Source organism: Mucilaginibacter sp. OK283 (genome assembly GCF_900110415.1).
GTDB lineage: Bacteria > Bacteroidota > Bacteroidia > Sphingobacteriales > Sphingobacteriaceae > Mucilaginibacter.
Map to the genome: position 1 here is coordinate 690,840 of NZ_FODR01000002.1, position 41,411 is coordinate 732,250.

41 protein-coding genes (1 of these 41 only partly in view) are annotated in these 41,411 nt (G+C 42.9%); 20 read left to right on the forward strand and 21 right to left on the reverse strand.

Annotated elements, in window-relative coordinates:
• The 3 genes in view from BMX56_RS07815 to BMX56_RS07825 are tightly spaced (at most 59 nt apart) and all read left to right on the forward strand, a layout consistent with a single transcriptional unit that may run on beyond the window.
• Positions 1-189: the 3' end of a hypothetical protein gene (locus BMX56_RS07815; protein ID WP_143065390.1), read on the forward strand. Its footprint begins 477 nt before the window's first position; only the last 189 of its 666 coding nucleotides appear in the window; the start codon falls outside the window, past its left edge; its stop codon occupies positions 187-189.
• Positions 173-982: a sensor histidine kinase gene (locus tag BMX56_RS07820; RefSeq protein WP_090643681.1), complete on the forward strand. Its 810-nt coding sequence runs from the start codon at positions 173-175 to the stop codon at positions 980-982. The genes BMX56_RS07815 and BMX56_RS07820 overlap by 17 nt, the downstream gene beginning before the upstream one ends.
• 59 nt (positions 983-1,041) lie before the next feature.
• A complete protein-coding gene (locus BMX56_RS07825; protein WP_090643685.1) occupies positions 1,042-1,695 on the forward strand; it encodes a response regulator transcription factor in 654 nt (217 codons plus the stop codon).
• Between the two features lie 16 nt (positions 1,696-1,711).
• On the opposite strand, the gene BMX56_RS07830 is transcribed toward BMX56_RS07825, so the two are convergent.
• From BMX56_RS07830 to BMX56_RS07855, 6 genes are all read right to left on the reverse strand, one after another.
• Complete coding sequence (locus tag BMX56_RS07830) at positions 1,712-3,007, reverse strand: NRAMP family divalent metal transporter (protein ID WP_090643688.1); 1,296 nt, start codon at positions 3,005-3,007, stop codon at positions 1,712-1,714.
• A 137-nt stretch (positions 3,008-3,144) separates the two neighbouring features.
• Positions 3,145-3,909: a type I methionyl aminopeptidase gene (map, locus tag BMX56_RS07835; protein WP_090643692.1), complete on the reverse strand. Its 765-nt coding sequence runs from the start codon at positions 3,907-3,909 to the stop codon at positions 3,145-3,147.
• 151 nt (positions 3,910-4,060) lie between these two features.
• Positions 4,061-4,741: a response regulator transcription factor gene (locus BMX56_RS07840; protein WP_090643695.1), complete on the reverse strand. Its 681-nt coding sequence runs from the start codon at positions 4,739-4,741 to the stop codon at positions 4,061-4,063.
• Positions 4,742-4,765: 24 nt separating this feature from the next.
• Complete coding sequence (locus BMX56_RS07845; RefSeq protein WP_177183743.1) at positions 4,766-5,428, reverse strand: sensor histidine kinase; 663 nt, start codon at positions 5,426-5,428, stop codon at positions 4,766-4,768.
• Positions 5,429-5,535: 107 nt separating this feature from the next.
• The gene (locus BMX56_RS07850) at positions 5,536-6,222 is read right to left on the reverse strand and encodes a hypothetical protein (protein ID WP_143065392.1); all 687 of its coding nucleotides are present in this window, start codon (positions 6,220-6,222) and stop codon (positions 5,536-5,538) included.
• 37 nt (positions 6,223-6,259) lie between these two features.
• Positions 6,260-6,709, reverse strand: coding sequence for a hypothetical protein (locus BMX56_RS07855; protein WP_090643709.1), 450 nt, complete (start codon positions 6,707-6,709; stop codon positions 6,260-6,262).
• A gap of 227 nt (positions 6,710-6,936) precedes the next feature.
• Here BMX56_RS07855 and BMX56_RS07860 point away from each other — a divergent pair, with 227 nt between their 5' ends.
• From BMX56_RS07860 to BMX56_RS07880, 5 genes are all read left to right on the forward strand, one after another.
• Positions 6,937-7,929: a caspase family protein gene (locus BMX56_RS07860; RefSeq protein WP_090643713.1), complete on the forward strand. Its 993-nt coding sequence runs from the start codon at positions 6,937-6,939 to the stop codon at positions 7,927-7,929.
• A gap of 109 nt (positions 7,930-8,038) precedes the next feature.
• Positions 8,039-8,395, forward strand: a complete 357-nt coding sequence (locus tag BMX56_RS07865) for a hypothetical protein (RefSeq protein WP_090643717.1) — start codon at positions 8,039-8,041, stop codon at positions 8,393-8,395.
• A gap of 44 nt (positions 8,396-8,439) precedes the next feature.
• Positions 8,440-9,405 (forward strand): STING domain-containing protein, encoded by a 966-nt coding sequence (locus BMX56_RS07870; protein ID WP_090643721.1) that lies wholly within the window; start codon positions 8,440-8,442, stop codon positions 9,403-9,405.
• Between the two features lie 152 nt (positions 9,406-9,557).
• Positions 9,558-9,977 (forward strand): hypothetical protein, encoded by a 420-nt coding sequence (locus BMX56_RS07875; RefSeq protein WP_090643726.1) that lies wholly within the window; start codon positions 9,558-9,560, stop codon positions 9,975-9,977.
• A 21-nt stretch (positions 9,978-9,998) separates the two neighbouring features.
• Positions 9,999-11,021, forward strand: a complete 1,023-nt coding sequence (locus tag BMX56_RS07880) for a DUF4407 domain-containing protein (protein WP_090643730.1) — start codon at positions 9,999-10,001, stop codon at positions 11,019-11,021.
• A 100-nt stretch (positions 11,022-11,121) separates the two neighbouring features.
• Here the strand turns inward: BMX56_RS07880 and BMX56_RS07885 are convergent, their stop codons facing one another.
• The 7 genes from BMX56_RS07885 to BMX56_RS07915 all read right to left on the reverse strand — a co-directional run bounded on the left by BMX56_RS07885 (position 11,122) and on the right by BMX56_RS07915 (position 18,674).
• On the reverse strand, positions 11,122-12,213 hold the full coding sequence (locus tag BMX56_RS07885; protein WP_255369798.1) for a bile acid:sodium symporter family protein: 1,092 nt from the start codon (positions 12,211-12,213) through the stop codon (positions 11,122-11,124).
• Positions 12,214-12,346: 133 nt separating this feature from the next.
• Complete coding sequence (locus tag BMX56_RS07890) at positions 12,347-13,276, reverse strand: RraA family protein (protein ID WP_090643735.1); 930 nt, start codon at positions 13,274-13,276, stop codon at positions 12,347-12,349.
• 28 nt (positions 13,277-13,304) lie between these two features.
• Positions 13,305-14,597, reverse strand: coding sequence for an amidohydrolase/deacetylase family metallohydrolase (locus BMX56_RS07895; protein ID WP_090643742.1), 1,293 nt, complete (start codon positions 14,595-14,597; stop codon positions 13,305-13,307).
• A gap of 83 nt (positions 14,598-14,680) precedes the next feature.
• Positions 14,681-15,886: an aminotransferase class V-fold PLP-dependent enzyme gene (locus BMX56_RS07900; RefSeq protein ID WP_090643747.1), complete on the reverse strand. Its 1,206-nt coding sequence runs from the start codon at positions 15,884-15,886 to the stop codon at positions 14,681-14,683.
• A gap of 10 nt (positions 15,887-15,896) precedes the next feature.
• Positions 15,897-16,358: a RidA family protein gene (locus BMX56_RS07905; protein WP_090643752.1), complete on the reverse strand. Its 462-nt coding sequence runs from the start codon at positions 16,356-16,358 to the stop codon at positions 15,897-15,899.
• A 47-nt stretch (positions 16,359-16,405) separates the two neighbouring features.
• Positions 16,406-16,852: a c-type cytochrome gene (locus tag BMX56_RS07910; protein WP_090643755.1), complete on the reverse strand. Its 447-nt coding sequence runs from the start codon at positions 16,850-16,852 to the stop codon at positions 16,406-16,408.
• Positions 16,842-18,674: a PQQ-dependent sugar dehydrogenase gene (locus BMX56_RS07915; RefSeq protein WP_218152388.1), complete on the reverse strand. Its 1,833-nt coding sequence runs from the start codon at positions 18,672-18,674 to the stop codon at positions 16,842-16,844. Before BMX56_RS07915 ends, BMX56_RS07910 begins: the two co-directional genes overlap by 11 nt.
• Positions 18,675-18,896: 222 nt before the next feature.
• Here BMX56_RS07915 and BMX56_RS07920 point away from each other — a divergent pair, with 222 nt between their 5' ends.
• Positions 18,897-19,337, forward strand: a complete 441-nt coding sequence (locus tag BMX56_RS07920) for a hypothetical protein (RefSeq protein ID WP_090643760.1) — start codon at positions 18,897-18,899, stop codon at positions 19,335-19,337.
• A gap of 209 nt (positions 19,338-19,546) precedes the next feature.
• On the opposite strand, the gene BMX56_RS07925 is transcribed toward BMX56_RS07920, so the two are convergent.
• The gene (locus BMX56_RS07925) at positions 19,547-20,866 is read right to left on the reverse strand and encodes an acetyl-CoA hydrolase/transferase family protein (protein WP_255369799.1); all 1,320 of its coding nucleotides are present in this window, start codon (positions 20,864-20,866) and stop codon (positions 19,547-19,549) included.
• A 243-nt stretch (positions 20,867-21,109) separates the two neighbouring features.
• Between BMX56_RS07925 and BMX56_RS07930 the strand changes: the two genes are divergently transcribed.
• Positions 21,110-21,475, forward strand: a complete 366-nt coding sequence (locus BMX56_RS07930) for a GntR family transcriptional regulator (protein WP_090643767.1) — start codon at positions 21,110-21,112, stop codon at positions 21,473-21,475.
• A gap of 1 nt (position 21,476) precedes the next feature.
• On the forward strand, positions 21,477-22,373 hold the full coding sequence (locus tag BMX56_RS07935; RefSeq protein WP_090643773.1) for a slipin family protein: 897 nt from the start codon (positions 21,477-21,479) through the stop codon (positions 22,371-22,373).
• 191 nt (positions 22,374-22,564) lie between these two features.
• On the opposite strand, the gene BMX56_RS07940 is transcribed toward BMX56_RS07935, so the two are convergent.
• The 3 genes from BMX56_RS07940 to BMX56_RS07950 form a co-directional block, all read right to left on the reverse strand.
• The gene (locus BMX56_RS07940; RefSeq protein WP_090643776.1) at positions 22,565-22,801 is read right to left on the reverse strand and encodes a hypothetical protein; all 237 of its coding nucleotides are present in this window, start codon (positions 22,799-22,801) and stop codon (positions 22,565-22,567) included.
• Positions 22,802-22,804: 3 nt separating this feature from the next.
• Positions 22,805-23,332, reverse strand: coding sequence for a hypothetical protein (locus BMX56_RS07945; protein WP_090643781.1), 528 nt, complete (start codon positions 23,330-23,332; stop codon positions 22,805-22,807).
• Positions 23,333-23,603: 271 nt separating this feature from the next.
• Positions 23,604-24,581 carry a GlxA family transcriptional regulator gene (locus tag BMX56_RS07950; RefSeq protein WP_090643786.1) on the reverse strand — a complete coding sequence of 326 codons (978 nt, stop codon included), beginning with the start codon at positions 24,579-24,581 and terminating at the stop codon, positions 23,604-23,606.
• 133 nt (positions 24,582-24,714) lie between these two features.
• Between BMX56_RS07950 and BMX56_RS07955 the strand changes: the two genes are divergently transcribed.
• From BMX56_RS07955 to BMX56_RS07985, 5 genes are all read left to right on the forward strand, one after another.
• Positions 24,715-25,125 carry a DoxX family protein gene (locus BMX56_RS07955; protein ID WP_090644053.1) on the forward strand — a complete coding sequence of 137 codons (411 nt, stop codon included), beginning with the start codon at positions 24,715-24,717 and terminating at the stop codon, positions 25,123-25,125.
• Positions 25,126-25,275: 150 nt separating this feature from the next.
• Positions 25,276-25,887, forward strand: coding sequence for a dihydrofolate reductase family protein (locus tag BMX56_RS07960; protein WP_090643793.1), 612 nt, complete (start codon positions 25,276-25,278; stop codon positions 25,885-25,887).
• 462 nt (positions 25,888-26,349) lie between these two features.
• Complete coding sequence (locus tag BMX56_RS07970; protein ID WP_090643802.1) at positions 26,350-28,785, forward strand: ABC transporter permease; 2,436 nt, start codon at positions 26,350-26,352, stop codon at positions 28,783-28,785.
• A gap of 479 nt (positions 28,786-29,264) precedes the next feature.
• Positions 29,265-29,561: a type II toxin-antitoxin system TacA family antitoxin gene (locus BMX56_RS07980; RefSeq protein WP_090643809.1), complete on the forward strand. Its 297-nt coding sequence runs from the start codon at positions 29,265-29,267 to the stop codon at positions 29,559-29,561.
• Entirely contained in the window at positions 29,558-30,058 is a 501-nt protein-coding gene (locus tag BMX56_RS07985) for a GNAT family N-acetyltransferase (protein WP_090643815.1), read from the forward strand. The genes BMX56_RS07980 and BMX56_RS07985 overlap by 4 nt, the downstream gene beginning before the upstream one ends.
• 151 nt (positions 30,059-30,209) lie before the next feature.
• Here the strand turns inward: BMX56_RS07985 and BMX56_RS07990 are convergent, their stop codons facing one another.
• Positions 30,210-30,590, reverse strand: a complete 381-nt coding sequence (locus BMX56_RS07990) for a winged helix-turn-helix transcriptional regulator (protein ID WP_090643818.1) — start codon at positions 30,588-30,590, stop codon at positions 30,210-30,212.
• A 146-nt stretch (positions 30,591-30,736) separates the two neighbouring features.
• On the opposite strand from BMX56_RS07990, the gene BMX56_RS07995 reads away from it, so the two are divergent.
• From BMX56_RS07995 to BMX56_RS08010, 4 genes are all read left to right on the forward strand, one after another.
• On the forward strand, positions 30,737-31,429 hold the full coding sequence (locus tag BMX56_RS07995) for an MBL fold metallo-hydrolase (protein WP_090643823.1): 693 nt from the start codon (positions 30,737-30,739) through the stop codon (positions 31,427-31,429).
• Between the two features lie 351 nt (positions 31,430-31,780).
• Positions 31,781-34,495 carry a glycoside hydrolase family 38 N-terminal domain-containing protein gene (locus BMX56_RS08000; RefSeq protein ID WP_177183744.1) on the forward strand — a complete coding sequence of 905 codons (2,715 nt, stop codon included), beginning with the start codon at positions 31,781-31,783 and terminating at the stop codon, positions 34,493-34,495.
• A gap of 533 nt (positions 34,496-35,028) precedes the next feature.
• Positions 35,029-36,144: a dsDNA nuclease domain-containing protein gene (locus BMX56_RS08005; protein ID WP_090643833.1), complete on the forward strand. Its 1,116-nt coding sequence runs from the start codon at positions 35,029-35,031 to the stop codon at positions 36,142-36,144.
• Positions 36,145-36,182: 38 nt separating this feature from the next.
• Positions 36,183-37,889, forward strand: coding sequence for a hypothetical protein (locus tag BMX56_RS08010; RefSeq protein WP_143065393.1), 1,707 nt, complete (start codon positions 36,183-36,185; stop codon positions 37,887-37,889).
• A 20-nt stretch (positions 37,890-37,909) separates the two neighbouring features.
• Here the strand turns inward: BMX56_RS08010 and BMX56_RS08015 are convergent, their stop codons facing one another.
• The 3 genes from BMX56_RS08015 to BMX56_RS08025 all read right to left on the reverse strand — a co-directional run.
• Positions 37,910-39,127: a hypothetical protein gene (locus BMX56_RS08015; RefSeq protein WP_090643842.1), complete on the reverse strand. Its 1,218-nt coding sequence runs from the start codon at positions 39,125-39,127 to the stop codon at positions 37,910-37,912.
• A gap of 39 nt (positions 39,128-39,166) precedes the next feature.
• Positions 39,167-40,528 carry a hypothetical protein gene (locus BMX56_RS08020; RefSeq protein ID WP_090643847.1) on the reverse strand — a complete coding sequence of 454 codons (1,362 nt, stop codon included), beginning with the start codon at positions 40,526-40,528 and terminating at the stop codon, positions 39,167-39,169.
• Positions 40,529-41,085: 557 nt separating this feature from the next.
• On the reverse strand, positions 41,086-41,411 hold a 326-nt coding region (locus tag BMX56_RS08025), incomplete at its 5' end, for a dihydrofolate reductase family protein (protein WP_177183745.1).

Consider the following 41,411-nt stretch of genomic DNA (forward strand, 5'->3'; position numbering starts at 1 on the left):
CAGCCCGATTTATGGATTGTTACCGGCCTGGGGATTTATGTAACGGTAAATTTTTTCATATTCCTGCTGTATAACAAACTCGCTATACACCTGCAAAATTTTGCGGTAAGCTTATGGAATATCCATAATATCACCTTTATCATCTTCTGTGTTTTTATAGCAAAAGCGTTTTATGAGTCAGAATTATAAAGAAATAAAGCTTTTTTTGTTTATGGGAATAGCAGTGATGCTTTTTCTGTTTGCGAGCGTTTTATTGATTTTTATATTTTTTCAGCGAAAGAAATTTCAATACCAAAAAAACATTCAACGTTTACGCGAAAATCAGCAAAACCAATTAATTGAAGCAGCAGTGCGCAGCGAGGAAGTGGTACGGCACCGGATTGCCGAGGATTTGCATGACGAGGTTGGGGCAATATTATCGTCGTCAAAACTGCATTTCCAGGGGATAAAAATTAACGTTTTCGACAAAAAAAACAACGAGCTTTATGAAAAAGCCAAAGAGTTACTGGACGAAGCCATTAAACAGGTAAGGGATATCTCACATAACCTTCACTCGGGGATATTGAAAGAATTGGGCCTGAATACCGCAATCCAGCACTTTGCCGAAAAGGTAATCCATAACAGCAATATTATACAGGTTACAACTGCATTGGCCGAATCCTATACAGCGCCAACAACCGAAAATGACATCAGTATTTACCGGATATTTCAGGAACTGGTAAATAACATCATTAAATACGCCAACGCCAAAAAACTGCATATCAGCTCGGTTTATGAAAACCACGCTTTAAGGCTAACCATTTTTCACGATGGTAACGGGCTAACCCAGAAGCAGTATGAAGAGTTACGCTTTAAAAAAAACGGACTTGGCTTAAAGAACATACAAAGCCGTATAATTTTGATAAAGGGCCAGCTCTCGTTTTCGCAGGTAGCCGGGGGGTATTGTATTGATATATATGTAAAAGACAACCTGAATTCCTGAAGCAATAAGCAACATTGGCAAATATTTTTATCCGATACACCATCTAATGAGTACAAACTATGAAGCCCGATAAAATAAAAATAGCGATAGCAGACGACTATACTATATTCAGAGACGGTTTAAAAGTTGGCCTGGCCCAGCATAACGATTTTGAAGTAACCATGGAAGCCAGCAACGGCCAGGATTTAATAGAAGGGATGGAGAAAGAATTGCCGGATGTTATTATTATGGATTTAAAAATGCCGGTAATGGATGGCATAGAAGCCACCAAACTGATTAAAAAGAGATTTGGATCGGTTAAAATTTTGGTGGTAACCATGTACGATGACGATAAATTTATCATCCATTTAATGGAGATTGGCGCAAACGGATACTTATTAAAAAATGCCGACTCAGACGAAATTGGTAAGGCAATTTATGCCGTACATGAAAATGGCTACTATTTTAATGATATAGTAAGCAAGGCCCTCCTGAAAAAATTAGTGATAAAAGGTAATCTGAAGCCCTCGTTTAATCAAAACATTGAATTTACCGAACGTGAGCAGGAAGTTTTAAAACTGATATGTGAAGAAAAAACAGCTACCGAAATGGGCAAACAACTTTTCCTCAGCCCGCGCTCTATAGAGGGGATCAGGATAAGGCTGATTGAAAAAGTAGGTGTTCGGAATACCGCCGGCCTGGTAATGTTTGCGGTAAAAAACGGGATAATATAAATGTGCTTTTACCGAACTATAATGTGAAAAATAACGCCACTGCGGCAGCACCCATAATCACAAATGTTGACCATAACAGGGTTTTAGATAACCAGCCGCTTTTATACACGCCCATAATTTTTTCACTGGCCGCTATGTTCACGATGAGGAACAGTAAAGGAACAGCTGACACGCCATTTATCACCGCGGTATACACCAGGGCCTTTACCGGGTCTATCCCCACAAAATTTATAGCCAGGCCCACCAGTGTAGCAACGGTAATTACGCCATAAAACCCATAAGCTTTGCGGAATTTCAGGTTCAGGCTGGCACTCCAATCAAAGGCTTCAGCCACCGCGTAAGCGGCCGAACCTGACAACACCGGCACTGCCAACAGCCCAAGCCCGATGATACCGACAGAAAATATGAGTTTGGCCAGGAAGCCGGCATGCGGAAATGAATGCACCAAAGGTTCCAGCGCTTTTGCAGCATCGGCCGCGTTTTTAATATCGGTTACGCCGCTGTTGTGTAAAACCGTGGCAGCCACCAGCAAAATACACCAGGTGGTAAACTCCGAAACGATCATACCGAAGGTGTTATCTTTACGCATGGCATGAATGTGCGGCCAGCCAATCCTGGGTTTGCCGTTGCGTACCAGCCCCTTGGCTTGTTCTTCCTCAACCTCCTGTGATGCCTCCCAAAAAAACATGTAAGGTGTAATGGTAGTTCCGAATACGCCGGTGATGATAAACAAAAAAGCAAAGCTAAACTCAAAATGCGGCACCAGGGTTGCCCGCAGTACCGTTGCCCAGGGCTGATGAACAATAAATACAGTTATAGGATAGGCCAGCAGCGTAAGCGCCAGCCATTTCAATATCCTGGAATACAGCTTGTAAGTGGTAAAAATTTCCAGTAGTAGAATGCCCGTAGTAAATAACAGCGTCAGTATGATAAAAGGTATAGGTATCAGCAACTGGGCGGCAGCGGCCATGGCGCCAATATCGGCGCCAATGTTAATGGTATTGGCTACCACTACCAGCCCTACAACCGCGTATAATACCTTACGGCTGTAATGTTCTTTCACCACAGCAGCTATGCCTTTGCCGGTAACCAGCCCAATACGTGCGCAGGCCTCCTGAACGGCGGTCATAAAGGGCAGCATATAAAGGGCCGTCCACAACTGGCCATAGCCAAATTGAGCGCCCGTTTGCGAATAGGTTGCTATGCCCGACGGGTCGTCGTCTGCCGCGCCGGTAGTTAAGCCCGGCCCAAGCAGGCTTAGCCATTTCAGAATTTTCCGCTTACGAAATTGGGGTTTGGGGTTGACAGACATACCTGGTAGACGTTGAAATGAATAAGAGCAATAAGGTACGATATAAAGATTGAAAATTTTTCATCCTGAACAGTTTAACCATGGAATCATCTATGGGATGGCCGCTAATTTCGTCCCGCATCCAGAATGGAACCCGGTTACGCCCAAATATCGTTTGCGGCGGTAAGAATGATGGGCATACCGTTAGTTACCATAATAGTGTGCTCATGCTGGGCTACGTACCCGCCACGGTTTCCTGTTAAAGTCCAGCCATCTTCCTGCTGATCTGCATAGCTGGAGTGCGTGGCAATAAAAGTTTCAATGGCTACAATCGAATTTTTTTTGAACCGGGCGGAGTTATATCTGTCATAACAGTTCAGTATATCATGCGGTTCTTCATGTAAGCTTCGTCCTACGCCGTGCCCTGCAAGGTTCTTGATCACTTTATAACCAACTTGTTTGGCCTGCATTTCAATCAGCTTGCCGATGTCTGCAATTTTTACACCTCCTTTAATCTCACTGATTGCCTTTTTTAAAATTTGTTTTGAAACATCAACCAGCGGTTGCAGTCGGTTTAAATCGCGGCCAAGTATAAATGAGCCGCCGTTATCGGCCCAGAAACCATTTAGCTCGGCAGACACATCGATATTGATCAGGTCGCCCTCATTCAAAATCCTGGCCTCGGTTGGAATACCATGCGCCACCTCGTTGTTCACGCTGATGCAGGTCCACCCCGGAAAACCATAGGTTAGCTTTGGTGCCGATTTAGCCCCCATTTGATTCAGGATATTACCTCCAAAATCATCCAGCTCCTTAGTCGACATACCCGGTACCGCATGCTCTCGCATCTGCTTTAACGTTTCGGCAACGGCATTGCTCACTTGTTTCATCCCAAATAGTTCTTCCTCAGATGTGATTGACATGGTATTCTTTTTTTGCTCAAATATAGGGGTTTTACAGGAAGGAAGGGGGCGTTTTGTGATCGGCAGGCGGCAAGGAGTTAAATTGAGTTATCCATTCCATGTAGTTGTTCAAGTTGTTCCCAGTAGCTTTCCCTGGAATTTGTGCCCCGAATTATTTGTTTACAATCCCATGTTGTACAGCATACATGGCTAAACCTACCCGGCTTTTTACCCCTAATTTGCGGAAAAGATTATCGCGGTAACCATCTACTGTTTTGGGGCTGATATTCATTTTATCGGCTATCTGGAGGTAGGTAAGCTCTGTACAGGCAAGTTTAATAAGCGTTAATTCCACTTCTGTAAAAGTTGTTTTGTTTATTTGGGCGGCGTTAACCGTATTGGAGTTTTTATCGTTTAATTGTTTTGTAATAATGTCTGATACAAAACCCGAATAAAAATACCCTTTATTTACAATAGCTTCAAGGGCTCTGTTTATATCCTCTACTTCAATATCTTTTGATAAATAGCCTTTTATCCCCAGGCGGAGCATTCTAAGCACGCCTTCTTCCTTTTCAAACATTGAAATTATTAAAACGGGTATATCCGGATAGCATTTGTTTAACCACTCAACCGCTTCGTAACCATTCATGTCCGGCATGTCAATGTCCATCAATATGATGTCGGGTAATTCGGCAATATTTATTTTAGTTTTCAGATCTTCGCCGCTTTCGGCCTCAAATAAAATTTCATATTTGTTGCCTTTGTCCGCAAGAGTTATCAGTTTGATAATGCCTTTACGAAACAGGTTGTGATCGTCTACAATAGCTAACTTGATTTTTTTGTCATACAACATCTGAAAAGGTTTATGGTAATAGGTTTAAATATAATGGGGTATGTTAATTGCAACGATGCTGCCATCGCCCGGGGCGCTGCTAATTTCAACAGAAGCATTAATAAGCTTTGCTCTTTTGGTTATATTTAATAAGCCGGTACTTTCTTTCTCGGGCCTGTCCTTAAGTACTTCATCAATATTAAAACCGATGCCATTATCCGCAATTTTTAAGTTAAATGTTTCGGGCTGGTAATCAAGCTGTGTGGTTATTGTTGTAGCTTTTGAGTAACTGACTATGTTATTTAAAACTTCCTGGCAAAGGCGGAACAAGATGATTTCATGTTCGGGACGAATCCTGTACTCTTCGCCTGTTTTTGTAAAAACGACATTGAACTTTTTTGTCTTGGCTATCCTGTTGAGCACGTTATTTATGGCCGCAGGGAAACCAATATGCATTATATGATCTGTATTAAGGCTTGCGCTAAGTGCCTTTAGTTCAATAAGTAATTGTTTGGCCAGCGATTTTGTTTCCATTATTCCCTCTTTCATGTCATCTGAGCTTTGCGGTAGTATAGCTGCAAGGTTTATATTAATCAGCGATACCAGGTGGCTAAAATTTGCATGTAATTCTTTAGCAATATGGTCAAGTGTTTCTTCCTGAATTTCCAGCTTGGATTGCATTAGGGTTTGATTAAATGAATCTTTCATTTCCTGCATTTCCTGTTGATGCCGATACCTTTTTTTTTGAGAAAGGAAAATGTAATATATCACCATCGAGCTAAAAATAAATAGCAACAGCGTGGAACTAATTATAGTTAATAGGCTGATTTCAGAAATTGAGGTTTGCATAGGAATGATATTAGGTAAAATGAATACATGAGCGTATCAAACGCCATATTAATTTTAAATAAAGAAAATGCCAGCGCCGGATTATGGCTGACGAGGTAGGGGAGAAAAATACAAAAGGGAAGGGAAACAGAATAATAAATGAATGTGCCCAGCGAAATCCAGATTGCCGGATGCGAGTGAAGTACGATGATTTGTTTATCATGTAGTACCTGGTGAAAAAAGACAAGCGCGAAAATCACAAAGGTAAAATAGTAAGGAATTATGCTGTAGCTATTTAATACGCCCGGGCTTTGAATATAAAAGAAGTTGAAAATGCCAAAACCGGCAAGCGGCAAAATTCCATAACGAATTGCTTTTTTGATTTTATCGGCAGTAATCAGCCTGTAGTAAAAACCTGCGTAGAATAATAGTTGGATAGTTAAAAAAATATTATAGATCCATAAATTTGATTTAGGGAAATTCCAAAAAATGGTTTGATGAAGCCCCCATTTCCAGCTTATGGCAAATATTTCAATCATTATGCTTGTTATCAGAAATAATGCGAAATACCGGTATGGTTTAAGCCATGCCAGCCTGAAACTTCTCAGGCTGGCAACTACACTTAAGGTTAAAGGGATAAGGTATATATAATTATAACTAAGCAACTTTTGCACATACCAATATACAATATTATAATTTAAAAAATAAGGATTAATCACAAATAGGCGGACATGGACTGCCTAAATTAAACCCCTTCTGCGGGTTAAATAAGTTTTCGCCCAACGGCAATTCGCCGCCCCTGGCCATGGCCGATCTTGTCAGAAATTCCGGCTCATTTTCCAGTATTACATTCTCATGAATAGTAAATTCGCCAGCCTGAACAGCCCTTGTCGGGTTCATGATAAGGCAAAGCTGATTGGCAAAATTTGGATGAGTAGCTTCGTACATTCCCAAAAAAATGCGTAGCCCATCGCCGCCGGCAAAGTCAATTTCTTCTAATAATCCGGCTATATGATCGCGCGAGTACCATATGCTCCGGGTATCCGGTTTGCCAATAGCGTTACTTAACAGGTTGTTTTTTTCGTTTAAGAAAGCCGAAGTTCTTTGGTCTGCCAGCTCCTGGCTGATAAAGAAAAAAGGTAAAGGTTTGTTAGTGCCCATAATTGATGTTTTTTGATTAATTAATAAAGTTTTTTGCCAAGCTACTGCAAATCCATCTCGCTAAATACTCGCTTAAGCAGAATCAGGAAAAAGCAGTTTGTAATACAGGGTTTTTCCGGTGGTATCAAAGCCGGCTCAGGAAATTCCCCCGGTATTTTCTACACAGAATCAGGTTTTTACCAAGTATTGCTTAGTGCAACTTTGTAAAACAAAACCACATAATCACAATGAGCAAGGCACTTGTTATCGGAATTGACAACTATTTAGGCAACCCCCTGCACGGCTGTGTTAACGACGCCGTCGAAATTGCAAAGTTGATGCGCCGGAATGCAGATGGTTCGATAAACATGGAAGTTGATTTGCAAGTAAACGTGGTTGCAGATACCCCACCTTCTACCTCATCAAGGGCATACCTGTTAAGTTTAATTACAGACCTTTTTCGTGGTAACCGTTATGTGTCGTTGTTATATTTCAGTGGGCATGGCTATGTCAATAACATGGGCGGTTTCCTGGTTACACCCGGCGCCCGCGAGTTTGACGAGGGTATTAAGATGGACGAAGTTATACAACTGGCCAATGCCTCCGAAGCGATGAACCGCGTAATTATACTTGATTGCTGCTTTGCCGGTGCCCTTGCCGAGGGCGATGCAGCTACCGGGATAAATATATGCATTAAACAAGGAGTTACCATTTTGGCCGCCAGCCGGAAAAATGAAACCGCTATGGAAGCCGGCGGGCATGGTGTTTTTACCAATTTACTTATCCAGGCGCTGGCGGGTGGCGCGGCAGACATTGGCGGGTATATTACCCCGGGAAGTATATATGCCTATATTGACCAGGCTTTGGGCGAAACCGGGCAACGCCCTGTTTTTAAAACCAACATTCTCCGTTTTATTTCTTTACGAAAAGTTGCGCCGCAGGTGCCGGGCGAAGTTTTGCAAAAACTCATCGAATATTTCCCGGTATTTAACCAGGAGCACCAGCTAAATCCATCTTATGAGTACACCAATACCGAAAGCTGGGTACAAATAAAAACGGCACCATACGCGGATGAAGAAAATGTGAAAAAATTTAAAGCACTGCAAAAGCTACAAAGCGTCGGTTTGGTGACACCTGTGGATTCGCCGCATATGTATTTCGCGGCTATGGAGCATAAAAGCTGCAGGCTCACTCCATTGGGTTATCATTATTGGCGATTGGTGAAGGAGGGCAAGATTTAAGATATAGAAAGTTATACTGATTATCTGAGCATTTATGAAAAGCCGGTAAACCGCAATTTGTTACCAAATACTAATTATATAACGTAAGCACCTGTTAACCTTTAAAGATATGCGTTCAAAAAAAGAGAAAGCCCAAATATGGGTGAATGGTTATGCAATAGCTGGGGCCGCTGCCGTTGCAGCAGCAGTATTTCCCGGAAGTACTTCCGCTGCATTGATTGCTATAGAAGGCCACATGTGCTATATGATTGGCAAAATATACAGGGGCGACGATTACAGCATGTCTGAAGGAATAGCCGTTGCCGGGGTTATCGGGCTTGCGAGCGTTGGTGCTAAAATAGTTGCCCTTGAGGCATTAAATTTTGTTCCATTTGCCGGCTGGGCTGTGAAAGCTCCGATTGCGGGAGGGGTAATTAAGGGGTTAGGAGAGGTAATTATATCCCATTATGATAAGCTGGACAATTAACCTGTTTTAGATAACTGTATCCGAAAAACTACAATATCATAAAAATGGATTTCAAACCAAGTGTATTTATAGGCTACGCTTTGGAAGCGAGCAAAACCGCCGCACTTATAAAAGCGGGATTAGATGAAATAGCCGATTGTAAAGAGTGGATTCATGATTTTGATTTGGGTAAAAGCAATTATGAAAACCTGGTTACGCATATAGCCTATTATGATTACGCCATAATGATTGCCCAGGGAGAGGACCTGATAATTTCGCGCAAAAAATCAGCAAGAGGAACGCGGGATAATGTTCTTTTTGAATTTGGATTATTTGCCGGAGGGTTAGGCCGGTCTAAAGTATTCTTTATCATGGAGCAGGGCACCCGGATCCCGACCGACTTATATGGGATCTCATTGTCTTTTATACCCAACAAGTCATCACCTGATTTTAAGTCGACGGTAGCGCATTCCATAAGCCGCATAAAAGCCCACATCATTAATAAAGAAAAAACATTTGATATTGGCTTTTTGCCCTCAACAGCGCTGGCATATGGCTACTTCAGCAATTTTGTACAACGAACAACCGAACGTTTGCTGATAGATAAACAACAGCACAAAGTATTTACTCTGCAAAGCGGCGTGGATTTTAGCATCAACACCATCGAATTTACCATCCTCCTGCCACATGATTTAAGCGACAACATGTTTAATAAAGTAAAAGCCAAAAGACTGCGGGATAACTGGCAAAAAATGAAGCTTGCTTCTGAAGATATCAGGGACTACGATTTTTCTATCGATACCTCAAAAGCTGTGCATGGCGATTTTCACCTGGTAGATATACCTTTTACGTTAAATGCCCTTTACAAGGCAATTGAAATATACTCGGCCAAAGAGTATATAGGCAAAACGGGAAAGGAAAGCATCCTTGAATACCGCGAGATCAGGAATTTTAAAAGAACGCTGGAGTACCTGATAAGTACCCATGCCATTACAACAGGCATAGTAAATATAGAAATTGTAAGTATTTAACTGTTTTATAATCTGATAAATTTTATGCTGGAAAATATGCAGAAAGCGGATGAATTTAAATAACACAGTACTATGTAACAGATAGAGGTTGAGTTTCGGTAACTGAATTCCGGACGTTAATTAACGCACATCAAAAACAAAAAATCAATAAAATGGAAAACTATAACCCAACGCTGCTTGAAATTGTTCAAAAAGAGATTCAGGATTATTGCGCGCAATCATTAGAAACAAAAGGCATTGAAGACGCAGCAAGCAATCCCGATTTGTTGAACAGGGATAATAACAAAATGATGATTATTGCCGGTCTTGAAAGTATAATAGATAATTGGCTTCCCAAATTAGAAGAGAAAGTATTGGAATTTGACGGGATAATTAAAATGTACACAGAAGATGGTATGGTTAATACAGCTACGCCATATAGCACTAAAAGGAGTGCTTATGTTAACATGGTCGCTATTCTAAAAGATCTGCTTGAAAGCGAAGAATCGATCCTTAAAAAATTGAAACGTGTTTTAAAAAGTTACGAAATAGGCTTTAACAACGGTTTGCACAACTATACAGAAAAAGTTTAAAACCAGCTAAAATCAGATATTATGGAAAACAAAAACTTATGGAGCAGATTTGGCTGCTTTTTAACCGGATATGAAATTAATTTGCTGAATGAGTGCAGTGCCAATAGCAGGGCGGCTGTAGCAAAATATACCTCGGCGTTAATAATAATTTCCTGCATCTGGGCATTTATAGGGTATTCATTTTGTACAAGATATATTGGTTTAGGTATCGTCGGCGGAGTTTTAGGGGCAATTATTATGATGGTTTTAATTATACAAATTGAAAGGCAAATTATACTTGCTTTTAAACCAAATTGGCGGCTGGCTTTTTTCAGGATATTTATCGCCATTTTAATGGCCGCCATTGGGTCTGTTATTACCGATCAGATTGTGTTTAAACAGGATATCGAAAATTTAAAGGCCACTTATGCAAGTATCAATCAATCGTTGAAGAATCAATTTGATGATTTTAAAACAGAAGCAACCAATAAAAAGAAACGCTTACTTGACAATAACCTGGCATTGAAAAAACAGGATTCTGCTGTCGATCTCAAAATTAAAGGTACAAGTCCGGTTATAGTAACCGGTAAAACAAAAATAACGGATACCAGTAAAAAAACCGTTGAACAACAAGTTTACGGAACTAATCCACAGTTTGATCAGCTACAAAACCAAAAGAAAAGTATTCATGATGACATCCAAAAAAATCATGATGAAATTAATGCAATAGACGGCTCTCTTGAAGCTAAAAATCTCGACCTGATTAAAAAAATGAAGCCCGATAAAAAAGGTTTTTTGAATGAAATAGATTTGCTTTTTGATTTCATTTTTAAAGAGTCAAGTTCAAAAATGCCCATGGTTGTATGGTTTTTCTTTTTGTTGTTTTTTTTAGGAGTTGAGCTATTTGTACTGCTTACAAAATCGTCAAAAGATAAAAATGATTACGAATTATTGGTTTTATATCAACAAGCAAAGCATGCCGAAGACCTGGAAGAACGACGGAGGTTGGAGCAGGAGCGAATTGCTATCCGAAAGAAAAACTCTGATGGTTATAAGGATAATTAAATGTTAAAAAAACAATTGCATAGTAACGGGATGCCAAATTATTCCGGCATCCCACTCTCAATTGATTCTATCCTTTAAAAATCTTGATACCTGATACCCGCTACTTGATACTCTTCTCCAGCGGTTTACGATGCCAGTAATTGGCCAACAATGATCCGGTGACGTTCATCAGCGGACCAAATACCGCGGGGGCCAGGCCTACCGTCGCGATTTTTCCCATCGCTTTTGCCAGCCCGGAAGCAAGGCCGGCATTTTGCATGCCTACTTCTATGGCCATGGTACGGCAATCACGTTCGGGCATTTTAAATAGGCGGCCTGCCCAGTAACCCAGGGTATAGCCTAATAAGTTGTGGATAAGCACCAGCAATACCAGCATAGCGCCAATATTTAATAAACTGTTTCGGCCGGCGGCGGTAATAATTACGATAATAAAAGCGATACCAAACATGGATATTATTGGCATGAGTGTTTCCAGCCATGCGGCACGTTTAAGCAGGTATTTATTAAAAAGAATACCGGCGGCGATGGGTAAAACAACAATTTTTGTTATATCCCACATCATGCCAAGTGTATCTATTTTAATAAACGCGCCGCCAAGCAGTTTCATCAACAGTGGCGTAAAAAACGGCGCCAGCATGGTTGATACCGCGGTTATGGTAACCGACAACGCCAGGTTGGCCTTTGCCAGGTACGAGATAACATTGGAGGCCGTACCGTTTGGCGAACACCCCACGAGGATTAAGCCTGCGGCAATCTCTGGCGGAAAGCCGCTTAATTTGGCCAGCGTGAAGCCCAGCAGCGGCATAATTAAAAAATGACTGCCAACACCTATAAATACGCCTTTGGGCATTTTAATAACCCCGGCAAAATCTTTAATGCCCATAGATGTGCCCATCCCGAACATAATAAGCTGCAGCAGCGGTGTAATAAGGCCTGATAGCTTAAACCCTTTTACTTCAATAAAGTATTGAGGATAATATAATGCCGCAGTAACAGCAGCGAAAATGATAATCGTAAAGGTGAAGCCCTTTAATAGCTCCCATCCGCGGCATGCTATAGATAGCATGATAAAGAACGCGATAATAAACGGGCCGGCATGGGCAATGCCTTCCCGATAAATTTGCCAGGCTGCGGCAAGCGCGCAAAGCACGGCAATACCCGTAATGAGTTTGTAAATAACGATATTTTTCAACTGTTTAATTTAGTGTTATGTTAATCGTGTAACGACGGATAGTCTTTACCCAAAGGGCTTAAGTTAAAAAGATTAAATCTAACTTTTGACTTAAGACTTAGGACTGCTAACTTGACATTAGGTTATAATTTGGTTACCAGGTGCGCTTTTCCATAAAGGCATCCAATTGCGCCCTGGTCATTTTCATTTTGCCGGGATTTTGATCAAGCCATTTCATAAATGCGTCTTTCACCTGGCTGGTCCACTGGCTGTCAATTTCGCCGGTGGCAAACCTGCCCGATTTAAGCATGGCATGTCCAAACTCGTCGCGCAGGGCAATAAATTCGGCGGTAGCCACCACTTTTTCGGCCAAATGAGCCGGAATAAATAGTACGCCTTCTTTTTCGGATATAACCAAATCGCCGGGCAGCACTACCGCGCGGCCTATGCGTATGGGCGTGTTAAGCCCCATTAGTACCATTTCTTCCAGGTACGATGGATCAAAGTCGCGTACAAAAGCATTAAAGCCATGTATTTCTTTAAGCCCCTGCAGGTCGCGCGCCGATCCATCAAAAATAACACCGTTGCCCGATTTGCTGAAAATGGAGTTGCCCAGGTTATCGCCAATAAGCGTGCCTCCTTTAACTTTACCAAAACCATCGGCAACATACACATCGCCTTTGGTTAAAGTTTCTATCGGCCAGGCATTGGTGTTTCCTTTTCGGCCTTGTTTAAGGCCCCGCTCTTTAATACTTTTTTCAATATCGGGGCGGCTTGGCATAAACATGGCCGTAACGGCGCGGCCAACAACAGGCAGGGTATCGTTAACCAGTTTCCACCCACCTTCAAACTGGTTATTATAGCCTTCGTTTTTTAATACCGTCCAGGCTTCTTCAATGCCTATTTTTTTTGCCCGCTCTATAATATCATCCGGGATTTTGGGCCTGCCATCGGCAAAGCGCTCGCCTTTCCATTCCGACGTAAAAAATACCAGTTCGTCTTTTGAAATGGTTTGCGCCCGGGCGTTGCTGTAACAGCCTATGCCTGCAAAAAGCCCCAGGATTAAAAGTTTATAGTATCTCATAACTTTTATTAAAACAGGATAATATTAATCAATGATTTTCGGTTATTAAAACGGTTTGCGGGTTTTTGGTATTAATTTTAGGCTGATATATGGGCGATGCTATCCCGTTAAGATCGTAAACTATTTTACCTGCCCTGATGGTGAGTTCACACACCAGTTTTTTGCTGGCCTCCACCTTGTAACCCGTATAATCAAACAAACCGAATTTACCATCGACAATACTTAAAATAGCTACATCGGCACCCGAGCCTACCGATAAATTTCCCAACTCCTCGTGTTTTATCTCCTTCGCCGGGTTTGATGTGCAGGCCTCTATCACATCGTGCAGGGGCATGCCCATGGCCAAAAATTTGGTCATGCAGGTAAGCATATCCTTCATGGCATCATTCATACTACCTACGTGCAAATCGGTGCTGATGGAGCTTGGGAAAAATCCCTCTTTGGCGGCGGGCAGCGCCTGCGAATAAGCAAAGCTGATATTGCCGTAGCCTACGTCAAAAGCAATACCCCGTTTCCGGGCCTCGTATACAAAAGGTTTTACTTTTTTAGTCGCCAGGTCAACAATGGGTTCGCGGTCATTAAACTGACCGAAACAATGGGTAAAAATGTCGCCTGGTCTAAGGTGTTTCAAAAATAACTCTTCAATGGGTAACGGCGGGGTGCTGCCGCCAAAATCAATCATTACGGGTATTCCCTTTGCAGCCGTACCTGCCTCTACTGCGCGGTCGGTAGGTGTCCAGTCATGACCTTCGTAGTGGGCCAGTTTGATGCCTACAATAATATCTTTATATCTCCGGGCAACCAGGGCGGTCATCCGCGGATCCATATCATTCAGGTCCTGCTCGTAATCGCCGCGCATGCCTTCGCCAACAATGTTTAAAAACGCCAGTACGCGGGTCCTGGAATTATCAATAGTTTGCGTTTTAAAGGTCGAAAATGTTCGCCAGCCCGAGCTGCCTGCATCAACAACCGTAGTTACGCCATTCCTGAAAGTAAATCCATCTGGCGCCAGGCCCAGGTTCCCGTTTTCGTATTGATGATCGGGCTGGGTGCCGCCAAAATTATGGGTGTGGATGTCAATTAATCCGGGCACTACATACATGCCTTTGGCCTCAATTACATCTGCTGCCTGTTTGGCGTCGATATTTTTGGATATCAGCGCTATTTTATTGTTGATGATAGCAATATCCATGATGGCGTCGATATCATTTTTAGGATCAATCACGTGGCCATCCTTAATCACAATATCGTACGACTGTGCCATTACCGCCGGGCTTAATAAGCTTAACAGCACCAATAATAAGAAGTAGGTTTTTTGCATTTTGGGTTAATATTTAAATCATAATAAAGTATTGCAGGTTGTAATTTTTAAAAGGCAGATGGATGATATTGGATGGCACGTTATCAGACAGCTTGCTGTAAAATGGTTTTTACTTTCCCGGCTACAATATCAACCTGGTCTGGCCGCAAAAGCACCACGCCGATAGTAAGGCTATCGCCATGCCCGTTGGCTACTATACTTGGCGTGCCGTTTTTTAAAGCCGTTACTACCTGCCCGGGCGTAATTTTAATTTTGCTGGTATCCCAGGTTACGTTAAGACTTGGGTAGGCATTAGCCGGGCCGGGGTCAACTACTGTTTCGGTTTTAACACTATGCAGGCTTTCCAGCTGCGTGCCTATATATTTGGTGCGTTGCAGCCAGTCTTCCCATTCTTTTTTATGGTCCCGTTCAAGGTAAGCCTTCAGTGCGGCGTACATGCCAAACATTTCTTCCTTGTTTACTTTCATAGGCCGGCCAATAGGCGCCTCATTAGGGCTGTGGTTAAGGCGGGCGGCGGTAATAAGGTCTTTACGGCCAAAAAGTAAGCCTGCGCTCTGCGGCCCGCGTATCATTTTACCGCCCGAGAAGGTCACCAGGTCGAAACCTATTTTCTGAAACTTAAACAGGTTTTCAACCGGCGGCACGTCTGCCGCGGCATCCAAAAAGGTTGGTATGCTGTGCCGTTTGGCAATAGCCACAAAATCGGCATGCGTAATACTGCTTTTTTCGGCGGCGTTAAAAAACAGGGCCATTACCGTTTTATCATTAAAGGCTTTTTCCATTTCGTCCGGGCCCTCAACCTCAATAATTTTGGCGCCGGTAGTGGTTACGGCCTGGTCAAACAGGTATCGGTGCGTTTTCTGCATAATTACCTCGGGCCGTGGCCCTGGCAGGTTAGGTAGCAGCTTTATTTTTTCATGGTCGGTTCCGGTTATGGCGGCCGCTGTACCCAGCAATATGGCGCATGCCGCTCCCGATGTTACCATGGCCGACTCGACATGCAGCATTTCGGCAATTTTTGCCCCAACTTTATCCTGCAACTCGTACATGTTGGCAAAATCGTGCGATGTTGAATTAATGGCCTCCAACACTTCCGGCAGCATCAGCGAACCGGATAAAAACGTCATCGTTACCGAAGCGTTAATTACCGGTGTTACGCCAAGCTCTTTAAACAAATCGCGCACCGGCTTTTTGGCCGGGGAGGAGGGGAGCGTAACGGCGGCTTTGCTTACCAGGCTGCCCGTTAGCGGTAACAGGGTAAGGCCCTTAAGTATGTCTCTGCGTTTCATCTTTTTATTATTATATGTAAGCGATACAATCCATCTCCACCAGCGAGTTTCCGGGCACACCACCCTTAGCTACTGCAACGGTAGTGCGTACCGGCGGATTTTTGCCAAAGCGGCCTTTGTAAACCTCATTCATGCCCTGGTAGTCGGCAATATCATTCAGGAACACCGTTACCTTGAGTACTTTGTCCATCGATGAGCCGGCTTTTATCAGTTCTTTTTCCAGCTCTTTAAGTACAATTTCTGTATGCGCCTTAATCTCGAAGGGCTCAACGTGGGCGCCTTTTCCGGCTATAAAAACCATGTTGCCCAGTTTGGTCGAGCCGGAAAACAATGGCACATCCTGATAAGATGTTACATTGTTAGCTACCTTTTCATCGGCGGGCGCGGCAATGGCGTCTTTGCTTATGCCGAATACGGATATGCCTACTGCCGAGGCCAGTATCCTTTTTAAAACAGATCTTCTTTTTTCCATGTCGTTTTTATTTTGCGTGATGGGGTGTATATGTTGTTTTAGTTTTGTTAGCGCGATTTATTTGTGGGTGCCGCGGTATTTTGGGCACTCAACGTAAGGATATATTTCACCATTTTATTAGCCTCATCGGCGCTTACCGCGGGATGCGGGGCCATAGGTACCGGGCCCCAGGTACCGCTGCCGCCACTTATTATTTTTTGCGAAAGCATAGCCACAGATGCCTGGTCCTGCGGATATTTGCCGGCGATAGCTATGTAGGCAGGCCCTACCAGCTTTTCTTCTACCTTATGGCATGCCAGGCAGTCGGATTTGGCGATCAAGGCTTTGCCATCTTCAATTTCGGGGGCGGTGGCAAAGGGTGGTTTTGATATTACGGCGGGCGCGGCGGCTTTCTTTTTTAGGGTAGTTTTTTTCCTTACCTGTGCACCGGCCTGGCAGCACAGAATGGTTAAAACAAAACAGAAAACGCCTGTTATAAATTTATTAATCTTCATGTTGTTGTATTTGTTTATCCACCATTTTTCGCACGGCGCTTACGTCTGCCGGGGTTACAATTTCGGGGATGTTATTAAAATTGGATTTGATGTAGGTGAGCACTTCGGCAACCTGTTTGTCAGATAAAAAACTGCCGTGCGCGGGCATTACTTCGTTGTACGATAGCCCTTTTACCTTTACCGGGCCCTTTAACCCGTTAAGTATCACTTTAATTAACCGGTTTTTATTATAATTTACCCATTCGGATTGTACCAGCGGGGGGAAACGCTTTCCGTCGCCTTTACCATCGTTTTGATGACAGGCCACGCAATAGGTGCTGTATACAACAGACGTGGCGGCCACATCTTTAAACAGGTTATCTTTAATCTCATCCGGAGTTTTAATGTTGGATGCCGTTTGTTTTCGTGTTTCCATGGCGGCAAGCTGTGCCGGGCCGAAGGTTTTTTTATCGCCGGTATATATAATACACCAGATCCGTCCTTTTTCGGTATCGCTTACATACAATGAGCCATCCGGCCCTTCGGCCAGGCCCATGGGGCGGTATACGGCATTGCTTACGTTTACAATAGGATCAACCCTCGCAAAGCCATCGGCAAAAACTTCCCATGGTCCCGAAGGCCTGCCATCTTTAAACGGAACAAATACAATAATATAGCCCGCCTGCGGATAAGGCGCCCTATCTGTAGCGCCATGAAAAGCGATGAACGCGCCGTTTTTGTAATGATCAGGAAACTGCTTTCCTTTGTAAAACAATAAATCGTTGGGCGCAAAGTGTGCGGGGAAGCCAATAAGCGGCTGGGTTAGTTTAGCGCCGTCGCCCTGTTTAATTTTATCGCCGCCAAATTCGGGGTTAAGCAGTTTTTTGTTTTTTATAGGATCATAGTAATAGTACGGCCAGCCGCCATCAAGGCCTTGCTGTACTTTAAAAAACTCTTCGGCAGGCTGCAAGGCGCTTTCCCAGGGCGTGTACAAATCGGGCCACAGCAGCCTGAAGTCGTCGCGGCCATGGTTAATGGTATATAGCGATTTACTTTTGGGGTCCCAGTCCATGGCGACAATGCTACGCAGGCCGGTGGCATATTTTACACCATCGGACTGGTGCTGGTTGGTTTTATTGGCATCAAACATCCAGATGCCGCCATGATCTTTTAACCAGGGGTTGCCGTTATCCAGCGAACCCGGACTGCCAACGCCCGGCGAACCCGGTTGCCGGTTGTTAATCTGCCCGGCATTTGACCCTGCCCCCCATCCCACAAAAATATGGCCCTTATTATCAAAGGCAATGGGCTTGGTTTGATGCTCATGATAAGGCGGATTATCGATAACAATGGTATCCAGTTTACTATCGGGTACCAGTTGCCCGCGTTTAAGCTTCATCCGGTAAACCATCAGTTCCGAACTGAAGTACAGGTAGCCATCATGAACACGCATGGCCGTACCGTAAGTTTGGCCATCGTATTTGCCAAAAGGGGTTATCACATCGGCGCGGCCATCGCCATTGGTATCGCGCAGGGCTACGTTACCGTATCCATCGTTGGCATAATGGTCGCGGGCTTTTACGTAAATATCGCCGTTTGTGTTAACAGCGATGTGCCTGGCCTGGCCCTTTAAACTATCGGCAACAACAAACGCGCCGAAACCAGCCGGCAAAAACAGCCCGCCATTATCTGCATCAGCCACAGGGAGTTTGGTATCGGTGGCCATCCACCCAAATCCCATAAATACAAACAAAGCTGCCGCACAGGTAAACATCAATAAACGCAAACCAAAATAACGCGAAGCAGCAGCCGAAGCCCTCCTTGTGCCTTTAGTATTATTCATGCAAACAATAATTTTATATACAATGCCAGGCGGGGTACCCTGTTATACATTTCTTATTACACATGACTACCGGCAGTTTATCCCTCCGGAAGGCCGAAATATTTTTGCGCCGCCCGGTTTTTAGTTAAACAGAAGGGCTTTGGTATCGAATTATTGCTTGCAGCTTATTTCATAGTGGCTTTTTGTAGAAAAATTATATTTTTACGTGATTATAAACCTGTTATGAAAGCCTTAATCACTACCCTTATCTGTATTGTATTTGTTTTTGCCGGCTGCAAAAAAGATACAAAACCCGGAACAGAAATAACAGCCGGAAGCATTGTCGGCAAATGGACAGTTCCAAGCCTGGTGTATCAAAGCTACAAGGATGGTAAGCTCTCCAGGGAAGATCCGCTTGAAGCATATGCTTATGAATTTGAATTTAAAACCGATGGAACAGTAGACTATACCGAAGGTGACGTAACGTCTTCCGGCGAATACACTATTAAATACGACTCGGGGAAATATTATTACTGGGTAGGTATCCAGGGCCGCCATGGTTCGCCTGACGAAGGTACTGCCGAAATTAAAATGATCAACAAAAACTCCTTCACACTTAGATTCGAAACTTCCGACGTCAGTGGCCTTAGGTATGTGGTGATTGAAACTATGATAAGAAAGTAATTTTATCTACCCCTGCTGTTCGAAGTCTCTGACTTCGATCTGCTATGCACGTAGTCTACAGACTACCAGATAGTTTCGTGCGGTCTGGTAGCATTTAATACGTACAAAAACTTATTAAATTCATCACTATAGTCAGAGACAATAGACATAATCATTCGAAGTCGGAGACTTCGAACAGCGCAGGGCTGTTGCCGCAGGACCACCCCGGCTTAGGCCTGCCCGAATCGTTGGTGATAAGCCCTTTCCAGGGATTCCCGGTGATTTGGGTGGGCCAGTTGAATGAGGGCCTGCGCACGTTGCTTTAAATTTTTGCCGAACAGGTTAACCGTTCCGTACTCGGTAACTACCCAGTGCACATGGCCGCGGGCGGTTACTACGCCGGCCCCTTCTTTCAGGAACGGAACAATGCGGCTGATGCCTTTATTGGTTTGTGAGGGCAAAGCGATGATTGGCAAACCGCCGTCTGACAGCGAGGCGCCGCGGATAAAATCCATTTGCCCGCCAATGCCCGAAAACTGGTACGTACCTATCGAATCTGAACATACCTGGCCGGTAAGGTCAATCTCAATGGCGCTGTTAATAGCGGCTACTTTTGGGTTTTGGCGAATGATGCTGGTATCATTAACATAACTGATATCCATCACCCGGATGGCAGGGTTATCGTGTACAAAATCATATAACTTCCTGGTGCCTGCCATAAAAGCGGTTACCGAGCGGCCGGGGTTCAACTTTTTCTGGCTGTTGTTGATAACGCCCTGCTCAATCAGGGGGATAATACCGTCCGAAAACATCTCGGTATGCAGGCCAAGGTTTTGGTGCGTGGTCAGGTTTTTAAGTACCTGGTCGGGTATTGCGCCTATGCCCAATTGCAGGGTTGCACCGTTTTCAATCATTGATGCTACATGGTAACCAATTTTCTCAATCACCGGCGAGGTCTGGAAGTCGTAATTTACCTCCGGGAGTTGGCTGTTTTGCAAAACCATCGCATAAAACCTGCTCACGTGAATAAACCCTTCCCCGTGTGTTCGGGGCATCAGCGGGTTAACCTGGGCAATCACATATTTGGCGGTATCAACAGCAGCACGCGCAACATCTACCGACGTACCCAGCGAGCAGTAACCATGTGCATCGGGCGGCGAAACCTGTACCAGGGCAACATCAATAGGCAGGATGTTTTTGCGGAACAGCTGCGGAATCTGGCTCAGGAAAATGGGCACATAATCGCCATTTTGGCTGTTAGCTACATTCCTGGTAGCAGCCGAAACAAATAACGAGTTGAAGAAAAAACTTTTCCTGTGCTCCGGCTTATCAAAATTTACCTGGCCAAGGGTGGTTATACTCACCAGCTCCACATTATTTAATTCATGATGCCTGTCCTGTAAGGCTTCAACCAGGCATACAGGTGTGGCAGCGCTTCCATGTATAAATACCCGGTTGCCGGGTTTAACTATTTTTAATGCTTCCTGCGCGGTAGTGTATTGTATTTCAATCATATGGTTATGCGGACTGCTATCCGGTGGTTTTTTCAAAGATATGCCCTTAGGCCGATGGATTCAGGATTATCTTATTCATGCCAAAGTCAATTTAAGGGGGGGAGCAGGCGGCGAATGCCAACACGGGCGCGACATTTTTTTGACTTTTGACTTTTAAAAATGGCGTTGCCTGCGGTCCGTGCTTGCAGTACCATCTTCAACGTTCAGAAAATTAATATTTTGAAAATAAGAAACTTGTTGTATGTTTGTACTATATGTATAGTACAATAGTATTTTAACATGATTAAATTTAAATTAGACCCTAAAACGGGTACCCCGTTTTACCGGCAAATAATTGATCAGATCACCTTTGGCATAGCTGCGGGAAACCTGAAAACAGGCGAACAATTACCCACTGTGCGTTCGTTGGCTGTAGATTTAAAAGTAAACCTGAATACGGTGGCCAAAGCCTACAAAGAGCTGGAAATTCAGGATATTTTAGAAACACAGCAGGGGACAGGCACATTTATAAGCGAAATCAGGATCCAGATAACCGAAAAGGAGCGAAGCGCCAAATTAAAAGAGATCTGTAACGAATTTTCGTCCATTGCATTCAGCTATGGTTTTTCGACAGACGACATTATTAATCAACTTAAAAAACAATAATATGATAAGTAGTAAAAAGAATACCAAGCTGGGCGTTAACCCGATTGCAGCCGTGATATTTGTTGTGTTAACAGGAGGCGTTATTGGTTTGTATTATTTGGAATGCATTAACGCTTTAACCCTGGGGCTGTTGCTTATAGCTTCGCTGTTTTTGGCCAACTCGGTGCATATAGCCGATCAGTGGGAAAAAGCTATTGTTTTACGCATGGGTAAATATACCGGGCTACGCGGCCCGGGTTTATTTTTCACCATACCGCTGGTTGACAAAATAGATAATTATATTGATCAGCGGGTTAGGGTTACCGAGTTTAAGGCCGAGCAAACACTTACCAAAGATACCGTGCCGGTAAATGTTGATGCCGTAGTGTACTGGACGGTATGGGACGTTGAAAAGGCCGCGCTTGAAGTGCAGGATTATGAGGTGGCTATAGCTTACATAGCGCAAACGGGATTAAGGGATGTAATAGGCAAACATGAATTGGCCGAGCTGTTGCAGGAACGCGATAAGGTGACGGATTTACTGCAAAGAATACTGGATGAGCATACCAACCCCTGGGGCATAACCTGCCAGAATGTGGGTATTAAAGATATTGTTATCCCTCAATTATTAGCCGATGCCATGAGCAAGGAAGCCCAGGCCGAAAGAGAACGCAGGGCAAGGGTAATACTGGGCACCGCCGAGGTGGAGATTGCCGAAAAATTTGCGGTTGCAAGTGAACAATATATCAATAACCCGGTGGCCTTACACCTAAGGGGGATGAATATGTTGTTTGAGGGCCTGAAAGAAAAAGGATCGATGGTGATAGTGCCAAGCTCGGCGTTGGATTCCATGAACCTGGGCGCTATGGGCGGGTTAATCTCCTTGGCAAAATCAAACGAACCAAAGCAAGATGTGTAAGATTTCATAAAACCCGGTGTTCAGTTAATTCCACAGGCATTACTAACGCGGGCTGCGAGTAAGGTTGGGGTTTTGTGCTTTACAACAGCATTGTGATTTGCATGCGGGCGCACCCCGATATTATCGGGGCGGCGGCGGGAAAAGTGCTTGCGGGAGCGTTTCGTTATTCAAGCTATTGTATAAGTCTGAAATTATATTTTGGCCCTTTTCTTTGACGCACGTTGTGGCCGAACGGTTACCGTTTTTGTATCGCCGGCAGGCATGGCTGTATTTGACGAACCTTGTGTAGTTATTTGTACACTAACGGGTTTTTGCCCTGTTTTTTTATATCTGGCAATAGCCTGAGCAATGGTTTGCATGGTAGCCTCAGTAAAAACCGATGGCCCCACTATTAGGTCAACGTTTTTGGGTTCTCTGATATATCCCATAATTCAAGCTTTAAAATATTGTTTAATCAAAAATAATGCCTCTTGCGGATAAATGATCATATTATGCCCACCCACATGTACAGCGCCCAGTACTTCCTCATAATGGCGTATCAAACCCGTTTTTGCCTGGTAAGAAACGAAGCCTTCGTTACCGGCATCCCACGACCTTTTACAAGCAAATGCAAAAAGGTTACCGCCAACTCCCTCGTGCTTTTTATCCGGTCCGAAATTAATCGGTGCACTTTCAGCTAAATGCACATATACAAAGCCCTCTTTGTCGCTTAAACTTATCAAGCCCTGTATAACATCGGGTTCATCTACCGTTGTTAATTTATATACTAAGCGGTCTTGCTCGTTAAACTCGGTTTTCCATGTAAAATGCCACTTGTTTTTTTTGATGGCGAATTTCATGTCTTCCTTTGTTGCCAACGACAGTTCAGTTTCTAAACTTTCACCGCTATTCAACTGGCGGATACTGTTGGTAAGGTCGTCAATAACTAAATTAAGGTGATAAACTGAATCATCAGGCATTATACGAATATACGGAAATTGTAAAAAATAATTGCTTTTTAAAGTGAAATCAGGTTAAAAAGATAAAGGTTTAGCTGAACTATAGGGATATGTAACACCATTTCCGCGTGTTGCCGATGTTGCTATTAACGAGCAGGGATAGCCGAAAGTAAGATGGCGTTACGTAAACATTAAAACTTTTTACATGCCAAACAACATTGTGATTTGCATGCGGGCGCACAGGCCTGGAGGCCTGCGGCAGCAGAAAGTACTTGTGGTAGCCGGGTGTTTTTTACGCCGCCGCCTGCCTGTTGTATTTGTGCTTATAATCGTTGGGCGACAAACCGGTGAACTTTTTAAACACCGCCCTGAAAGCCTTAACATCATTATAACCCACCTGGTACATTACCTCGTTTATATTTTTTGATGAATTTTCCAGCTGCTTTTTGGCGGCTTCCACCTTCACCCGCTGAATGTATTCGGCTGGGGTGTTGTTGGTGGCTTTTTTAAAACGGCGTTCAAAATGGCGGCGGCCGATGGCAAACTGGTCGGCGAGGTCATCTACAGAAAGTTTCCCGGTGTAATTATGTTCAATAAATTCCTGTGCAAGCTTAATGGGTTCGTCCTCATGCTTTTTTTGCCCGTTAAACATGACAAATGGCGACTGGCTCTTCCGGTCGATCTCGATAGCGAAAAACTTAGCCGCCATTATGGCCAGCTCCCTGCCGGTATATTTTTCAATAATGTGCAGCAACAGGTTCCAGTAAGAGCTGGCGCCGCCGCTTGAGTAAAGGCCGTCAATTTCGGTAATGATGGTACCATCCGTCATGGCCACTTCCGGGAACATGGCCCTGAACTCGTTGCCCGACATCCAATGCGTAGAGCATGATTTTCCGTTAAGCAACCCGGTAGATGCCAGCAGGAAAGCACCAAGACAAAGAGAAGCCACCTCGGCGCCGTTTTTATATTGGTTGATAATCCAGGGCACAAAATCCTTGTTCAGTTCAACCATGGCCTTCATATCGCCCGATAGCGCGGGGATAACCACCAGGTCGGTTTTTTTAAGGTCGCTTATCAGCACGTCCGTATTAACCGCGAAAGCGCCGTTGTTGAGCGGTACCTGGGCGGTTAAGCCCACCAATTGAACCTCAAACGCGGGCTGTTTACCGGCGCTAACCAAAAATTGATTAATGGCGGTGAACATATACCGCGGATCGACAATTGCAGACGGGACGGCCTCATAGGGCACCAGTATCGAAATGTGTTTCATGTTGATCAAATCTAAGCAATCAAAAAATAAAAAGTCGCATTTACACCCTGCAGATGTCAAATACATGCAGTACTTATTTGCTTACCTCCACACTACCTTTGAATTAACAAAATCACCAACAAAAAATATCATTATGGAAACCACAGTATCACCAACCACGGCAACCACGCCTTCAAAATCATCGTTGTTAGCCGGGCGTATCATCAGCGTTATCTGCATTTTATTCCTGCTGTTTGATGCTATCTCCAAAATCATGAGAGAAAGCAACTCGGTAAAAGGCACCATTTTTTTGGGCTACGGCGAAAACATGGTACAGGTAATAGGTACCATACTGCTGGTTTGCACCATCATCTACATCATTCCGCGTACTGCTGTTTTGGGCGCTATTTTAATTACCGGCTACCTGGGTGGCGCTGTAGCTATTATGATGAGGGCCAACCAGCCGGCCTATTTCCCTATAGTTTTTGGCATACTGGTATGGCTAAGCCTTTACCTGCGCGATGGAAAAGTAAAAAGCCTGCTCAACTTTGGCGGTAAGTGGTAAACCGGCGTTAAAATAATTCGCGCTATGACGCAAAGAAAATGACGCAAAGAAAAATAAGGAATTGCTTTGCCACTTAGCGTCCTGGCGCGAAAAAATCAAAAAGCGGTTTCCTGGTAATATATTGCCTGTAAATAATAATTATAATAAAAAATGAGGGAGTTGGTGGCATCGGTAAATGTAACTTTAGATGGCTTTATGGCCGGGCCCGATGGCAGCCTTGACTGGCATTTTAAATACTGGGATGGCGAATTGTGCGAAAGCCTTTGCCGGCAACTGGCCCGGGCAGATACCATTTTATTAGGTGCACGCACTTATGAAGCCTTTGCCAACTACTGGCCCGCAAAAGCCAACGACCTGCTGATGGCCAAAGAAGATATTGTAATGGCCGAACTGATGAACGGGCACATCAAAGCGGTAGTATCCAAATCAATCCACCTTACCCCCTGGCGCAATACCATCCTGCTAAAAGGAAAGTTAAAAAAACAGATAGACCAATTAAAAGCCCAGCCGGGCCGGGATATCATAGTTTTGGGGAGCGGACAGTTGGTATCATCACTCATGAAGCTAAACCTGGTAGATAGGTACGAACTTTGGGTGCACCCGGTAGTAATTTCTACCGGGAAACGTTTGTTCCCCACCCTTAGCCATAATTTACAAATGCGGTTAACCAACACGCAGGTATTTTCGTCGGGCATTGTGCGTTTGAGTTATGGCTGTGAAAAAGCGGGTGAGCAGATGCCTGTTGTTGGTTTGCCGGCATAAAGCTTATTATTTACATGCCGATATTTGTTGGTGACAACAGGCAACAAAGAGCGGTAGGGGAAAGACCAACAAGGGGCGAGCATTTACTAAGGAAGTCACAAGTCACCCTTCGCACCTCCAGCCCGCAAGACTTGCGCCAAAGAGGGCATCCCGATATTATCGGGGCGGTAACAGGGGGGGAGTGCCTAAGCGGTGAAAATGAGTAGTTTGCAAACGGGGTATGACTATAGCAGACGTATTGACTCAACTGACAACCAAAAATAGGGCAAAAACAATTGTATAGCTATTTCCGGACGGGTTATGCCCGCCATAAAAGCGGACGCTTGCCGTTCGTTTTCGATACAGCTTCAAAAGCAGAATGCTTGTAAATGACTGATAATCAAAAAAATAACATTTGGCATTGTATTTATTGATTCTTTTTGTCGAATTTATTGTTAAGTCATTCATTTATAGCCTATTCAAATGATTAAGAACTATTTCAAGACAGCCTGGCGCATCCTTTGGCGCAACAAAACATATACTTTCATCAACGTACTTGGACTGGCTTTAGGAATATGTGCCTGCGTAACCATTTACCTGATCTCCAGTTACGAACTCAGTTTTGATACCTTTCATCCCGATAAGGATCGCATCTACCGGGTGATGACCACCGTTCATTTTGCCGCCGGAGATCAGGATGTCATGAGTAAAGTGCCGTATTCGTCGGTGGCTGCTGCCCGTCGCGAACTTCCCGGCGTTGAGGCTATTTCAGCAGTAGGCATGTATTATGCCAGGATAAGTGTGCCTGATGGCAATAAGCCGGTCAAAAAGTTTGATAGTTCAATCGATGGAGCGTACTATCCGGGCACAATAGTAGCAGAACCGCAATATTTCAAGATATTTAGTTACCGCTGGCTTGCCGGAAATCAGGAGACCGCTTTGAACCAGCCTTATAAAGTTGTGCTTACCCTGAGCCGGGCACAAAAATATTTCGGTAATGTTAATCCTGGAAGCCTGCTTGGCAGGGAAATTGTCTATGACGATTCGCTCCATGTCCAGATTTCGGGAATTGTTGAAGACTGGAAGAAAAATACCGACTTCGCCTTTACCGAGTTTATTTCTTATAACACCGTCCAAAATAGTTTCCTAAAAAGGGCTTTTGCAGATGACTGGAACCATATGTCTACCCAGGCCTTTGTTAAATTGGCTCCTGGTACAAGCCAGGATAAGGTCAATGCCGGTTTTGCCGCCATCGTTAAAGCTTATGCACCGAAAAATCCGGATGTTAAACTTAAACTGTGGCTGGAAGCCATTACCAAAGTGCATTTTGATGCAGACGTTGTGGAAAATCCGATCCGTACTGCCGACCTTCCCATTGTATACGGGATGATTGGCACTGCTGTATTCATCCTGCTGCTGGCCCTGGTCAACTTTATTAACCTGGCAACAGCCCAATCCATTCAGCGCACCCGGGAAATGGGGGTCAGGAAAATTATGGGAAGCAGTAAGGCCGGTATCATGCTGCAGTTCCTGGTAGAAACATTCCTGGTAACTTTTTTCGCCTTGATCCTTGCCTTGTTATTGGTTAACCCGGTGCTTGCTGTATTTAAGGCATTTATTCCACAGGGTGTTACCTTCAGGTTGGTAGAAACCAATGCCCTGCTTTTCATATTGTGTATAACCCTGATCACTTGCTTATTTGCAGGCCTGTACCCGGCAAGCAGCTTATCGGCACAAGCCCCGGCCTTGAGTTTGAGAGGCACCTCAACCCCTGGTGACGGGCAATGGTGGCTGAGGAAAGGACTCATTGTTTTCCAGTTCACCCTGTCGCTTGTTTTTATTGTCGGCAGCCTGGTGGTCCATCAGCAATTAAGCTATACCCGTGGCAAAGCAATGGGTTTCAATACCGATGCCATTATCATCCTGCCAACCAGCCGAAAGGCTCCGGCAAAACAAATGAATGTATTGGCGCAGCAATTAAAACAAATTCCCGGTGTTAGCATGATTTCCAGTGAGCAATATACCCCTATGGACGGCAGGGATGGCAACATCCCGCTGAAATTGAACGGGATAAACGGAACGGAGACACGCATCCCCGAATTGTCAGGAGATGAACATTATTTGTCTCTATACGGCATGAAGCTGCTGGCCGGACGAAACCTTTTGCCAGCAGACAGCCTGAAGGAATATGTGATCAACGAAACGTTTTTGCACCTGCTTGGGCTGCATGAACCACGGGAAGCTATTGGCAAAATGTTGCTTTATCAAAACAAACCTTATCCTATTGTGGGCGTAGTTGCCGACTTTCATGAAAAGTCCTTCCACGAAACCATCAAACCGGTTTGTATTGTGAATATTCCAAAGATGCAGCAAGATATTGCCGTTAAGCTGGCAGTGAGCGGCAAACAGGCAGCCGCGCTGAAAGTAACTCTGGCACAGATCGAAAGATCATGGAAAGCGATGTATCCGGGAGAGGTGTTTGACTTAAGGTTTTTTGATGAATCGATAGCGCTTTTGTATGAAAAGGACTACCGGACAGCAAAACTGATTAATGCGGCAACATTCATCGTGATCTTTATTTCCTGCATTGGGTTATTTGGACTCACCATATTCACCACTAAAAGAAGAACGGCAGAGATCGGCATAAGGAAGGTGCTTGGCGCAAGTGTAACCAACATTATGCTGATGCTCTCCAAAGATTTCGTTGTGCTGGTGCTGGCGGCATTGGTAGTTGCTTCTCCCGTTGCCTGGTATTTGATGGACCGGTGGCTGCAAAATTTTGCTTATCGCATTGCAATAAGCTGGTGGATGTTTGCCTTATCCGGCGTAGTAGCTATCGTTATTGCGCTACTGACCATCAGCGTCCAATCGATCAAGGCTGCCATGATGAACCCTGTTAAAAGTTTGAGAAGTGAATAATCGGCGATAATATGTAGCGATAATATTCAAAGATTAACATCTAAATCCGTCGACGCGATAGTCCTCCATATGGGAAAATACGCTAACTACCTCGTTTTGATGGTATCGAAAGCTTTATACTTTACAACAATATCGTGATTTGCATGCGGGCGCACAGGCCTGGAGGCCTGCGGTGGCGGGGGAACGCACCCACAAGCGCGAAAGTAAGCCAGGAACGAAACTAAGATGGCGTTATGTAAACCTTAAAGCCTTTTTATATACCATATTTGTTGGTGACAACACACAACAAAGCGTGGTGGGGACACCAACGGGGACTACGCTTATCCCTCCGGAGGGCCGAAACGTTTTTGCGATGTGGCGTTTTTTATAAATGGTTGCAAGGCGGAATGGTGGCGCTTTCAACTTTTAAGTTTGCCATTGTACAACCAATGTTTTTTGTACGTATTATTTCCGTATATTTGTTTTGCTAAAAAAATGATATGGAAAAGCCATTGACGATACCGGCAAAAGCCAGGTTTGACGCTAAAATACCCAAAGCTCAAAAAGACCTTTTTGAATACGCAGCCAGCCTGGGGGGATTTCGTACGCTTACTGATTTTATTATTAATGCAGTACAGGAAAAAGCAAATGCCATTATCCATGAGCATACCGTAATCCTTGCATCCGAAAAGGACCGGGAGATATTTTTTAATGCGCTCGTAAATCCATCCGGCCCAAATCAAAAATTACGCGATGCCGCAGAACGTTATAAATTATTCCTGCAAGAGAATAAATGAGCGTTAAAATAGAACTGCTGAACTCCGCACTCAATAAAAAGGATTTTAGCTGCGGTAAGCAAATGCTGGATAATTACCTGCACAAACAGGCAGGCCAGGACGTTAAACGCAAGTTATGCGTGGTATTTGCCATGTTTGAGGATACAACCATAAAAGGTTATTACACGCTTTCAAATGCCTCTATACCCGCCGAACTAATGCCCGAGGCAGTCAGAAAAAAAATGCCGGGGGCCTATAAAACACTCCCGGTGACCTTATTGGGCAGATTGGCAATTGATGTAAAATTTAAAGGACAGGGCCTGGGTAGTATCATTTTGTTGGATGCCCTGAAACGTAGCTTTGATATAGCCAATAAAAGCTTAGGATCAATCGGCGTAGTCGTTGACCCTTTAGATAACGACGCCCTTGCATTTTATAAAAAATTCGGATTTATCCTTTTGCCCGATAGCGGCAAGATGTTCCTTCCTATGGCCGATATTGCGCAGTTGGGCTTGTAGCAGCAATTGCCGGCCGGGCAAGTAATCGGAATTGTTGGAAGATGGCGGGCTCTTCTTCATGTCTCATTAACCGGGTCACAAGTCATCCGACCGCCGGGCTATCGCTCAAGACTTGCGCCAAGGAGGGTAGATGGAGTCAATTCAAGTTTACTCACTTTTTTCCAATAATTCTTTTCCTGTGGGTCGATCCCCATTTATACAATTCTGATACAACAGGTTTTAACGATTGTCCATAATCGGTAAGTTCATATTCAACCGTCATTGGTTTAGTATCATATACAAATCTTTTGGCCAGTTCATTTATTTCTAACTCTTTTAACTCTTTTGATAGCATTTTTGGCGTAATGCCGGGTATTGATCTCTGAATTTCCTTAAATCGTTTTCGTCCAAGTTTAAGGGAAAAAATGATTTGTAGTTTCCATTTTCCGCTCAAAATATCTAAGGCATCCTGAAGCGGTAACAACATTTGCGCATACTTTTCCTGTGATAATTGTGCCTGCAAATTTTCAAGGTATTGTTCTTTAACTTCCATAAAATTGAGTGAAGTATAAAGATACCGAATCACTTTCTTTTTAAGCAGGTTTCTCTAAGTATACCGGTATACTAAAGTATAGCATTACCTAAGGGCATGCCTTTAACAGTAGTTTTGCCAGGGTAATTAATAATGAATACTTACCTATGGCTATAAAAAAGATAATTGAAAATGTTTGCCAGATCAGCTTGGGCGCAGTTAATTGTTTTATTATTGATAATGATGGATTAACCCTGGTTGACACTGGTTTTCCCGGAAGCGAAAAAAAGATATTTGATGCTTTATCTGAAATTGGAAAGAGACCTATTGATATTAAACAAATTATTCTTACCCATCTGCATCCTGATCATGCCGGCGCAGCCGCCGATATTCAAAAGCTGCTTCAAATTCCGATATACGCACACAGCACGGATGCCAGGCTGATTAGAAAAGGTGTTGGTGGCCGGGAACCGATGGCCCGTACGCGGGGATTTTTTCCCTGGTTGATTTTTAATTTATTTATGCGAAACGCAAAATCGATCATCAAACCCGTAGATTCGGTTATGGCTTTACAAGGTGGCCAGTTACTGCCTATACTTTCGGGTGTGAGGGTTATTCATTCACCAGGTCATTCCGAAGGGCATATTTCTTTACTTTTAGAAAAAGAGCAAGTGCTGATTGCCGGTGATATTTGCGGGAATATGGGTGGGCTTAGCTATAGTATCCTATACGAAGACCCGGTTTTGGCCAAACAAACCTTGAAAGAAGTGGCAAAATACAATTTTGATATTGCTTGTTTTGGGCATGGTAATCCGCTTTTAGCAGGAGCAAACAAAAAAATTGCAGAAAAATTTAAATAAGCTCCGTTAAATTTGAGTATTTCCTGGATGAGCGATGGCTAAATCAAAAAAACCGTTCCCCGGCAGGAACGGCTTTTTTGCAACCACATGAACGCAATCATTCCGATGTTGTTTTGGAGAATTTGCTGAGTCCATTGTGCCCCTTTGGCCGGCTCGTCGCTAACCATTTCAAAGATTGCTTTCTGGCTTCAATGACTGGGTGGTTTTAAAACTTATAAAAGATAATTTTGGAGTTCCTGCATTTAATATGTACTTATGTGTGTACAAATAATTAATTTAACAATGGAACTACAGGGCCGTTGCGATACCGGTAAATAAACAGCGAAACAGGAATTAGGAACAATGAAAATAATGATAACGAAAGCAATAATCTCCTTTTCGCTGCTTATCAGCACATCGGTATTCGGGCAGATCAAGCGATCTGATACCACATATATAAATCCGAAGGTTAAGGAGGTTATTGTAATATTCAAAACACACTTCGATATAGGTTATACTCATCGGGTTAAAGATATTGTACAGTTTTATCGTACAGATATGATTGACAAAGCTTTGGAAATTATGGACAAGACCAAAGATTTGCCTAAGGAACAACAATTTTCATGGACAGCGCCTGGCTGGGTAATGGCTAAAGTATTGGAAGATTGGCCGGGACAGACGCCTGAACGTCACCAAAGATTGGAAGATGCTTTCAAATCGGGGCGGTTTGTTACCCATGCAATGCCTTTCTCTGTTCAGTCGCAGATATTGTTCCCCGAGGATGTGGCCAGAGCCTACGAATCATCATCTTTCGTTTCCCGCAAATATGGACTGCCTTTGCCGCGCGGCGCAAAAATGACGGATGTGCCTTCGCAGGCGAGCGTTTTGGCTACAGGATTGGCACAAGGCGGCGTAAAATTCATGCATATCGGATGCAACTGGCCCAGCGAAGATGTGAAGTATCCGCCGCTTTTCTGGTGGCAGGGGCCCGATGGTAGTCGTGTTTTAACGCTTTATTCGCCCATTTACGGAACTACTACGGCACTAAATTGGCCATTTGAGTGGGGCGGCAGGGATCCGTATGTCGGAAGAAATCTTATCCCTCCGGCCGACTGGCCTTATTCTGTATGGCCTGCTATAATTGTTACCACCGATAATTCCGGACCGCCAAGTCCTGCCGATGTTAAAGCATTATTTGACGAAGCTGAAAAAAAAATGCCGGGAGTGAAAATAAGGGTGGGGCGCCTTGAAGACTTTGCTGATGCAATACTTCCTACCCATCCTAAGTTGCCCGTTATCAAAAAAGAAGCCCCCGATACATGGATACACGGCAATATGAGTGATCCTGGCGGAATGAAAATTTCCCGTAATATTAACCCGCTTATACCAACTGTTGAAGGGCTAAACACCCAGCTAAAAAATTGGAACATCGCTGTTCCTGATATCACCAAAGATATTTCGAAAGCATATGAAAATGTTTTGCTTTATGCAGAACATACCTGGGGCGGTGCTCAAAATATCAATGAATACGGAGCCGCATTTAAAAAGCTATCTCCCGAAACCTATAAAGACCTTGAAGGATCATGGGAAGACAAGACCGATTATATCCGCAAAACAGAAAATATTATAAAAACGCTGCTGGCAAACAATATGGCAATTCTTGCCCAAAATGTAAACCACCAGGGTAAGCGCTTTGTAGTTTATAATCCGCTCCCTTACAGCCGGTCGGAGTGGGTACAGGTGGGCAATCAACATAAATTTATCTATGCCAGGAATGTTCCCCCTTCCGGCTATAAAACCTACACCGAAAAAGATTTGGTTGCAAATAATTCAACCGGCTTAAGTTCAAATAAGATAGAAAACAAGTATTTCATAATTAAGATGGATCCGGCCCGTGGTAGTATTTCGTCGCTGATTGATAAGCGAACAGGGAGAGAATGGGTTGATGCCCAAGCTAAACGCGGCCTGGGACAATATATGAATGAACGGTTCACTTACGAACAAACAGTAAAATATGTAACCGATTATCAACAGGGACGTGGTTTACACGCCTTTGGTTCCAAAGGCGAATGGCTGCACCCCAATATGTACAAGCCCGGAATGATTTCTGAAAAACAGGTGCCGTACCGGGCTGCGTTATCTAAAAATGGTAGTTTGAAAATCACCAAAGATGCCAATCAGGAAACAGCCGTTATTGACATGCCTGTCGATACGGCTAATCACTTCCCTGCTTCTTCGTTGCAGATAACCTTACAAAATGATAAGCCATTTATTGATATGGAGCTTACCATTAAAGATAAAGCAAAAGATAACTGGCCCGAAGCCGACTGGTTTTGTTTTCCCTTTAAAATAAATTCCCCCAAATTTAGTGTAGGCCGTTCCCTTGGGATGATGGATCCATCCAAAGATATTATGGAAGGGGCCGATAAAGATATATACGCTGTAGGAACCGGCGTTACTATAACAGGTAAGGATGGGGCCGGCATTGGTTTCTGCCCATTTGACCACCCGCTAATCAGCTTCGACAGGCCGGGGATTTGGAAGTTTTCTAAGGATTTTATCCCGCATAAACCGGTTATTTACCTTAATCTTTATAATAACCAGTGGAATACAAATTACCGGTACTGGTATCCGGGAACCTGGAGTTCAAAAGTAAGGATATGGACTTTTACCAAAAACAGCACCACGGAATCGAGGTTGGTAACGCCCTCTTTTGAAGCCCGTACCCCTTTGGTGGTGGCCGAAGCTGAAGGCAAAGCCGGTAATCTTCCTGCCGGGCAAACCGGAATTTCTGTTTCAAGAAAAGGCATACAAGTTACTGCCTTCCGCCGCAATAGTGCCGGCAATCCTGTTTTTGCAACAGCCGCTGCTAATTCAAATTCAACCCTTTTGCGGCTATGGGAACAAGGAGGAAATTCAGGAAATGTGACAGTTACTTTGCCGAAAGGGATAAATTATACTAAAGCAACACCTGTAAATCTCCGCGGTGAAATAATGGGTAAGCCAGTAAAAATCACCGGAAGTAAGCTAAGGTTTATGTTAAAAGCATACGCGCCGGCCAGCTTTGTTTTAGATGATGCCCCGTGACCGTTAATACCACATAATTGGAATTGATATAAAACCCCCAAAGCTGGCGCACGCGTGCCGCGTGTGCCCCGTATGCAAATCACAGTCTCATTGTATAGCCCTAATCCCACGATTTTCCCACAGCCCGCGTTAGCAGCAATTGCCGACCGGGCAAGTTACTGCCAGGGTGGATTAATTGTTGAAATATTATAATCGGAATTGTTGAATGATGGCAGGCTCTTGCTTCTTCTCATGTCTCATTAACCGGGTCACAAGTCATCCGACAGCTGGGCTATCGCTCAAGACTTGCGCCAAGGGGGGCATTTTCTATAATCTACTCGTAAACGTAAATTCGGATGAGAAGCAATTGAATGAATCCCGATTTCTAATTAGGGTCGGTGGGATAAGGGTAAGGAAAAAACCACATTCCTTACAGTAGCATCATAACCTTGCATATTTTTGTAGCCTAATTTGCCCACAATGGATTTTCCAACAGATATTTAATTGTTCTTGTAACTTTAAATATTTATTATTGACTTTATTATTCAAACCTTATGCACCAGCCAATATTGCCAACAAAAGATCTGAAGTCGTTGGTCTTCGCGACAAAGCCGCGTGAGAATGCTGGTGCACGAAGTTCAAACAGGTTTGACTATCAAAAAAACTGGGCAATTGTTAAACTCACTGAATTACATGCGACCGATCAGGATTATCTCCTGGCGTTTGAGTTTCATGAAGACATCGCGGTATTCGATTCGGCAGTCGATCCCACTTCTGTAAATTTTTATCAAGTAAAAACTACTGAAAATTCGCATTGGAAACTTACCGACTTTGCGAAAACCAAAAAGGGTAAGGGTGACACAATTCTGCCTTCTATAATTGGAAAATTAAGTGAGCAATTGGAAAATTTTGGTGATCTGGTTGGTGGTTTGTTTTTAATTACAAACTCAAAGGTTCAAGCAAAACTCAAAGATGATATTGACTGTTTAACAGTGTCCGCTTTTAGCTTAAAAGACATCTGTGATGCGGACAAAACAAAACTTACTAAGAAATTAGCAATTGAATTGCCAGGTAAGGATTGGTCTAAGTTTTTTGATTTGATGGTTTTTAATCTTCAGCAACTAGATATAAAGCATCATAGTGAAATTACTAAGGCAAAACTAAGTGCATTTATTGAAGCAGTACTACCGAATGTGAAATACCAAATCGGGCCGGTATATAAGGCAATATTTGATGAAATAAAAACGAAGAACAATGTGGAAACTACCGCATTGTCATTTAACGAACTAAAAACAAGCAAGTCAGTTAGCCGAGCAGATTTCGACAAATACCTTTTTGCTTTAAAGAACAATGATTCGATGAAGGATTTGGCGGTATCAATAGCGCACAGACTTGACCAAGAACTTGTTGATTACCGTTTCGTTGCCTCGTTCAAGTCACACGCAACGACTTACGAAATAGCAAGGATGGATTATGACGATAAACAACTCCAAAAGATAGAACAAGGAGTTTTTAATCACGTCAATAATTATCAATCCATAACCGGAAAATTAAGTGAGGATATGGAAAAAATCTTCACGAGCTTATCGAAAGATTTGGTTACAAATATTTCGTTTGAACCCAATTATATTAAAACGATTATTTTATTCAGGTTGTATGGAAAAGGGTAGTTTCAAACGACTTATACGGACATTAAGAAATAAAAGGCATGAAGAAATTCAGATTAAGAGAGATGACCCTACTGTCGTTAAGGGAAAGGAGATCAAGAAAAGTGATCTTCAGCCCGACGAGGACAGTGATCATCGGGACAAATGAAACGGGTAAATCATGCTTAATAAAGTCCATCTATCACACCTTTGGGGCAGAACCACACAAATTGCATCCGGACTGGCTGGATGCGCAACCCATTTCGGTTATCAAATTCACCATAGATGAAGTAGACTATGTGATTTTTCGTCAGGAAAAAACATTCGCGTTATTTGATGGTAATGACGAAATGATCGGAAAATATGTGAAAGTTTCTGAGATCGGGGCAAAACTTGCTGAACTGCTTGATTTTAAGTTAGAGCTTAGAGACCGTCAAAAAAAGATAGTCATCCCGCCACCGGCATATTTGTTTTTACCATTCTATATGGATCAGGATGTCAGTTGGCAAAGAAATTGGGATAGCTTCAAAAACCTATATTTACCTAAGGACAGGTTGGGTATAGTGAATTACCACACAGGTATTCGACCTAATAAATACTATCAAACCAAGAATGAGTTAGGTATCATTAATGAAGGCATCGCTAATATGGATAAAGAGATCAAATTGATCCGCGGGATGCTTAATAACGTTAAGGAAAAGTTGACCATTTCCGATTTTACAATTGACCTCGATGCTTTTCAATCAGAAATAACCACACTATTAGCGGAATGCCAAGTGCTCAGAATTGAACAAGAGGATTATAAAGTAAAGTTATCTAAGCGTTTTAATCATAAAATCAATCTTGATGCACAATTGCTTATAGTGCGTAAAACATTGGCTGAAACGCAAAAGGATTATGCGTATGCATTAGATAAGGTCGACGAGGTAGTTCCTTGCCCCACTTGCGGTGCTGAATATGAAAATTCGTTTGCAGAGCGGTTTGGAATAGCACAAGATGAGCAAAGATGCTATGACCTCATACTTGAATTGGAAGAAGAACTGGTTACAGTAAATGATGAAATCGTAAAACTTAACTCGAAATTTGTTGAAAGATCAAAAACACTTCTCGAAATTGAAAATCAGTTGGAACGCAAGCAGGGAGAGGTAAAGCTTAAGGACCTAATCGAAAGTGAAGGTAAAAAAGAGGTTCAGAATTTGTTCAGACGGGAAATTGCAGATTATTCCAAAGAGCTTACGGAGAAAATAAAGTTACGTGAACAATTGGATATCGATTTAAAATTATTGGAAGATAAAAAGCGCGCTGAGAAAATCAAAAACTTGTATCGTGGCTATATGAAACAGTTTTTATTAGAAGTCAATCTGCCCAATGTTAGGACGAAATCTTACGAAAAGATTGATTCTCAATTGTCTGAATCGGGAAGCAAAACACCACGTGAGTTCATAGCTTACTATTATTCAATATTAACTGTTATGTCTGAGTATGCCTCAGCTGCATTTTGTCCAATAGTCGTTGATTCTCCTAATCAACAAGCACAGGATAAAGACAACTTGCCCACACTATTAAATTTTATTGTTAACCGTCAGCCGCCTAATTCACAACTGATTATGAGTATAGAGGGTGATCACGGCATCGATTATAGAGCTGATATAATTAAATTGGAAGAAAAAAATCATCTGCTACAACCCGATGATTTTGACGACGATTTTCAAGATGTTAAACCCTATTTAGATGCTATAATCGGCGGTCAGCAACTATTCTATTTTTAAAAATTACCGGAATTGAATTTTTAGTCGTCACTTCCCTTGACCTTATAAGCATAATCCCAGTCATCAAAATCATGTACATTTACTAAAAAATTGGAAAACTTGAACGTATTTTCATAAAGCATGCTATAAATAAATTTGGTGATAGCTGCAAAACCTTCCAAATTGTCCAACTCTATAACCTTAATTCCAAACCTTGTTGTAGAGCATATAAATGGCAATACTGCGTTTAAAGAATTTAACTTATCGTAATCAAGTTCTTCGTTGTTGGCTGGTGTTAATTGAAAGCTGCCAGTTTGTTCGTCAAACTCAAATTCATAACTTCTTAACCCTTCTTGTGGTATTAAAACCATTCGGAAGTTTATTGAATTGAAATAATCGTCAAGTTCATAATGCTCATACAGATTCGAGAATTTTTCAAGGTTATTTTGAAATATTTTCATCAATTTAATAACGTTTCCAAGAAATACGACCTCTCCGCAAAAAATCGAAAATCCAGGCCCCTTAGTACCATCTTCAAATTGCGTATATGTGTTGCTAAAGTCAATGATGCATGTGAACTTTTTATAGGTAACATGCTTGAATGATTGAATTGCAGCAGCTTTTATGATAAACGCAATAAGAAACTTCTGACTATCTAGATCCATTAGCGGAGGCAAAATTTCACAGTGAGGGACACTCCTGTATTCCTTTTTTTGAGGTGGTGCTGATGCGATCTGCTCTCGTATCAACTTTTCCAGAATGATCAATTGTTCTTTAATTTCATTCTGAATGCCATCATAGTTTGGCCTATTTTCTTTCAACGCTGGATAGTAAGTATTTCTAATTGCAGGATACTTTGCAATTAGCTCCTGAATATCAATCCAGCAAAAGAGTTTTATTTTTTTGCTCCCGGACTTGCTTTCCGCAATACAGATATCTTGAAGTTGAACAATTCTATTTGTCGTGGTAGCAAAGTAGAACTGCTGAATCTCATGGGGGAAATCGTCAATCGATTTTATAGTCGCCTTGAAATCATCACTTAATTCTTTGATCAGCGCAGTTTTAGAACGATTCAAATCCTTTTTCTTAGCTTGTATAGCAATTTTAAGCTCGGGACTATAAATATCCACGCCAAACTGGGCCATACCCTTCGATCCGTACTCCTCAAATGAATCGGTGTCGAACATTAAATTAAACAAATCCTTAAGAAAGGTTTGAAACTCAAATTCATCACCTAATGGTTCATATTGGTATTTCATAGTTGTCAATTTGATTTAGGCTTAAAGTGAGTCGGAATTTCAATATCTGAAAATATTAACATCATCCTTGAATTCACCTTTATATTCCACACGATACTTCCCGAACAAACTTAAAAATATAGGAGAAAAGTCCGAACCTGCGGTCAAGCTTAATTGTTTAGCTTTATCACTAACATGAAGCAATGTTTCGTTATTGATGAGGATTTGAAGGGCTTCTTTAAGAGCTGCAACCCCTTCAATATATAACGGATTAACGCTCGTTTTACTACCTATAGAATGTTGCGCCATATCCTGGAAAACTTTTCGTGCTTCTTTTGTGACTTTACCTGTCGTGAATATTATCGTTTTATGTGCTTTAAATTTAACGGCACGATAAGTCAATGGATGTGCATCCCCCGGTTCAAAATCCCTATCTTTAAGCTCAAAGATCCAAGTTTTGTCCTTAAATTGGACAACACAGTCCACTTCTTCACTATCTTCGGTCAAGTTCCAAATGATACTATTCTCCGGAATGCCACATTCGATCAATGACTTGGTAAGCAAAATGGTCATCCAGTGACTTCCCGAAGTCATTTTTCTTCCAAGATCACTTAGGAGAAAACTTTCCTGAATTTGTTCATCAATGAAATTCCTTCCACAATGCGGACAACTGAGCACAGATTTGCTTAGCTCTTCTTTTAACCGCACCACGCCAATCGGCGTTGAATTCTTTTTACAGCTGACGACATACCTTTTCGTTACTAAATTATGATTAATCAACTCATTTACAGTTTCTAAAATGGAGTCTTTGAGTTCTCCCTTAACATGTTGCGTTTTGAAGGATTCATGTTCAGCAATTCTTCTAAGTACTTGTCTGAGCTTATTATCACTTATTATCGATGCAGCTTGGGATTCTGTGTCAGCCATGACCGGATATTGGAATAGCTTATAATAAGTAACATGCGTATCAAGTTTGTCATTTTTGGAAAAATGATACCAATTCTTTTCCATATGCCTAACCTTACGACCATCTACATTTGCCTTTAAAGAGACTTCAAACTGTTTGACATATCTGATTAATACCTCGTTTGCCTCTAACGCGCTATCCGATATAACTCCAATTTCGATCCGGCGATCCGGCGAAGAAAATCCAGAAGATTCGTTGGTAATATATATTACGCTTTTACCTTCGACAAATAGATCAGCTCGATAAATGAACGAATTGGTCCCTTTTACATTATAATAACCAATCCAATCTAAAATTTCTTTACTAAGATTTTTAATGCCAGCAGTTTCTAAAAATTTCACCTTCGACTGCCAAATCACTGATTTATATCCCGCCTCATTTATCCCTTTAAGGATTCTGGTAAAATCAGTTGAATCAAGTGTTAGTTTGGAATAGCAGTTATAAACTTCGATCATATAATTGTCTTCTGTTCTATTGGTAAAATACTGCCATCGCAAAAAAAGAGTACCATGGTCAATAGAGCAGTAAAAATAACCTTTAATAGCTAAAGTGTAACCATATTGATGGCATAGTCGCGGGCGGAAAAAATATAAACTCCGGCAATGACGGGGCTATGCCTTCGACCCCGTATGCAAATCACGATGTTTCTGCAAAGCACAAAGCGCAACCCTCCCCACAGCCCGCGTTAGTGATGGCAGTGGATACCGGCCCAGCGCCTAAGGCCTGTGCAGTATGAACGAACAGCACGGCCCGCAGGGAACGCCAAAATTAGATTTGAGATGTGAGATATGAGATTTGAGACAAGAAGGCCAGGAAGAAGAGTCAAGAGTTAAGAGTCAAGAATCAAGACAGAGAAAAAGTATCGAGTAGTTAGTATCAAGTATCAAGATTTTTTGAGGTAGGAAAACTTATCAATCATCCACCAATTACAAAGTCCAGATGTTCGCCGGTTCCAAAGTTCAACTACCCGCTTGTCTGAAGGTCAGCTGGTCCGCCAATCCCAATGCCCTCATCACCCCTTCAAATAATGCAACCCCACGCATCCCGATTTAAAAACCTTGGTATCTACCAGTTTCCAGTTTAATTTGTCCTGCAGAGGGAAATCTTCCATCAACTTTTTTCCTTCGCCAATAATTACCGGGTGAATTACAATGTGAATTTCGTCGACCAGGCCGAGCGCCATGAGTTGCGAACGCAGGCTTACGCCGGCCCCCGCTACCGCAAGTACTTTCCGCTGCCGCAGGGTGTGCCGTGAATTACGAGCCTTCTGAATAAAGGTAAGTAAATGTTGTATAAAAGATGGTAGTAGGCCTACCAGTGTCGCTGTGCAAGCAGAGG

Bases quoted from the DNA above. Each gene is read 5' to 3' on its own strand.
- BMX56_RS07820 (WP_090643681.1), top strand. From the start codon at position 173: ATGAGTCAGAATTATAAAGAAATAAAGCTTTTTTTGTTTATGGGAATA.
- BMX56_RS07825 (WP_090643685.1), top strand. From the start codon at position 1,042: ATGAAGCCCGATAAAATAAAAATAGCGATAGCAGACGACTATACTATA.
- BMX56_RS07830 (WP_090643688.1), bottom strand. From the start codon at position 3,007: ATGTCTGTCAACCCCAAACCCCAATTTCGTAAGCGGAAAATTCTGAAA.
- map (WP_090643692.1), bottom strand. From the start codon at position 3,909: ATGTCAATCACATCTGAGGAAGAACTATTTGGGATGAAACAAGTGAGC.
- BMX56_RS07840 (WP_090643695.1), bottom strand. From the start codon at position 4,741: ATGTTGTATGACAAAAAAATCAAGTTAGCTATTGTAGACGATCACAAC.
- BMX56_RS07845 (WP_177183743.1), bottom strand. From the start codon at position 5,428: ATGAAAGATTCATTTAATCAAACCCTAATGCAATCCAAGCTGGAAATT.
- BMX56_RS07855 (WP_090643709.1), bottom strand. From the start codon at position 6,709: ATGGGCACTAACAAACCTTTACCTTTTTTCTTTATCAGCCAGGAGCTG.
- BMX56_RS07860 (WP_090643713.1), top strand. From the start codon at position 6,937: ATGAGCAAGGCACTTGTTATCGGAATTGACAACTATTTAGGCAACCCC.
- BMX56_RS07865 (WP_090643717.1), top strand. From the start codon at position 8,039: ATGCGTTCAAAAAAAGAGAAAGCCCAAATATGGGTGAATGGTTATGCA.
- BMX56_RS07870 (WP_090643721.1), top strand. From the start codon at position 8,440: ATGGATTTCAAACCAAGTGTATTTATAGGCTACGCTTTGGAAGCGAGC.
- BMX56_RS07875 (WP_090643726.1), top strand. From the start codon at position 9,558: ATGGAAAACTATAACCCAACGCTGCTTGAAATTGTTCAAAAAGAGATT.
- BMX56_RS07880 (WP_090643730.1), top strand. From the start codon at position 9,999: ATGGAAAACAAAAACTTATGGAGCAGATTTGGCTGCTTTTTAACCGGA.
- BMX56_RS07890 (WP_090643735.1), bottom strand. From the start codon at position 13,276: ATGAGATACTATAAACTTTTAATCCTGGGGCTTTTTGCAGGCATAGGC.
- BMX56_RS07895 (WP_090643742.1), bottom strand. From the start codon at position 14,597: ATGCAAAAAACCTACTTCTTATTATTGGTGCTGTTAAGCTTATTAAGC.
- BMX56_RS07900 (WP_090643747.1), bottom strand. From the start codon at position 15,886: ATGAAACGCAGAGACATACTTAAGGGCCTTACCCTGTTACCGCTAACG.
- BMX56_RS07905 (WP_090643752.1), bottom strand. From the start codon at position 16,358: ATGGAAAAAAGAAGATCTGTTTTAAAAAGGATACTGGCCTCGGCAGTA.
- BMX56_RS07910 (WP_090643755.1), bottom strand. From the start codon at position 16,852: ATGAAGATTAATAAATTTATAACAGGCGTTTTCTGTTTTGTTTTAACC.
- BMX56_RS07915 (WP_218152388.1), bottom strand. From the start codon at position 18,674: ATGAATAATACTAAAGGCACAAGGAGGGCTTCGGCTGCTGCTTCGCGT.
- BMX56_RS07920 (WP_090643760.1), top strand. From the start codon at position 18,897: ATGAAAGCCTTAATCACTACCCTTATCTGTATTGTATTTGTTTTTGCC.
- BMX56_RS07930 (WP_090643767.1), top strand. From the start codon at position 21,110: ATGATTAAATTTAAATTAGACCCTAAAACGGGTACCCCGTTTTACCGG.
- BMX56_RS07935 (WP_090643773.1), top strand. From the start codon at position 21,477: ATGATAAGTAGTAAAAAGAATACCAAGCTGGGCGTTAACCCGATTGCA.
- BMX56_RS07940 (WP_090643776.1), bottom strand. From the start codon at position 22,801: ATGGGATATATCAGAGAACCCAAAAACGTTGACCTAATAGTGGGGCCA.
- BMX56_RS07945 (WP_090643781.1), bottom strand. From the start codon at position 23,332: ATGCCTGATGATTCAGTTTATCACCTTAATTTAGTTATTGACGACCTT.
- BMX56_RS07950 (WP_090643786.1), bottom strand. From the start codon at position 24,581: ATGAAACACATTTCGATACTGGTGCCCTATGAGGCCGTCCCGTCTGCA.
- BMX56_RS07955 (WP_090644053.1), top strand. From the start codon at position 24,715: ATGGAAACCACAGTATCACCAACCACGGCAACCACGCCTTCAAAATCA.
- BMX56_RS07960 (WP_090643793.1), top strand. From the start codon at position 25,276: ATGAGGGAGTTGGTGGCATCGGTAAATGTAACTTTAGATGGCTTTATG.
- BMX56_RS07970 (WP_090643802.1), top strand. From the start codon at position 26,350: ATGATTAAGAACTATTTCAAGACAGCCTGGCGCATCCTTTGGCGCAAC.
- BMX56_RS07980 (WP_090643809.1), top strand. From the start codon at position 29,265: ATGGAAAAGCCATTGACGATACCGGCAAAAGCCAGGTTTGACGCTAAA.
- BMX56_RS07985 (WP_090643815.1), top strand. From the start codon at position 29,558: ATGAGCGTTAAAATAGAACTGCTGAACTCCGCACTCAATAAAAAGGAT.
- BMX56_RS07990 (WP_090643818.1), bottom strand. From the start codon at position 30,590: ATGGAAGTTAAAGAACAATACCTTGAAAATTTGCAGGCACAATTATCA.
- BMX56_RS07995 (WP_090643823.1), top strand. From the start codon at position 30,737: ATGGCTATAAAAAAGATAATTGAAAATGTTTGCCAGATCAGCTTGGGC.
- BMX56_RS08000 (WP_177183744.1), top strand. From the start codon at position 31,781: ATGATAACGAAAGCAATAATCTCCTTTTCGCTGCTTATCAGCACATCG.
- BMX56_RS08005 (WP_090643833.1), top strand. From the start codon at position 35,029: ATGCACCAGCCAATATTGCCAACAAAAGATCTGAAGTCGTTGGTCTTC.
- BMX56_RS08010 (WP_143065393.1), top strand. From the start codon at position 36,183: ATGAAGAAATTCAGATTAAGAGAGATGACCCTACTGTCGTTAAGGGAA.
- BMX56_RS08015 (WP_090643842.1), bottom strand. From the start codon at position 39,127: ATGAAATACCAATATGAACCATTAGGTGATGAATTTGAGTTTCAAACC.
- BMX56_RS08020 (WP_090643847.1), bottom strand. From the start codon at position 40,528: ATGATCGAAGTTTATAACTGCTATTCCAAACTAACACTTGATTCAACT.